Here is a 57,671-nt window from a genome sequence, read left to right as displayed (position 1 = left end):
AGGCCGAGAAGCACGTCCATGGCAACTGCACTATATCCTTGGCCACTCTTGAGGCTCATGGCGGTCCAGTACTCCTCTGCGAGGTGACCGTCGTCGCGTTTGTCGAGATATGCTTCGTATGCGGCCAGCGGGTCGTCGGTTGCCATGAGGTCGGCCACAAGTTGTGCATTGAGGCGCTCCACTTCCTCGCCACGGGTTTCCCTGGCAGCCTTGACGGCCGCGAGCGATTCGCGCTTGAACGCGTAGTACCAGATGTATCCGTTGGGCAGCTTGCCGAGGCGTCGGACGAATGCCGGCGGGAAGCGTGTCATCGCCTCGAAGCCGGGCACCTGGTCGATCATGGAAAGGATCTGGGGCAGCACGTCGTGCCCGAGGGCGTAGACAGCCTTGACGAAACCACAGTGGTTCAGCCCGTAGTAGTCCAGTACCAGGTTTTCCGGCTCGACCTTGAGGAGATAGGCCAGCAGGATGCCGATGGAGGTCGGCGCATCACAGATGCCGACGACGTTGTGAAAGCCTCCATGGCTGACCATGGCTTGCGTGATGATCCCCGACGGATTCGTGAGGTTGATGAACCAGGCGTCGGGCGCAACCTCGCGCAGTTCCTTGAGCATTTCCAGCACGACGGGGATGGTGCGGACCGCCATGGCGAAGCCACCCGCGCCGACCGTCTCCTGCCCCAGGACATCCATCGAGAGGGGGATGCGTTCGTCCAGCGTACGCATATGATCGCCACCCACGCGTATTGCGGCGATGACGAAGGAGGCTCCTGTCACGCACTCGCGGAACGTGCTGGGATGCGAGACTGTGACCGTGCTGTCTCTGTCCTGGACGAGGGCCGCTACGACCTTGTCAATGGCGGCAGACCGTTTGCCGTCGGGGTCGATCAGCGCAATTTCCGAAAGGTCGAGCCGTTCCTGAAGGTCGAGGAGAGCGCCCATAAGAATCGGGACTCTGGTTCCACCTCCACCAATGATGCTGACTTTCATTGTTGCCTCCAGTCGGCGCAAACCGGCACGCCATGGCGCATCCGGCAGAGGGGATCCTCCAGCATACCGTTGTCCAGCGATACGACTGGCGGTCCTTCCCATGAATGTTCTAGCGGGCCCTCTTCCTTTGTCAAGGAGAGGCTCCGGGTGGTCCACGCTCTTTGGGAGTGTTTGACAGGTCATGCATGATGGCTACGCTCAATGATGTCAAGAGAGAGGGTGGACGAATGAACCCGGACAATCCAGCAAGTAGCAGTCGTCACAAGGGAGCAGGTGCGACAGACAGGCCGACGCGGTGGTTCAGGCGGGCGAGGAGCGGAGCCACGTTGGCTGCGTGCCTGTATGTGGTCGTGTGGAGTGCCCTCCTGGGGGATTTCGCCGACAACTTGACCATTGGCCAGGAGGTGCTGATGGTGGGCATCGCCCTCGTCAGCGGCATTCTGATCTGGGCGGCGGTCCGTGCTCTCATCCTCGAGCAGAGGTTTCTTGCCCGGCAGGAGAGCATGGAGGCACTGGAGGAGTCACGGGCCTTCGTCCGGGCACTGATGGACAATCTCCCCGCCGCGGTTTGGCTGAAGTCGAGAGACCATCGGTATCTGGCGGGAAATCTGCCATGGGTGCAGACTAATCCGATGCTGCCTCGTTGGCAAAGCAGAAAGCTTGAGGAGCTCATCGGCCACACCGACAGAGAACTCTTCGCGCCCGAGCATGCCTTGGAGTTTGAGACGACGGATGACATCGTGTTCGAAACGGGACAAGGGTGGGCACATGACTACGATGACGTCCAAGGCGGCGAACACCGGCTGTACCACACAGTGAAGATGCCGGTGTGGGACATCCGGGGCTCTGTCGTAAACGTCGTCGGCATTGGGTTTGATGTCACCGAAATACGCAGGAACGAACAGGAGCTGAAGAGGAGTCAGGAGCAGCTGGATATCTTCCTGAACAGGTCGTCTGAGCACATCTGCATGGTCAGCCCGGACAGGCGCATCGTCGTGGCGAATGCCCGTTTGTACGAGTTCCTTGGTGTACCTGTGCCTTCGCTCGTCGGCTGGGACGTGGTCGATGTGGTCATGCCTGCCGATCGCAGTCGTTGCGCGACATTCTTTGGCCGATTGCTGCTGGGAGAATCTGAGCCCCTTGAGGTTGTCGACGTCCAGAACGCTTCGGGTTCGATCCGGCAGGTTGAAATCAGTGGTACACTGGTCAGGACGGGCGGGAGTCCCGACATGGTCGTGATCATCGGCCGGGATGTTACTGGGAGGAACAGCTCCTACGTAACGGAGTGACCACCCGTTCTTCAGGCTATGCGTGAGTGGCTGTTATCCGGACCTCCCAGGGAGCCAGGCTGTCCGTGGATGGCTGCTCCTCTGTGCTGAACAGGGGAGTCTGGTCTGACGTGAAGCCGCCCCGTGGGATTGCGACGGTCTGGTCGGACAGGTTGATCGTAACCGTCATGTGCTCCGCTGAGGATTTGCGCGTGAAGCACAGGCAGGTGTCCGACGGACCGCCGACGATAGACATATTGCCTGTGGTCAGCGCGGGATGGTGCGACCTGAACCATGAGAGCCGTCTCGTGAAACTCAGCACTGATGTCGGGTCAGCCGACTCCGCACTGTACGTCGTCGCAGAAGCGCTGACGGGCAGCCATGGGGTTCCCGTGGTGAACCCGGCGCCCGGTGTTGCATCCCACGACATCGGCGTGCGTTCGCCATCCCTGCCGACCGGCAGGGGCCAGTACTTCTTGCCGACGGGGTCCTGAAGAAGCCTCTTCGGGAGCGGCGTGTTCGCAAGCCCCAGCTCCTCTCCATTGTAGAGGAACGGGGTTCCCTTGAGCGTCAGGAGAAGTCCTAGCATGCTCTTCGTCATTGGGGGTGAGAGGTGGTAGCGTGATACCGCGCGGACGACGTCATGGTTGCTCAGGACCCAGGCGGGCCAGGTGCCCTCGGGTAGCAGGTCGAGGGTTCTTGCGATGATGTCGCGGAAGTCCTTCGCCCGGAAATGTCGAACAAAGAAGAAGAAGTTGAATACCAGGTTCAGCTCGTCTCCGTCCTCGCCATAGTAGGAGAGTACCTGCTCGAGCGTGCGCTGCGTGATCTCGCCCACCATCATGCGTCCTGACTTCTCGTCGATGACACCGCGCATTTCGCGCAGGGCGTCATGCGTCTCCGGCTGATCGACGGTGTGATCGTACACCTCGCGTGACATCGGTATGAGTAGAGTCTTCGAGGGGTTGCCAGGCATGGGTTGAGCAATGACGAACTCGTGGGAATTGTCCCGCAGCTGGGCGTCCTTGACATAGTAATTGGCGACGTCGAGACGGAAGCCGTCGACACCCCGGTCCATCCAGAACCGCATGATGTCGTGGATCTCCTCACGAAGCCGGGGGTTGCGCCAGTTCAGGTCCGCCTGTTCCTTGAGGAAGCTGTGCAGGTAGAATTCATGGGTCTGCTCGCTCCATTCCCAGGCTGAGCCTCCGAATGACGAACCCCAGTTGTTGGGAGGTTTGCCATTGGTTCCGTCGTTCCAGAGGTAGTAGTCGTGGAACGAGTTCTCACGGGAAGTGCGGGCCTGCCTGAACCAGGCGTGCTCGGTCGAGCTGTGATTGACGACAAGGTCCATGATCAGGTGGATGCCCCGCGAGCGGGCACCGGCCACGAGGCGGTCGAAGTCGTCCATCGTGCCATACGCGGGATCGATCGAGCGGTAGTCGCTGATGTCATATCCGAAATCGTGGTTGGGCGACGGGTAGACAGGTGACAACCACAGGCCCTCGATGCCAAGGGAAGAGGGCGTATCATCACGTAGAACGTCCAGCTTGCTGATCAGCCCAGGAAGGTCTCCCACGCCATCGCCGTTGCCGTCCATGAAACTGCGGACGTAGCAGTGGTAGATGATGCCTCGTTTCCACCAGGGTTGGATCTGAGCGTCGGTCACAGTCATGTCGGTTGCTGCTTGTCAGGTTGCTGGTGCGCCTGAAGCGGGACGATCGAGAGGTGGCACCGAGGACGCCGGAGGCCTCACCTCCTGCCCGACACGTGTCTGGTAGAGCGTGAAACCCGTGTCTGAAAGGAAGGGTTGCCGCAGGATGCCGTTCATGCGATCAGCCATGCCAGTGGCCATGAGACCATGCGACAACTGGAAGAAGGCTTCCAGGACCTGGAACGACATCTTGGACAGCGCTTCCAGGGGTTGATTGCGGTGCACGATCTCGCCCAGTTCCGATTGGGCCAGACCATCGATGCCGTACTTGTGGAAGTATTCGATGACATGCCCGATCTCGACGCCATAGCCGGTCAGGAAATGCAGCTCGCGCAGAATGCCGGTGCGTGCCGCGATGGTCCCCGCAAGTGGCTGGAACAGCCCCCCTAGTTCCGGATACCAGAGGTTCAGAAGGGGACGCGCGGTGAGCTCCGTGACACGGCCGCCGCCTACTTCCACGAACTCGTTGACGACACGCACGGGCCTGCGGTAGAACCCCTTGATGAAGTTCAGGTGCTCGTCCAGGAGAAGAGGACCGACAAGTCCGGTGACAAATGACGGGTGGGGATTGGACAGATCGGTGTCCACGAAGACCAGAATGTCTCCTGTTGCGACAAACAATGCTTTCCACATCGCCTCGCCTTTGCCGGCATATGCTCCGAGGTCCGGACGCACCTGCTGGTGGATATAGACGGGGATGCCGCGCGCGGTCGCGATTGCGCGCGTGTTGTCGCCACTGTCGCTGTCCATGAGGATGATCTCGTCGAGCAGCGGCCGTTCGTCCATCAGTGGGCCCTTGAAGGCGTCGATAACCTGCCCAACCGTCTTCTCCTCATTGAGCGCCGGCAGGACGAGGGAGATCGACACATGGCGGTCACGCTTGGCCTGGAGAAGCCGGTCGATGTCCGCAAACTCGTCCTGGGAAAACGTGTTCTTGAGGATCCAGGGCTCGATGACGTTCGTCGTGGCCGACAGCTGCTCAACCTCTGCGCCGCGCGCGTAGACGAACACGGTGGTCGTGCGGAGCAGTCCTGCCGTGACCTGTGCCAGCAGGTGCTGGGTCACTGAGTGTTTTCCGGGGTGCTGTGGCAGTCCAAGGACAAGCAGGCCGTACTGAAGCGAACAGTGTTCGATGGCGGATTCCACGTCGTCCTCGGCCTGTTCGATGGCGAGACGGGCCTGTGGCAGTTCAGCCTTCACCTTGCCATACGCTTCAAGGACGCTGTCGTCGACGGTCGCAGACTGGCCTGCATGGGTGACGTGGACAAAGCTTGTTCTGTCCACGACCCCGGCCTCCGTAAGCCGACGCACCACCGTCCCGGCAAGGGCGGAATTGGAGTCGCCGCGGGCGAAGATGGCCGCCGATGTTCTGGAAGGGTTCTGATGGAGTTTGTAGCCAATTACCTGCGAGCTCGAACCACAGGCGGACTCGAGCAGGCCAATGTCTTCGTGACGCAGGAGGTCGAGGTCGATCACGAGTGTCCGGGAAGGATCCCCGGACGTTGCCAGGCGGATTGCCTCGTCGATCTCCATGATCTGGAAGGGTATCGATGTTGCCCCAAGAGCCTTGCGAGCCGCCGCTACCAGTCGGTGGACACGGCCGATTTCCTCAGCCGGCGTTCTGGGAAGGACAAGAACAACATCTCCGGCGACGCCGGCCGAGCAGGCAAACGCGACCTTGGCCATGAGCCGCGTCGGTGCTGTGAGCTCAACAAAGTGCTGTGTCAATTCTCCACCCCCTAGCTGCAGGACGAATCCTGCTTCGGAAAGTATAGCAGAGGCGCGATTTCTGTCACTCCGAGACGACAGCGGGAAGGCTACCAGGGGCGCTCGCAGCCTCTTTTTGACTTGCAAGTTGCCAATGATATACTGAACAGCTAAGTCCACCTAGCCAAGTCGCTTGCGAACTTGAAACTGCGGTCTCGAGGTGTTTGCAGTATGGACAACAAACGTACGCCGGCACAACGAAAGCAGGTCATCCGCGACAACGTCGCCGGTTGGCTGTTTACGCTCCCTTCGATATTGGTGCTTCTAGTCTTCACCTTCCTTCCGGCGTTTATCGTCGTCGGTCTCAGCTTGTTCGACACCAACCTCGTCGGGCAGATGGACTTCGTGGGCCTCGGCAATTTCCGACAGCTGCTCACCTCGGGCGATTTCTGGGGTTCAGCGTGGAGGACGCTCTATTTCACGATAGGCAGTGTCCCGGTCGCGGTCGCCATCTCACTGCTCATCGCCGTGCTCCTCAATGCGAAGGTCCGAGGGCGGACGTTCTGGCGCATGGGGTTCTTCATCCCGTATATCACGCCGCTGGTCGCCACGTCCATCATCTGGCTCTATATCTTTAACCCTGACTATGGCATGCTCAATGCGGCACTGCACTTCGCGGGCCTGCCAGTCAGCAGGTGGCTGACTGATACGGCGTCGGCGATGCCCGCGATGATCCTCTACTCGACGTGGCATGACATCGGGTTCGCAGTCATCATCTTCATGGCCGCGCTGTCCAAGGTACCGACTGAACTCCTCGAGGCTGCACAGATCGACGGAGCAAGCGGATGGAGGACTTTTTGGCATGTGACGTGGCCCATGATCTCCCCTTCCACCTACTTCGTCGTGATCATCTACACCATCAGCGCCTTCAAGATGTTCACCCAGGTAGCTGTCCTGACGCAAGGGGGACCAGTGGACTCGACGACGACGACAGGCTACTACCTGTATCAGCAGGCCTTTGGGCAGATGCATTTCGGCTACGCCGGCGCAGTCTCCATAGGGCTGTTTGTCATCATCTTCCTCCTGACGATGCTCCAGCGCAAGGCGACCGGACGCAAGGTCTTCTATGGATGATGGTGTGACATGACGACGATGCGACAGTCCGTCCTCTGGAACAGGGTCAACAGAGTATTCCTCTATCTTGCCATAACAGCGCTCTTCATCCTGGTGGTGTTCCCCTTCTACTGGATGATCGTCACGTCCCTGCAGCCTCAGGACTCCGTCATGAGCGTCCCGCCGCAACTGTGGCCCACACACCCCACCTTCCAGAACTACATCGACGCGTGGAACTCGGCGCCGTGGCTACGCTACTTCGGCAACACGCTCTTCGTTGCAGTCGCTTCGACACTGATCTCCCTGACGACATCCTCGCTTGCCGCATTTGCCTTTGCCTGCATCAACTTCAAGGGGAAGGAGGCGCTGTTCAGCCTGGTCCTCAGTGTCATGATGATCCCCGCGGCGACGACACTCATCCCAAACTTCCTCATCATTCGGACGCTCGGCTGGTACGACAAGTTCTACGCGCTGATCATCCCCTTCGCGGCGAGCGTGTTTGGCATCTTCCTGCTCCGGCAGTATTTCATGTCGATGCCCAAGGAGCTGTGGGAGGCCGCACAGATCGACGGCGCATCGCGTCTGCGCTACTTCCGGAGCATTGCCCTGCCGCTCGCGAAGCCCGCGATCGTGACCATCGCCATCAATTCGTTCCTGGGTTCGTGGACATCATTCCTGTGGCCCACCGTCATGACCCAGTCGCAGAACAAGCAGCTGATCGAGGTTGCTCTGAACTCCTTCCTGGGAGAGAAGGGACAGCAGTGGTCTCAGTTGGCTGCAGCATCGGTTTTTACGACGGTCCCCATCGTCGTTCTGTTCTTCTTCGTGCAGAGGCAGTTCATCGAAGGTATTGGCGGGGGCGGTGTCAAGGGGTAGCCGTCTTGATGGAGTTGCACGTTACTATCCAATCTCTTAGGGGAGGAAGTATGCTCAACACGCGTAGGTTGCTGGCTGTTGTACTGGCGTTGCTCGTCGCATTCACCTCGGTGCTCGCTGCTGTTCCGGCGACCAAGGCTGAGTCGATGACAACGATCGAGGTCTACATCGGTAAGAACACGGGCACTGTCAACGGAACAACCACAACGCTCGAGCAGGGCGCTGTGATTAAGAACGGCCGCACGCTGGTCCCACTGCGCTTCATCACTGAGGCCATGGGAGCCACACTGGCGTGGGACGCTGCGACCAGGACCGCCAACATCACGCTGGCGGAAAACAAGATTGCGCTGACAATTGACAAGACGGTCGCCAAGGTCAACGACTACGATGTCGCGCTGGATGCTGCTGCCACAATCATCAATGGCAAGACTGTCGTTCCTGTGCGTTTCGTTGCCGAGTCCATGGGTGCGACAACTACATGGGACGCTGCACTCAAGAAGGTCACCGTCCAGTTCTCCATGGATTGGCTGAAGAACAAGGCCATCGTCCCGTTCTGGGAAGCCATGGCCGCAGCACTCGGCCAGTCCCTCACCGGGTTGACCAAGGAGTTCAACGCCACGCATCCCAGCATGGAAGTCCAGCTGGTCCAGATGGCCAACTACAACACTCTGCAGACGAAGACCATCGGTGCTATTGCGGCTAAGGATCCACCCCTCATCGCACAGGCGTATGAGAACTGGGCTGCTCAGTATGCCACCGGGTTCTATCTCAGCACGTTCGACAGCTACATCAATGGCGCCAACGGTCTGTCGAAGGCTGAAGTCGCCGACTTCTTCCCCAAGATGTGGGATTCGTCGAAACTTGCGGACGGCAAGCGCTACATGATGCCGTTCAACAAGTCCAACATCGTCATTTACTACAACAAGGATATGTTCAAGGAAGCAGGCATCACGCGTGCACCGGCAACGTGGCAGGAGTTTGCTGACGACTGCGCCAAACTGAACAAAACCAACGACAAGGGCGAGCAGATCCAGTGGGGCGCCTCGCACACGCCATCCGTCGACCTGTGGTACTCGCTTGTCTATGCCTATGGTGGCAAAGTCCTGAGCGACACGTACGACAACGTCCTGTTTGCCAACAACAATGGCGTCAAGGCAGGGACGCAGCTGTTTGCCGACCTGTACGCCAAGAAGTTCATGCACTACACGACAGCTTATGGCGACCAGTCCGATCTGGGCGTCGGCAAGGCCGGCATGTACATGGGTTCAGTGGTCGGCCGCAGCTATGTGGAAGCCGCTATCGGCGGCAAGTTCGAGCTGGGCGAAGCACCTCTGCCCGCAGGACCTGCTGGCCAGGCCGCAGCACTCTACGGCACCAACATCGTCATGTTCGGCAATGCCCCCAAGTATACACAGCGCCAGAAGGATGCTGCATGGGCGTACATCAAGTGGTTCACCTCGCCCCATACGCAGGCTGTCTGGGCAGCACAGACTGGGTACCTGCCGGCTCGCCAGAGTTCCCTCGAGGACCCGGTCCTCATCGCGGCATACGCAGCGAAGCCCGAGACGCGTTCCGGCCTCGAGCAGCTCAGCGGTTCGGTTCTTCAACCGCCGACAGCCGGATGGAACAGCGCACGCACCAAGATCTCTGCAAACCTCCAGAACATCTACCTTGGCAAGGTGAGTGTTGCCGACGGTCTCAAGAAGATGGCCCTTGACGTCCAGGCGGTCATCCGCAAGTAACATTCTCAAGAGCACTGAGCAAACATCAGGGTCGGGGCGCGGTCGATTCCGTGCCCCGTTTGTCTCACGAGTGACCGAGTCGGGACAAAGGAGTCGATGTGAAGCGGATAAACCAGTCTATTGCGGTTTTCTTGGGCGTGCTTCTGCTGCTGAGTGTTGCGACTGCGGGGCTTCCTGTTGTGCGCAGTGCCAGCGTAGCCTCGTACGAGTTCAACTCTGTCAATGGACCGTACGGTGGATCCATTCGCAGCATCGCGGTTTCCCCTTCCTTTGTGAATGACGGCCGTGTTGCTGTCGGAACCAGCAACGGTTTCTATGTGTCCCGAGACCGCGGAGCTACGTTCAGCGTCGTTCGGAATGGGCTGCAACATCATAGCCAGAGCATCACCGGAACAGCGTATTCTCCTGACTTCGCGCGCGACCGCCTCGCGCTGGTCTCCACGGAGGACGGCTTGTACCGGTCAGATGATGGCGGAGCCCGTTTCGACTACTCCAACAAGGGGCTTGGAGGGGACAGCTATGTCAACGCTGTCGCCCCGTCGCCGACCCTGACGGAGGATAGTACGGTGTTTGCGTCGACATACCTGAGTGGCGCCTGGGTGAGCACGAACGTGGGTCGTTCATGGGCGGCGTGCGCTGCGGAGCTGAAGAACCAGAACGTCGTGAGGATGGTGGTTTCGCCTTCATTCAGGGCCGATCATACGGTACTGTTTGGTGTCGAAACGGCGGCCGATGTAGCTGGGGCGTGGATCTCGACCGACGGTGGGGTTTCGGCACGAGCTCTCGGCATTCCCAGCGAAGACACAGGGAATGCCCTGGCGTTCTCGCCTGCATTTGCCGCCGACCACACGTTTGCGGTCGGGGTCGGGGCGGATGGGGTGTTTGTTACGACGGATGCCGGTGTGACATTTACCAGGAGCTATCGTGGCACTGTCACCTCTCTGCTGTTTTCACCTCTCTATGCCACGACGCGCGAACTGTTTATCGGTACACCGGGCAAGGGACTGCAAATGATGAACACCGCTACGGGTTCTCTGTCGGCCGCGACGATGACGTCACCGTCACCGCAGTCCTTCGCCATTACGGCTCTTGCGGCGAGTCCGGCATTTGTGACGGACGGCACGCTGTTTGTTGGAACCAGCCGTATCGGACTGCTCGTTTCGAGAGACGGCGGGAAAACCATGGCCGACAGCAGCACAGGCATTGCTAACTCGCGCGTGAACGCTGTGGCTGTTTCGCCGGCGTTCGTGACGGACAGGACGGTGTTCTTTGGCACCGCCTATCAGGGCGTTGCGCGCACGTTCGACGCAGGGCAGACCGTATCCTACTGCAACAATGGCCTGACTGACCTCAGCGTCCTTCAGGTGGCGGTTTCTCCTGCGTATGGGACTGACGAGACGGTCGTTGCAGGGACGGACGGCGGGGGTCTCTTCGTCTCGCGGGACAAGGGGGCAAGCTGGAACGCGGCGGGAGGATTTGCAGGACATGCCGTTCCATGGGTCGCTTTCGCTCCTGACTATCATACGTCCGGAGTGGCTTTCATCTCAGTGGAAGGCGAGGGATTGTGGTGCACCGTGGACTCCTTCGCAACCGTGATGCAGTGTTCCCCGCTCACCGCCGGACTGGATCTTGCGGATACAGTCGTCGATTGTGTCGCAGTATCTCCCTCCTTTGCCACTGATCAAACGTTGTTCGTCGGGACGCACTCGGGACGTATGTACCAGAGCACAGATGGAGGCGCATCATTCGGCTATCTCGCGGGCAGCGGACTGCCCGCCTACGCAATGAAGGATCTGCGGATTTCGCCCACCTTCGCGACGGATAGCACAGTCTACATGTGTACGGACTATGGAACCGGGAGCACCAGAGAGGCCGGTGTCTACAGGTCCACGAACAGGGGCGCCAGCTGGAAACAGGTTGCCAGCTACATCTGGTACGATGCCATCCGCATCAGCGACGCGTACGAGGCCGATGGCACCGTGCTCGCTGTCTCGTGGAGCGGTGGCTTGGACGTGACGACAAACCGCGGACTGGTCTTCGGCAGTATGAGTAGTGGAATTCCGCTGGTGAGCGGCAAGTACTGGGGCAACGCCCTGGATATCTCTCCCTCCTTCAGTACCGACGGTATCGTTTATGTCGGCCTGACCAACGGTGGAGTGTTCACGACGTACCGGCTCGCGAAGGCTGCGGAAACAACGGTGAGCCTAATCATCGGCAGCACAACCATGACGGTAAACGGTATCGCGCAGCCACCGCTGGACGCTGCTCCGATGATCATGGGCGGCAGGACGCTGGTTCCCATACGCGCCATCGTCGAGGCTATCGGCGGGACGGTAGCCTTCGACGGCAAAGACGGCAAGGGCAGAGTCGACATTATGCTGGGAATCCACACTCTCTCGCTCTGGATCGGAAAGCCGGGTGCTCTCTTGGACGGAACGACTGTGCAGATCGACACTGCGAACGCGAACGTCACACCCATCATTCAGACCAGTCGCACCTACCTGCCGTTCCGGTTTGTGGGCGAGAGCCTGGGTTGCGAAGTGGGCTGGGACCCGGCGACACGGACCGTGACCCTGACGTATCGGCCATAGGAGGACTCGGAATGAAGAAGATTGTTTCCATAGGCTTGCTGCTCATGCTCCTTGCCGTTCTCGTCGGAGCGCCTGCCGGTTCTCTTGCCCGTGCCGATGCGGTGGACCGCATTGTGACATTCCCCGACGATGCCCACATGGACGCCTGTCGGCTCATCGAATCAGCCACGGCGTCCATCCTGTTCACCATCTACGATTTCAGCGATCCGCGCATCGAGGACGAGCTTGCAGACGCTGCTGCCAGAGGTGTGGTTATCAACGTCATGGTCGATCCAGGCGAACGCCTCGCCCTCACGGACTCGAAGGGTATCATCGCCGACCTGGTACGGGCAGGCGTCACAGTGCGCAGTGCCAATCCGAGCTATCGCATTACCCATGCCAAGTACTTCATCGTGGATGGGAGTCGGGCCTATATGTCAGGAAACAACTTCACGTATGCCGACGGCAAGAAGAATCGTGCGTTTGCAGTCATCACGACGGACCCGAAGGTGGTGAACGATCTGACAACGATCTTCTGGGCGGACTGGCAGAGGAAACCGCTGACCCTTCAGCAACTGACGAGCGATCGTCTCATCGTGTCTCCGCTCAACGCGGGCGCTCGCATCAAGGCACTCATCGACGGGGCGAAGACCAGTGTTGTCGTTGCGACACAGTACCTCAAAAGCGACATGGTCAATCAGGCGCTGGCCGCGGCCGCTGCGCGCGGTGTCAAGGTTCAGGCCATCACCGACGGTACTTATACCGATTCCCGGACGGCCGCTGCCGATGCAAGGATGCTCATCGGGGGTGACACCGTTCGCGTTTCGATGACGCCGTACTACCACGTCAAGATGATTATGGTCGATGGAACGCAGATGTTTGTGGGTTCGCAGAACTGCTCGGACCCACCGCTCACCGACGATAACCCACTGCAGCAGCAGCGCGAGGTCGGTATCATCGTTACGGACCCTGCTCTTATCGCCAGGGCACAGGCAGTGTTCGTCTTCGACTGGGCGCGGTCTCTGCAGCCGTAGCTCCACTCTGGACGTTCTCGTACGCAACCCTCCAGCTATGTGACCGGGGGGTTGCGTTGAGGAAGAGGGGCACAACGTCCTGTCCGTTGGCAGCGGGTCCTGCCTCCTGACGATCAAGGGACGCCTCGACTACTTGCCGATGCAGAAGGTGCTGAAGACGGTTGCGAGGATGTCGTCGGGGGCGATGTGCTCGCCCAGAAGCCGTTGCATCGCTTCGCGGGCTTCGCCGAGAAGATACGCGAGGACGTCTGCCGGGGCTGTCGCGGCTGAGTTCATGAAATCGCCCAGCGCGCGGTCGGCGGTCATGAGCTCTAATGTTTGCCGGTGTGTTACCATCTGCCTGGCGGCGACCGTCCCGGCAGCTGTCTCGACCAGCTCCGACAGGTGGCGGGTAAGCTCGTCGAGTTCTGTCCGTTCCGTGGCAGAGATGCCGAGCACTGGTTCGCCGACCTCTTCCTCGAGACCCGCGGGCACCGGTCCGGCGTCGATCTTGTTCACGGCCACGAGATGGGGCAGTGAACGGACGCGATCGAGCAGGGCGCGTTCGTGTTGTTGCAGTCCCGTTTCGGCATCGAGGACGATCAGGACGATGTCCGCGCGTTCGATGGACTGAGCCGCCTGTTCACTTGCCAGACGATCGAGGGCGTCGGAAGGGGTTGCGCCTATGCCGGCCGTGTCGATAAGGGTAACCCGGTGTCTTCCCAGGAGGATCTCCTCCGCTACCGAGTCACGGGTCGTCCCGGGGACGTCTGAGACGATGACCCTCGGATACTTGAGCAGGGCGTTCATCAGGGAGGACTTGCCGACATTGGGCGCGCCGGCGATCACGACAGTGACACCGTGCCGCAGCCGTGCGGTTGCCTGCGCGTCCGCGAGCAGCTTCCGGATGTTTGCGTGCGCCTCTTCAGCAAGACCCGTGGCTCCATGCAGGGCGCCTGCCTCGTCCTCCTCCGTGAACTGGTCGGGGAAGTCGACTGGTCCCTCCACGGAGGCGAGGGATTGTGTGATCAGGCTCAGGACCCCGCGAAAGGGCTGAGACGCATCCGTGAACAGCGACTTCCTGGCCAGGGAGAGCTCCTCGTCAGACCCTGCGTCCACGAGGTCGCGCACCGCTTCGGCCTGCAGGAGGGACAGCTTGCCTGCCAGCAGCGCCCGGAACGTGAACTCCCCTGGACGGGCGGGTTCAGCCCCAAGTTCCAGACAGGCCGCCAATACACTGTCCAGTAGAAGAGGGCTCCCGTGCAGCTGCAGTTCGACAGTATCCTCGCCCGTATACGAGTGAGGGCCGCGCATCGGCAGGACAATCCCCTGGTCCAGGATTTCTCCGCTCGTTGGGTGCAAGATGCGTCGCAGATTGGCCATGCGGTCCACAAGTGCGGGCTGGCCCGCGGTCAGCCGTTCGGCGATTGCCCAGGAGTCCGGGCCGCTCAGCCGTACAATGCCAATGCCGCTGCTACCACGGGCGGTGGCAAGAGCGGCAATGGTGGAAACGTGCGGCATGCGCCGCTCCCGTTACCTCGTGAGCTCGACGATGACGCGGCGCTGCGGGTCGCGGCCTTCGCTGTGTGTGGTGATACCGGGGTAGTCCTTGAGGGTCACGTGGATGATGCGTCGTGCCTTGGCACTCATCGGCTGCATCACGACGGCCTGTTTCTCACGCTTGACACGCAGGGCGGCGTCGATGGCCATGCGCTTCAGCATCTCGCGCTGGCGCATGACGTATCCGTCGACATCGACGGTGACGATGCCGGGGGCACCCTCGCGGTCCTTGTGTGCGACGACGTTGATGATGTGCTGCAGGGCGGACAGACACGTCTGGTCTTTGGTGAGGAACGTTCCGTTTCCGGTGAGCCCGGTGATGTTAATGTACGGGTCGCCGTCCGTGTACGCTACCTGAATCTCAGGATTCTCGTCGAGTGCCTTGAAGAAGTCGACCAGGAACTCCGTGACCAATTGCTCAGCATGTTTGGAAAGCCTCATGATAGTGCCTCCTACTTCTTTGCCGACTTCTTGACGACTGGTTCCGGGACGGGCATGCCCTTCGTGAGGCGCCTGATGACCAGATACTGCTGCCCCGCAGAGAAGAAGGAGAAGAGTGCCCAGTACAGGCTGAGCGCGATACTGAAACCGTACGCCCAGTAGCCGAGCATCAGTGGCATGAAATATGTCAGGAATGCGGTCTGGGACCGATCCTGTCCCGGGATGAAGGATGTGATGGATTGCACATAGGTCGAAGCCGCAACGACGACGGGCATGATGAACCTGGTGGCCAGCGGAAGTGTGCTCGAAGCCACGGAGAGAGCAGGCGCCCACAGGAACGATGCGTAGTTGAAGGGAGAGTAGTTGTTGATGGCCGTGAACAGGGCAAGGAAGATGGGCCACTGCACCAGGAGCGGAAGGCATCCGCTGAACAAGCTGACGTTGTTGTTCTTGTACAACTTCATTGTCTCCTGATTCAGCTGCTTGGCGTCATCCTTGCTCGGATACTTCGCCTTGAGCTTGGCGACCTGGGGTTGCAGTCTCTGCATGTCGACCGTCGACTTGAACTGCATGCGCGTGAGCGGCTCGGTGATGAGCTTCAATCCAAGGGTGAGCAGGATGATGGCCAGAGCATAGCTGTGGACCAGCTTGTTCAGCTGTTCGATGATCCAGCGGATTCCGGCGGACAGGAAGTTGATGCTGCCGACCCTGACAATGCCGGCGTTCGCGATGACCTCGGTGACTGCAATGCCGTCGCCATCCTTGTAGGAGACGCTGACATTGACGGCGTAGGACTTGATGGCGGCCGGAGTCTTCTGCTGCAGGATCAGCCTCACCTGCGCGGTCTTGGCGGGCAGGAGGGGCGCAGCCAGCGCGACGGAGGCGTCGGTGGTTTCCCAGAGGTCGAAGGGAGCGATGCCTGCATTGCCGTCAATGGCGACGATCTGGACCTTCACGTCGCTTACGAACTTGGTCATGTTGTTCTTGATAGTGATGACGATCGGGACGTTCTCGAGCGGGCGTACCGTGGCCGAGAGGCCGATGCCTACGGGGTCGGAGGTCGTGACGGGTCCTGCCGCGCCGACGCAGCCGGAAAGCGTCAGGACGCCAAGGAGCAATGTAACGACGAGCAGCAGTCTGTACGTGCTCTTACGGGAGCTTTTCTGAATCAATGGAAACCTCCAGGGTGTGAGTTGCATGCGCGCAGTCGCGGTGCAGGTTGGGCACAGGGTCGAACCCTCCCCGATGATATGGATGACACCGCAGAATACGCTTGAGGCCGAGCCATAGCCCGGTCAGGACACCGTACCGCTCGACAGCCTCGAGCGTGTACTCCGAACACGTTGGATAGTAGATGCAGGTCGCGCCCTTGAGCGGAGAGAGGAATCGACGATAGAAGCGCAGCAGGAACGTAACGACCTTTTTCATCGCTGGCGGTACTCGGCCGTAAGTCGTGCCAGTTCACGCCGGACATCGTCGACAGAAGAGACGACGATCGGCTTGCGAGCCACCAGGACATACGCAAAGTCGGGCATGAGGCTGGGCGAGACCGAGCGAAATGCTTCTTTCATGAGACGTCTGGCATGGTTGCGCTCAACGGATTCTCCTACCTTGCGGGAAGCTGTGAAACCCACCACGTGAGTAAGGGCGGGAGATACAAAAACCACGATCAACGTACCATGATAAGCCTTCGAGTTGTCGAAGGCCTTTTTGTATACGCTGCCCGGGATTCGTTTCCACAGTTTTGCCAACTGCTACTAGACCAACAGGTCAACCATCCGCGGAGCGGACAGACGCCTATGCGACGATAAGCTTCTTGCGCCCCTTGAGTCTCCTGCGGGCGAGAACGTTGCGTCCACCCGGGCTCCTCATGCGGTTCAGGAAACCAAGGGTGCGATTGCGCTTGCGGTTCTTAGGTCTGTAGGTAGTTCTCATGATTCGATACCTCCACTGATGAAAATCCCCTATATCATACCGGAAAGACCATGGTTGTCAAAGCGACCGCGCATCGTGAGCGGCACAGGGCTTCATCTGTCTGCAAGCGGGTTCGCAATGACAAGTCCGGCAAGAATACCGGCTGCTCCAAGCATCATCAGCGGCGTGAGCGATTCATGAAGAAACAGGACACCTGACGCGGTACCGATAAGCGGGTTGAGGTACACGAACATGCCGGTTTCGGAAGCTTTCTTCGTCTCCAGAGCGTGGAACCACACAGGATATCCCAGCAGGATCGACAGGTACGCGAGATAGGCGACGCTCGCCCAGGCGATGAACGGCATGGTCATGACCTGCGACACCAGAGAAGCGGGGCGAAGCCAGGGCAGCAGGAACAGTGTCCCGAGGAAGAGGCCCCAGACAGTGACGTCGAGCCCTCGATACCGTGTCACGAGTGGTTTGCTCAGCACGGTCGAAAGGGACCAGCAGAGAGGCGCGAGAAAGGCGAGGAAGACCCCAAGCAGGCTCGTCAGCTCGATGCGGCCATTGATCCCGAGGACCAGTACGACAAGACCGGCAAGTGAAACGACAAGACCAGCGACGCGTCGCCCCGGCAGCCGTTCGTGAAGGAAGAGAGCCGATAGGACGCCGGTGAGGATGGGAGCGAAGCCGGCCGTCAGTGCCGCTACGCTGGCAGTCACACGCGTCTCGGCGGCGTTGAGGGCGAGATGGTAGCCCACGACCATGAGGAAACTGACAAGAAGCAGGCGGGACCAGTCGCGCCGTTCAAGCTTCCGCAGTCGGTACAAGCCCGGAAAGAGGAACAGGAAGGGCCACACCAGGGCAAACCGGAGGATCGCCAGGTTGGCCGGCGTCAGCGAGCGTGTCGCGATGCGCACAAACGTGAAGGCGTTCGCCCAGACGAGGAAGAGCCCGACCAGGCTGAGATTGACCAGCGCTGCCTTTCGGTCGCGCATCAGTCCGTTTCTAGCCTCCAGAGTGCTTTCACTCTACGCAGCGGGGCCATTACTGCGAGCGCGATCACAATGCTGGGGACCATGTAGCTCGCGTTGTACGCAAGAGAGTACACGAAGGGATTCATATGCCACTGCGATGCGTAGGAAGCGAAAAACACGAGGCCGGAGATGACGTGGAAGAGATATCGCACACCGCCGCCGACCAGGATGCCCAGCCACCAGTGATTGCCGCGCCGGAAGAAGGGCAAGCCCGCAAACGCCAGAGCCATGCCGGGTAGTGGATAGTCGAGGAGGATCTGCACAGGGTGCACAAAATAGGGATCGGTGATCATGGTGACCAGCCCAAGAGCCAAGCCGGCAATCAGCGCGTCCCGAACCCCTCGCCTGAGAGCGATGTAGAAGACCGGAATGATCCCGAGAGCGATCGTTCCACCGTATTTGAGCTGCAACGGTATGAGTTTCGACAAGTAGGAAAGCGCGACGGCAAGGGCCACCGCCAGCCCCATTTCGGCGATTTCCTTGACAGTGATCGCTTTGTTCGCTGTACGTTCCATGAATACCTCCCGAATCTACGATAGATTGCGGGGCGTCGTGATACTGCTCTGTCTCCCTACGCTGGCATGACCCAGATCAGGTTCAACGAGTTGAGCCACATGACTCTCTCAGCCCTTTCGGGCACCCCATAGAAGCATAATGCCTGATCATCCCGAGTCAACGGTACGATGTCGCACAGGGGTTTTCGCAGCTGATGGAGCAGCGTACGGCAGGTCAGGGGACCGGCTTTACTTGCAGGGTGATGTTGGTACAATGGCGTGTGAACCAAGGAACGGGACTGTGCCGGGCATGAGGGTCGTGTCGCAGGAAAAGGGAGATGCCCGGATGGAGGAAACATGCGGGAAACCGAGCTTCAGAACGTCAGTCATGTAATAGGAGGCTAGAGAGTATGAAGTTCCTGAGAGTCTCACTGATTGCACTGCTTGCCATCGCGTTCGTTGTAGGTTCGACCGGCTGCAAGAAGGCGGAAACACTACCGCCTGCTGCCGAAAAGCTGAAAGTCGCCTTCATCTACGTTGGACCCCACAACGACGGTGGATGGTCACAAGCGCACGAAGACGGTCGCCTGTACCTGCAGCAGAATGACCCGAACGTCGAGTCCACCTATTCGGAAAGCGTACCTGAAGGTTCTCAGGCCGAGAAGGTCTTCCGTGATTATGCAAGTGCAGGCTACAAGCTCATCTTCGGCACCAGCTTCGGCTTCATGGACGCCATGGTGAACACGGCCAAGGACAATCCCACCGTCAAGCTCATGCACGCGTCTGGGTACAAGCGTTCCGACAACCTTGGAACGTACTTTGGCCGCATGGAGGAGCCCGACTACCTTTCCGGTCTTGTCGCCGGCAAGATGACCAAGACCAACAAGATCGGGTTTGTCCTGCCGTTCTCCATCCCCGAGTGCATCCGCGAGGTTGACTCCTTCACGGTTGGCCTGCGCGAAGTCAATCCCAAGGCTACTGTCACCGTCGTCTACACCAACACGTGGTTTGACCCCGCCAAGGAAGGCGATGCGGCCAAGTCCCTGCTCAACAAGGGTTGCGACGTCATTGTGTCCGGCGTCGATTCCCCTGCACCTCTCGATGAAGCGTTCAAAGCCGGCAAATACGGTATCGGCTACGACATGGACATGGCTGCCGGCATGAAGACGCCGGAGGAAGCCAAGTCCGTGCTCACATCCCGCATCTGGCACTGGGGTCCCTATTATCTCAAGGTTGCCAAGGCTGTCGAAGACGGAACGTGGACCAACGCTGACTACTGGGGAGGCATGGCTGACGGCATCGTCGACCTTGCCCCCATCAGCTCGGCCGTTCCGCAGGACGTCGTCGACTATGTGAACACCCGCAAACAGCTCATCCTTGACGGCAAGTACACGCCGTTCGACGGACCCATGATCAACCAGAAGGGTGAAACCGTGGTTCCTGCCGGCACAACCATGTCCGACGCTGACCAGTTGAACCTGCAGTGGTTCGTGCAGGGCGTCATCGGCGAGATTCCAAAAAGCGGTTCATAGAGAACAGTAGCGGCTCCCCGGCATTGCGCCGGGGAGCTTTTCTTCTTCTGTGGAGGAAAAGATGGAGGGCCAGGAACAACTGATGCTCGTCATGAGCAATATCACGAAGCGCTTTCCGGGCGTCGTGGCCAATGACCATGTGAGCTTCGCATTGCGGAAGGGCGAGATTCATGCGCTGCTGGGCGAGAACGGAGCCGGCAAGTCGACGCTCATGAACGTTCTTGACGGTATCTACTATCCTGACGAGGGCGAGATCGTGATCGAGGGGAAACGCGTCGATCTGCGCTCGCCGCTCGATTCCATGAAGCACGGTATCGGGATGATCCATCAGCATTTCATGCTGGTCGATTCTCTCTCTGTCATCGAGAACGTCATCCTGGGGCTGGAGTCTCAGGGTTTCTACATAGACAAGAAGTCCGTGGCCGGCCGAATCGAGGCCATAGCAAAGAAATACAATTTCCGTGTCGATCCCTATGCCAAGATCTGGCAGCTGTCCGTGGGCGAGCAGCAGCGCGTCGAGATCATCAAGACACTGTTCAAGGGTGCTCGCATCCTGATCCTGGATGAGCCGACCTCCGTCCTGACGCCGCAGGAATCTGAGGAGCTGTTCGGCATCCTCCGGGAGATGAAGTCGGAGGGCAAATCCATTATCTTCATCAGTCACAAGCTGAACGAGGTTATGTCCGTTTCTGACCGCGTCACGGTACTGAGGAAGGGACGGCTGGTAGGGACCGTCGATACGGCCTCCGTCACGGAGCGCGAGCTCGCAAAGATGATGATCGGGCGCGACATCCTGTTCCGCCTGGAGCGGGGGGATATCGAACAGGGCCGGGAGGTCCTCAAGGTCGAAGACGCTCGGGCCTACAATGACCGTGGCATCATGGCTCTCAGCAAGCTGAGCATCACCGTCCACGGCGGGGAGATCATGGGTGTCGCCGGTGTCGCCGGAAATGGGCAGGTCGAACTCGCGGAATGTATCACGGGACTGCGCCACCTCGTCAGTGGACACGTCACGGTGGAGGGGATCGACGTGACCAACGCGACTCCGTGCACGCTGACATCCGCAGGAGTGAACTATATACCGGCCGATCGACTTGGCGTGGGCCTCGTGCCCAATCTCTCCACGGTCGAGAACGCGATGCTGCGGAAGTACAGGCAGAAGCCGATGTGCAGGGGGACATTCATCGACTATGGTGCCGCCTGCACATATGCTGACAGACTCATCGAGAAGTTCGACATCGCTGTACCGCTCCGGAATGCGCCAGTCAAGGTCCTTTCCGGCGGGAACATGCAGAAGCTGCTGCTTGCTCGCGAAATCGAGGAGAACCCGAGGCTCCTGATTGCAGAACACCCAACCCGCGGCCTCGACGTGGGCGCTACCGAGTTCGTGCGCAAGACGCTGCTGGAACAGCGCGACCACGGGGTGGCGGTGCTGCTCATCAGCGAGGACCTGGATGAGATTCTCATGGTCGCGGACCGGGTCGCGGTGATGTACGAGGGCCGCATCGTCGGTATTGTCGACGCGCATCACGCGGACATTGCGCAGATCGGCCTGATGATGGCGGGCGCCGTGGGCGCCAAGACATGACCAGAAAAGGGGCCTGAGATGCTGCGATTCGAGAAACGCGACAAGACACCGATACGGCTTCGCGTCCTGGTACCCATCTGTTCGGTTCTGCTTGGCCTCCTCGTGGGGTCGGTCGTCATGCTGTTTGCCCGGGTCAACCCGCTGAGAGTCTATGGAGCCATCGTCAAGGGAGCTTTCGGGTCGGCGTACACCTTCTCGGAGACCCTGGTGATCGCGGTTCCCCTCATCCTCATCTCCGTGGGGCTTTGTCTCGTCTATCGCATGAAGTTCTTCAACATTGGGGCAAAGGGCCAATACATCATTGGGGCCATCTGTGGGTCCTACCTGGCGCTGTTTGGCCCGGCGACGATGTCTCGGCCGCTGCTGCTGACATTGATGCTGGTACTCGGTACCCTTGGAGGAGCGCTATGGGCTATCATCCCTGCGCTTCTGAAGGTGTACTGGAACGTTAACGAGGTCATTGCGACACTCCTTCTCAACTACATCGCCTGGTATGTCCTATGGTTCGTTATGTATGGCACATGGCGCGATCCGGGTAGCCACGGGTTTCCACTGTCCAAGAATTTTGCCCTCAATGCCCAGCTTCCGCGGATCCTCGCGACTCCCTCGCGACTCCACATCGGGCTGTTCTTCGGAATTGCTGCCGCACTGATCGTCTGGATCATCATCCGGAAGACTCGCTTCGGGTATGAGGCCAGAGTCCTGGGCGAGAACGAGCGCGCGGCCAGATACGCCGGCATCAATGTGTTCAAGACGGTCATCATCGCAGCGATCATCTCGGGGGGGCTTGCCGGCCTGGCCGGGATCGCACACACGTCGGGTGTGCTGCGCGTCCTGCAACTTGAGATCAACTCAGACTAAGGGTATACCGCCATCATCGCGGCATGGCTGGCAGGGCTCGACCCGCTGGTCGCTGTGGGGGTGTCGGTGCTCCTGGCGGCTCTCGAAGCAGGCGGCTACCAGATCCAGATCGTCATGCGGGTTCCCTTTGGCATCGTCGGCGTCATCGAGAGTTCGATCCTCTTCTGCCTGCTGGCAGGAGAGATCGTCACGCACTACCGCGTCATCCTGACGAGGAGGTTGACCACATGAATCCTACCTTTGGCGACATCCTGATCAAGGTTCTCGCCGGAGCCATCCAGTCTGGGACGATTCTTCTGCTTCCCACGCTGGGGGAAGTCCTGACGGAGCGCAGCGGCGTGCTAAATCTCGGGCTCGAGGGACTCATGCTGATCGGCGCGTTCTTCGGGTTCCTTGGAGCTACGACGACCGGCAATCCGTATATCGGCCTGCTGCTCGGCATCGCAGCAGCAGCAGTAGCGGCAGCTATCCATGCCTTCATCTGTGTGACGCTCCGGGGCAACCAGACGGTCACGGGGCTTGCGCTTGCGATCTTCGGGGCGGGCCTCACCAGTTTCTACGGCGACCGATGGGTCTCTCAGCGTCTCACGACGGCAATCAAGCCCATGGCGATTCCCGGGCTGTCACAGATCCCAGTCGTCGGCCCGATTCTCTTCAGCCAGGACTTGGTTGTCTACGCCGGCTATATCCTGGTAGTCCTGTTCTGGTTCCTGCTGTTCAAGACGAAGGTCGGTGTCAACTTGAGAGCGGTCGGCGAAAACGCGAAGGCTGCAGACGCCATGGGCGTCAATGTGGCTGGCACGCGCTACTTCTGGACCATCTTGGGGGGAGCACTTGCGGGGGCAGGAGGAGCGTACATCACGTGCGGTATCCATCCGTACTGGCTTAATGGCATCACGTCCGGCAAGGGGTGGATTGCTGTTGCTCTCGTGGTCTTTGCCATGTGGAATCCCTTCAACGCGCTCGTCGGAGCGTTCCTGTTCGGGAGCATCGAAGCCTTGCAGCTTCAGCTCCAGGCAGGGGGCACCTATATCAACAGCGCTCTGATGTCCATGTTGCCCTATGTGACGACCTTCGCGGTCATCATCGCGGCAACCCTCATCGTCCGTGTGCGTCACGTTGGGACACCAAAGGAACTGGGGATACCCTACGCACGCGAAGAGAAGTAGCGGGTGCCTTGAACCTGACGGTCAGTCAAGACCCGTCAGGATATCGCCAGTGAGAACAGGAAGGTCAGGGGCTCGTCGTCCACGGTCAGCGTAACCGTGATCATCGACACGCCGGAAGCCCCGAATGTGACTGGAACGGTGAACTGGCTGGCGGATGTCGTCCCCTGGCCGAGGACATCGTTGTCGGCAGAAACCTCGTAGGCGTACGATCCACGGATGCCGCGTGTCACGAATGTCAGCGTGAGCGGCGTCCTGGGCGGCAGCGGCGCGGGGCGGTCCAGCTGCAGTGAACATCGGACACGCGATTCTCGCCAGGTCGCAAGAGAGGGGACGAACAGCAGCGCTGCCAGAACGGCAGCGGCAATCACGAGGATTGCCGCTGCGATGACGATGGATGTTCGAGAATGTGCCACGGAGGCACCCCGCTGCTACTTCAGGAGGACAGCGACCAGGAGCTTGATGCAGCCTTCGACGTCGCCGAGGTCGACCATCTCGCTGGCGCTGTGGACATAGCGGTCGGGGATGCTGATGGCGCCGGTAGGGACGCCACTGGCGTTGGTCTGGATGGCTGCTGCGTCGGTCGTGCCGCCCTGGAGGACCTCGAGCTGGAATGGGATGCCGTGGTTCTTTGCCGTCTCGATGAGCAGGTCACGGACGGCAGGCGTCGCGACCATCCCGGCGTCCTTGACCTTGATGGCGGGTCCTTTGCCCAGGCCGATATCCAGAACGTAGCTTTCAGGAGTATCACCCCAGGCAGTGACGTCCAGAGCGATGGCGAGGTCCGGTTGGACGCCCCATGCGCCGACCTTGGCGCCTTTGATGCCGATCTCTTCCTGCACGCTGAACATGGCATACGTCTCGTAGTTCAGCTCCTTCCCCTCGGCGGCCTTGAGGGCTTCGATGAGGACGTAGCAGCCGATCCGGTCGTCGAGTGCTGCAGAGGTCACGCGGTTACCCACCTGCACACAGTCGCCGGTGTAGACTGCGAAATCGCCGATGGCGACATGCAGGAGGGCGTCATCCTTTGACGCTGCGCCGATGTCAAGGAACAGCTTGTCCAGTGTCAGATGCTCAAGCGTCTTGTGGTCCTTGCTTTCCACGGCTGCGACGCCGACGGTCCCGTTCGCGAAGACAAAGCGGTGCCCCAGGACCTTGTACGGGTCAAGCCCGCCGACTGCGCCGAAGCGCAGGAATCCGTCCTTGTCGACGTGCGTGACGATGATGCCAATCTGGTCCATGTGGGCGGACAGCAGCAGCTTCGGCTTTCCTGGAGCGGGGATGCAGTAGATCAGGTTTCCCAGTGCGTCCACCCGGTAGTCTACATGCAGGGAATTGAGTTCGCGCGTGATGACGCCGCGAATGCCCTCTTCGTAGCTGGTGGGTCCCCAGGTTTGTGTCAGTGTGCGTATAAGTTCGTTCATCTATGCCTCCGTGGTGACAAGTTGTGCCAGGAACTTCGAAAGGAGCGCCAGCGTGTTCTCGTAGTCGCAGATCTTGATGAGCGACACGGGAGAGTGGATGTAGCGCGCAGGGACGGCGACTGCCAGTGCCCGCACCCCGGCCTTGGCAAGCTGGATGCTGCGAGCGTCCGTGCCCCCCGCCGGCATGCGCTTGAACTGCCAGGGAAGCCCGTTCGCTTTCGCAACCTCGATCAGCTGGTTGCGAAGCCGGTGGTCCGTAATCATGCCACCGTCCTTGATGGTGAGGACGGTGCCGGCGCCCAGGCTGCTGACCTCCTGGTAGTCCTTGACCTCGCCGATGTCGGCGGCGATCGTGCCCTCGACCGTGATGCTGATGTCGGGCGGGTATCGCCACGCTCCGACCATCGCTCCCTTGGTCCCAACTTCTTCCTGTGCCGAGAACATCCCGATGACGGAGAAGGGCCAGTCTGTCTTGAGCAGTTCGGCAACGATGGCGCAGCCGACCCGGTCGTCAAATGCCTTGCCGACGAGACACCCGTCGCCGAATGTTCCAAACGCCGTGTCGAACGTGATCTGATCGCCGGCGGCCACCTTGCCCGTCAGCTCCTTGTCCGACTTGGCGCCGATATCGACGACGATGTCGTCCGCCTTGATGACGGTGTTTTCGGTTTCTTCGTGAGTGGACAGATGCACGGCCTTGATGGCTGTCACGCCTGGGAAGCGGTCCTTGCCGACCAGCACCTTCTTGCCCAGCAGCAGCCGGTCGTCGATGCTGCCGGCCTTGCCGAAGTGCAAGTACCCTTCCTTGGTGATGTGGGTCACGTAGAGGCCGACCTCGTCCATATGTGCGTTCAGCATGACGTTGGGCCCCGGTTTATCCATGCCCTTGATCGCGAACAGATTCTTGATGGAGTCACGCTCGAACCGGTCGACGTGGCCCTCAAGCTCGCTTCTGAGGATGGCAGCGACCTCGTCTTCATGCCCCGAAATGCCGCGGGCCTCGGTGAGCTTCTTCAGCAGCTCAATGCTTGTCTGTTCCATACAGCTCTCCTATGAACGCCCCGTCGAAGCCTTTCGCAACCTCGACAATGAGCCTCGCCGTCCTGTCGACGTCAACCTGGTCGGCGGTCTCGACAGGTGAGTGCATGTAGCGCAGTGGAATGCTCAGGACGCCGGCGGCGATGCCGGAGCCGACCAGCTGCAGCTCGTCCGCATCAGTGCCGGAATATGACATGCAGGATTCCTCACTGGTGGGGATCTCGACCGCCTTCGCACTTCTGCGAATGAGTTCCAGGACGTGGTCATTGACGACCGGACCGACAGCAACGCCGGGGCCGCCGCCGAGCGGGATGGTCTTGTGTTCAGGAACGCCGTCGGTGTCGGCATGCGTGACGTCGACGGCGATACCGACGTCAGGGTGGGCGAAGTAGCCGCTGGTCCAGGCGCCGTTCCCGGTGATTTCCTCCTGGACAGTGAAGGCCATGACGACATCATACGGCAGCGTCATATTCTTTAGCAGTTCGAGGGCTTGCACCAGAGCCACGCCGCAGAGGCGGTCGTCCTGGGTCTTTCCCGCGAACCGCTCGTTCATGAGGTGGCTGATGCCGGCCGTGAACGTGACGGTGGAACCGATGGGGACCAGCTTGAGGACTTGTTCTCGTGGGAGTCCGACATCGATCCAGAGTTCATCGGGGGCAACCGGCTTGTCCATTTCGTTGTGCGACATGACGTGGACCGGCTTGAGTCCGATAATGCCGGGCAGAGGCTCTGTACCATGGACGACGACCTGCAGACCCGGCCATACGCGCTCGTCGATCGAGCGGCAATGGATGCCGAGAAAGCCCCTGTCATTGATCCTTGTCACCCATGCGCCGACCTCATCGAGGTGTGCGGCGAAGAGGATGGCATGTTCACTCGAGCGACCCTTGCGGACGGTGATGAGATTACCAAGAGGCGTGTCATGAATCTCGTCGGCGATGCCGCCCAAGGCGTTGCGCAGGATGTCATGGAGGCGGCGTTCGTCTCCTGAAACCGCATAGGCGCTTGTCAACTGCTCTACAAGCTTGTGCATGTTCGTCTCCTTTCCCGTGACAAGACTATTGTACGGCAAACGAACAGAACGTCAAAGCCAGCTTCGCCGAACGGCTTGACCACGCCGTCCCGGGCACTGCAATGGACTGCAATGGAGAGACGGACTGACATGACACCGCATGAGAGCCCTCGCAACCAGCGTATAGCAACGCCCTGACAACGAAGAAGCGGCGCGCAAGCGCCGCTTGTGTTTTTCTATGCCAGAGAGTACTACTTCTTGGCGATGGCGTCCTTCAGAGCCTTGCCGGGCTTGAAGAAGGGGGCCTTCTTTTTCGGAATGGTGATGGCCTTGAGGGTCTTGGGGTTGACGCCCTTGCGAGCCTTGCGCTCCTTGACGCCGAACGTGCCGAACCCAACGAGTGCGACCTTGTCGTTCTTCTTCATGGCTTCCTTGACGGCATCCATGAACGCATTGACCATGACCTCGGACTCCTTCTTGGTCATCTTAGTCATCTCGGCAATTCTGGCTACAAGTTCTCCCTTGTTCATGCAATCTCCTTTCCTGTCTTTTTGTCGCGCTTTTCCCCGCGACTGGGAAGGTACGCACGTAGTATAGCACATTTTTGCAAAATCGGGTAGCGTTATAGCCGCTCCTCATGGGAGATGACAGCGAAACGCGCCAGGGATGCGGCATCACCGTGTGGTGATATGCAGTCCTGGACAGCAGTTGGTGGATGCGACGGGAAACGTGCCCCTCATGCCGGATAAGCCGGATATCTCGCTGAATTTGTCAAGATTGACCGAGGAAAGTTGAACAAGCGACAGGTCAGACGTCCTGAAATTGGTCGTGTCGGGTCGGCCCGGGCACCCCCAAAGGTTGTTTGTGCGTGATGACGGGATGGCGGCGAGGGCATAGCCACCGCTCATGGGAACGCCGGCCATTCACGGCGGCCGGATGGCACTCCCTGGCATGCTGACAGTCCGACTGCAAAACTGGACATGGCAAGCGCTACGTTGTGTGTATACTATGCATGAGAAGTTGTCCACATCGTATCGGGAGGTATGTATGGCGATAGACGAGAAGCTTGCGGAGCTGGGTGTCCTATTGCCAGAGGCGGCAGCGCCTGCTGGCAGTTATGTTCCGGTCAAGCTCACCGGCAGCCTTGCGTTCGTGTCGGGAATGCTGCCGACTGAGGGTGGTCGTGTCAAACAGACCGGTCGCGTTGGCGAGAGTGTCACCACCCAGGAAGCGTATGGTCTTGCCCGCATCTGCGCCATCAACGGTCTCGCCGCCCTGAAGAGTGCCATTGGCACGCTGGACCGCGTCAAAGGCATCGCGATGGTGCAGGGATTCGTGCAGGCGGCTCCGGACTACGCGGAGGTGCCCAAGGTGATCAACGGTGCTTCCGATCTGCTTGTCGCGCTGTTTGGCGATGCCGGTCGCCACGCGCGCTTCGCCGTCGGGGTCGCATCACTTCCGTTGAATGCGCCCGTCGAGGTCGCGTTCGTCGCCGAGATCATGCCCTGACGCCCGGTGGTAGTATTATTGAGCCTGTTCAGGGGGTAGTCACAATGACCAGTGAGGTACGTGTTGTCATGAAGGTCAACGGCACGGAGTATCATGTCACGACACAGACCTGCAGGACGCTCGCTGAAGTTTTGCGGGAGGACCTGGGGCTTCTCGGCACCAAGATCGGCTGCAACAAGGGCGAGTGTGGTGCATGTACGGTCATCATGAACGGCCGGTCGGTCACCAGCTGCCTCGTGCTGGCGGTGCAGGCAGAAGGAGCGACCATCACGACGATCGAGGGGCTGGCGGAGGGCGGGAAGCCGTCGGCGCTCGAGCAGGCGTTCGTCGAAGAGGGAGCTGTCCAGTGCGGTTTCTGCACACCGGGGATGGTCATGTCCGCAGAGGCGCTGCTCATCGAGAACCCGCATCCATCGGAAGCAGAGATAGAGACTGCCTTGGAGGGGAATCTCTGCCGTTGCACGGGCTACAAGAAGATCGTTGCCGCGGTGCAGAAGGCAAGTCAGAGCCGCGCATGACTGCAGCAGTCGTTCTGGCGGCTGGGCATGCCGACAGGATGGGTTCAAACAAGCTGACCTTGCCGCTTGGCTCGGGGACGGTTGTCGGCCGCGTTGTTGCGACTGCGCTCGCCGCCTGTGACCGAGTGTTTGTGGTCATCGGGCTGCACGATCAGGTGACGAGAACCGCCGTGGAGCAGGGAGCAAGAGCTCTTGGCGCCGAGGGACGAGTTGAAGTGGTGGAGGGGGTACCCTACGATCCAGGTATGTTTATCTCGGTTCAGGCAGGGCTGCGGCGGGTCACGGGTGCCGACATCGTCCTCGTTTTCCCAGGGGACATCCCCCTCATCCTGCCAGAAACCGCAATTGCCGTGAGAGATGCGGTATCGGAGGGACGGGCTGACATAGCCGTGCCATCGTGCGGAGGACGGCAGGGTCATCCTGTTGCAGTCAGTGTGCGGCGTGTTCCGGAACTGCTCGCAATGTCGGAGCACTCCACGTTGCGGCAGTTCATGGCTGCGCACGCGTCCACTACGAAGCTGGTCCCCGTCGATGACCATGGCATGTTGCTGGACATGGATACTCCTGACGAGTATAACCGTGTCCTCGAGTATCTCAGGTCTGCGGAAACGTCCACCAAGGAGGTCTGATGGATTCCATCTATCAATATGTCGCGAAGCTCGAACAGGAGGGCCGCGAGTTCGCCATCTGCACGGTCATCGACGCCCAGGGCTCCTCTCCGGGGCGCACCAGCTTCAAGATGGTCGTCCTGCCCGACGGCGCCCAGCATGGGACCGTAGGTGGCGGCAAGCTGGAGTTGACCGTTCTGGGAGAGGCTCGCGACGCTATTGCCGAAGGAAAGTCACGCGTCGTCACCTTCGACCTGAGCCAGAATGGCAAGGACAGCCTCGGCATGCTGTGTGGCGGTCAGGCCACGCTGTACATCGAGTACGTGGGCAGTCGTCCGCTCCTCTATATCTATGGTGCCGGGCACGTCGGGCGCTTGCTGGCGACATTCGCCTCTCTCGTTGGTTTTGAAGTGACGGTGTTGGACGATCGGTCGGAGTTCACCACGCCTGATCGTATCCCCGACGCACACCACTTCCTGACCGGCGATTTCGTAGAACTGGTTCAGACGACCACCTATGGTCCGCAAGGGTATCATGTCATTCTCACGGACAAGCACGTGAGCGACGAGCGAGTGCTGAAGGCATTGTTGGAGCGCAAGGTGGACAACCGCTACATCGGGATGATCGGTTCCCGGTCAAAGACGCTTGAGGTCTTCCGCCGCCTTGAGGCTGCCGGCATTGGCAGGGAAGACCTTGCGCGCGTGTATGCCCCGGTTGGCATCGACCACGGAGGGCAGACTGCCGAGGAGATAGCACTTGCCATCTGCGCTGAACTCGTGGCCACGCGTCACGACCGCACCCTGGCCGATTCGATGAAGAACAGGGCGAACGTCATAGGACTCCTGGAGAGCAAACCATGATCAAGGAATGTGAGTACCACGCAGCACACGACCTGAAGGAAGCGCTGGAACTGGCGGAACAGTTTGGACCACGCAAGCGCTTCCTGTCCGGCGGCACGGACGTGATGGTGCATCTGAAGGAAGGACTTGTGAAGGAAGACGTTCTCGTCGACCTCTCCCACGTGGCAGAACTCCGCTTCGTGCGTGAGGAGTCAGGCGTCGTCCATGTCGGGGCTGGGGCCACCCATACAGACATCAGCACTTCCTCCATCGTGCGGCAGCACGGCCGCGCGCTGGCCCTGGCGGCTTCACGGGTTGGCGGTCCCCAGATTCGCAACATGGGGACGGTTGGTGGCAACGTAGCCAACGCGTCTCCTGCGGGTGACACGATCCCGGCGCTCATCGTCCTCGATGCGGTCGTTTGCATCGCGAGCCGTACGGGCACCCGGGACGTTCCCATCATCGACTTCTTCACAGGTCCGGGGCGGTCCGTGCTTGCCCCAGAAGAACTCGTGACAGAGCTCCGTTTCCCTGCGACGGGTCCAGCGGAACTGACCGGGTTTGGCAAGCTGGGCGCACGGCAGGCGATGACAATCTCCACTGCCAACGTGGCCTTATACTTCAGGATCGGCGCCAACCGGCGCATCGTGGAGGACCGCATTGCCTTCGGCTCGGTCGCTCCGACCGTGGTCCGGGCACACAAGACTGAGCAGATGTTCTGTCAGCTCCCTCCCGTCCTGTCATGGGACGCCATTCGCGGTGCCGCCCAGATGGCCTGGAAGGAAGTGGCACCCATCGATGACCTGAGAGCAACTGCTGTCTATCGCAAGGAAGCCGTCGTCGGGCTTCTTGCCGAGGCCGCCTACGAAGCGCTTGCCTCCTGCTGGCATGAACGTTAAGATCAGGCTCTTTCAGGACTACAAGCAGTACCACGACACGCCCGAATACGAGCTGGAACTCCCGGCAGGGACGACGGCCGGGGAGATCGTGCGACAGCTTGGTATCAAGGGCCCTGAACTGGCGTACCTCATCCTCATCCTGAAGGGCAAGCGCGTGTACGACGAGTACGTCCTTCAGGACGGCGACGAGCTTGTGTTCTTGGCCCCTATCGGTGGTGGCTGAGCGTGAAAGGAGCGATGTGATGGACGATATCCATTTCCAGCAGATCGACAGGGTCGACGCACAGGGCAAGGCGTGCGGCACCACGGCGTACATGTCCGACCTCTCATTCCCGGGGATGCTGTATGCGTGGTTTGTGCGCAGCAAGTACCCGCATGCCCTCATCAAAAGCATCGATGTCAGCAAGGCGATGGCGCTGGACGGCGTCGTCACGGTGCTGACCGCAGCAGATGTGACCGGGTTCAACGGGTTCGGGATCGTCAATCCCGACATGCCGGTCATCTGCAGCGACAAGGTGCGGTACATGGGAGATACTGTGGCGCTGGTGGCTGCGACGACCGAACGCATCGCCGAGCAGGCTGCGGCTCTGGTCGACGTGGACTACGAAGTGCTGCCCGTCGTCGACGACCCCATCGAGGCGCTGAAGCCCGACGCTCCCAAGATCCACGACAAGGGCAACGTCTGCCTGCACACGCTCATCACCAAGGGCGACGTAGAACAGGGACTCCGCGAAGCGGACGTGGTCATCGAGCACGAATACCGGACGCCACGTCAGGCCCATGTGCCGCTGGAGACCGAATCTGGTGTGGCCGTACCGGAAGCCGACGGCTCGCTGTCGATGTATGCGGGTTCTCAGTATTCGTTCCGGGACCAGCTGCAGCTTGCCCGTATCCTGGGGATGAACCCCCGGATGATCCGGGTCTACAGCAACCCCGTGGGTGGCGGTTTCGGAAGCAAGGACGAGCTGACCATCCAGGGTGGCATCGCCCTGCTGGCCATGAAGACGGGCAAACCCGTCAAGGTCTTCCTCTCGCGCGAGGAATCGCTGGTGTCGGGCTGGAAACGCCATCCATTCATCATACGCATGAAAACCGGTTTCAAGAGCGACGGTACGATGCTGGCCAACGACGTTACCTGCTACGAAGACAAGGGTGCCTACTCGTCGCTCGGCGGGCCCATCCTCAACCTGGCGCTGGAACATGCTTCGTCCCTGTACCGCGTCCCCAACACGCGTCACGAGGGCTGGGCCGTGTTCACCAACAACGGTGTCTGTGGCGCGTTCCGCGGGTTCGGCGTGCCACAGGTCCTGTTTGCTGTGGAATCCAACATGGACGAGGCGGCGGAGAAGCTGGGTCTGGATCCGGTCACGATACGGCGGAAGAATGTCTTGCACCAGGGGGAGGTTTCGCCTATTGGCCATACCCTGCGCACTGGTGTTTCGATGGGCCTGGTCCTGGACGGCATCGAGAAGTCGGACCTGTGGCAGCACCGCGAGGAGTACAAGAAGACGGACAAGCCATGGCTCCGGCGCGGGGTCGCTCTGGCGCTGGCTCCGCAGGGAGCAGGCCTTGGGGTTGGGATTCCTGACTATGGCGGCGCGTACGTCGATCTCGACCGGGACGGCAACTTCACGCTGCGCATCGGCCTCGTGGAATACGGCCAGGGCACACATACCGGGTTCACACAGATGGCAGCAGGCTTGCTGCACGTTCATCCATCGCGTGTGCGGATTGTCGCCGGCCAGACCGAAGGTTCGGTCGACACGGGGCCCGCCACCGCTTCCCGCTCGACATACACAGCCTCGAACGCCATTGCCGCAGCGTTCCATGACTTCAGTGCCAAGGTGGCTGGCGCGCTCGATGCGAAGTATCATACGGGAGCGGATGCGATCTGTGAAGCGAAGGACGGCGGCATGACGACCCCGGTTGGTTTCCGGACCTATGAGGAACTGGCTCAGGAGTTTTCCCAGGAATCGCCGTTGCGCGGGGAGGGCTACTTTGTATGGCCGACCGCCGACAGGGAGATCCCCGGGGCTGCCGGGCTGCCACACTGGATCTACAGCTTCGCCGCCCAGGCGGCGCTGGTCGAAGTCAACACGTTGACCGGTGAAACCCACCTGCTCAGGGTCGCGACTGCACTGGATACAGGACACACGGTCAACCCACAGCAGGTCGAGGGGCAGATCGACGGCGGTGTTGCGCAGGGCGAGGGGTTCGCTCTGTTTGAGGACACGCTGATCGCCAAGGGGCAGGTCCTCACGAAGAACTTCTCCACCTACATCATCCCGACCGTCCGGGATGTTCCCGAGCACGAATACATTGTCTTGGAGAATCCAGAGGGAACCAGTGCCCTTGGGGTCCGAGGCATTGGCGAAGTGGTGATGGTCCCCATCATTCCAGCTGTCGCCCTGGCAATCCACGACGCCACAGGTGTCTGGGTGCGTCAGCTGCCCGCGACGCCCGAGCGCGTCTACCAGTTGCTGCATCCAGAATTGTAGAACAGTGGAAGCTGCCTCGGGAACCTGCAGGCTGGAGTGCCGTCTAACAAGAGGGTTGATGTGACTAGGTCTCGCACCTCTGGCTAGCGATGAAGTGTGAAGACGGGCCGAGAGGACCATAGTCGTGGCGCAGAGCATCTATGGCGTGTCGGCCTGTCCTGGTGTTGAACAAATTAGTGTTGCAATATACCGTAGTGTGCTCAGACTGAAGTTCGGACAAGGGGAAGGAACCTCAACGAGGCAAATGAGGTTTAAGTCCATCGTGGTCATATGAGGATTCACGGTCTGCGGCTAAGCCGCGCGCATGATGAACTGAGAAGATTTGAGGAGGTACGGATGAAGAGATTGTTGTCACTCTTACTTGTCTTGGCGCTTGTCCTAGGGGTGCTTGGAGGCGTTGCTGGTGCGGACGCGGCTATGTCCGGCATTATTGCCGCTGCCAGCCCCAACACCGCTGGTTCCTACGCATCATATACTGTCCAGTTGCTTGGCGCGCACGTGATCAACCTGGGCGGATGGGTCCAGGTAGATTTCGCTTCTTCCTTCGTGATGACCCCAGGATCGGTGTCTCCCACACTGGTCAGCATCAATGGATCCGTGACCCCGTCTTTCGTCACGATCTTTGGAACTAGTGTCTACATGCAGTTGTCGTCCTCGACAACCATTCCTGCGGGGACGATCTCGGTCGTCATCCAGCTGAGTCCTGCCATCAAGAATCCGACTGTGGCTGGCAACTACTCGATCTCTGCGTCTACAAGCGCGGACGGTCCGGCGGCTACCGTAATCAGTATCGGTACGACAGGCATCACCGGCCTCTCCGCATTTGTGACGCCGGCCACAACCGGTGCGGTCGCATCATGGTCGCTGAGCTTCGCGACCAGTGCTACCGGCGCTCTTGCCGTCGGGCAGACTATTACAGCCACATTCCCGGCTGGCACGACGCTTCCAGGCTCGATGCCGGCAGGATCCATCAAGATCTCGTCCGGGGCATACTCAAGTGTGTCGTTGACGGCTGCGACGGGCTCAGGTTCTGTACTCACCATGTATGTTCCCGCAGCAATGGCCACCGGCATCAGTGCCTCCGGCTTCGTGAGCATCCAGATCCTGTCGACGTACGGCCTTCAAAACACCATGACGGCAGGCAACTATTCTGTCCTCGTTTCGACGTCGTCAGACACGGTTCCTGCTTCGTCGAACCAGGTCACAATAACAGGAACGACGATCGGTGCGGTCACCGTTGCTGTCAGTCCGCTGACTCCATCGACCGCAGCGACGTACACACTGTTCTTCTCGACGAGCGCCTCAGGCGGCCTCGTTCCTGGTGACAGCATTAGTGTCCAGTTCCCTACTGGAACCGGATATCCAGGGTTCATCAACCCGACGCTCATCCTGGTCAACGGCCAGCCTTCGTTGAACACGACGCGGACAATGAATACCCTGCGGATCTCACTGCCGCCCGCCATGTCGATTCCCGCGAGCGCGTTTGTCCAACTTCAGATCCAGACGACATTCGGCGTCACCAACCCGGCTACTCCGGGAACGTACAAGGTGAGCGTATTTACGAGCAAGGATTCCACGCCCGTGCAGTCCAATGACTACGTCATCACCGGTACGGCGATTACCGGGCTGACGCTTGCGGTCGACCCGCGTGCACAGTCGGCACTCGCCGAGTACCGTCTGTCATTCAACACCTCTTCGACAGGATCTCTGCAGGCCGGCGTCGGCACGATTACGGTGGACTTCTCGTCCGGCGTGTCGCTCCCGACATCTCCGATTGCCAGTCGCGTCACAGTCAACGGGAACAATGCTCAGAACGTCTCCCGCCCAGACAGTGACACGCTCGTTGTCACGGTCCCAGTTTCCGTGGGTGCGCAGTCCTCTGTCGTACTCGTGTTCACGCGCGACTTCGGCATCCGGAACCCGGGCACCACAGGAGCCACGGTCAACGTGACTGTGAAAACCAGCTCGGATCTGACACAGTCTCAGGTGTCGTTCATAACAACCAGCTCAGCCATCTCGCAGCCGCAAGTGGTCCTCACGACCAGTGGAGCCGGCCTGAACTCCGGGTATACCATCACCTTCACGACTGGTCCTGCTGGTGACCTCACGGGCAACCAGGGAAGGGTCTCGATCGTTTTCCCCACCGGGACCTCTTTGCCCGCCACTATCTCCCGCGACGTCGTGCGCCTCAACGGGCTGACACCGTACGCAGTACAGGTGGTCGGTCAGCGTGTCGACGTTACCGTTGCAGCCAACGTCGCCGCCAATGGTCAGGTGCAGGTTGTGTTCGACAAGGCCGCAGGAATTCGCAATCCGTCGACCCCTCAGTCTGTGGCGCTGCAGGCGTATACAACGTCGGAGAACAGCAGCGTTTCGAGCGTGACGTATCAGATCGTTGCTCTTGCTCACACGACCGCGACAGTGACGCCTCTGAATCCAGATGGACTCAATGGATACTACAAGAGCCGTCCCATCGTCAGCATCGCCATTACCAGCGGTTCCAGCGCGGGGTTCTCTGTCTACTACCGGATCAACAGCGGTGGCGAGAACCTGTACACCTCGCCCATTCAGGTTCCGGACGGGAATATCACCATTGCGTACTACGCACGAGACAACGCGTCGAACCAGGAGGACGCGCATACGCTCAGCCTCAAGGTGAAGACGGCGTTGCCTCAGATCACGATTCTCTCACCAGCGGAAGGGAGCACGGGCAGCACTCAGGACATCACGCTGACAGGTCGCACAGAAGCAGGCAGTTCTGTCACTGTGAATGGCATATCCGCGACTGTTCAGCCCTCAGGTGACTTCTCTGCCAGTGTCAGGCTCAGTGAAGGTGCAAATGCCATCCAGATTATTGCAACTGACGTCGCAGGCAACATCGGTCAGACGCGTCTGAACGTGACGCTTGATACCAAGCCGCCCGTGCTCACCGTGACGTCGCCGAAGATCTACTCGACGGTCATGACCCAGCAGGTAGCTGTCACCGGCAAGACCGAGGCCGGCGCGACCGTGACGGTCGCAGGCGCACAGGTGAACGTGGCAGCGGACGGTTCATTCAGCATCATGTACATGTTCCAGAAGGAAGGGCTGAACGTTGTCGACATAACCGCGACAGATGCGGCCGGGAACGTTGCCAAAACTGGCATCCCTGTCACGTATGTTGCGCGTACGCTGATCCGGCTTCAGGTTGGCAACAAGACGGCAATGATCAACGACACGACAAAGACGCTCCAGGCCGCCCCCATCAACGTGAAGGGGACAGTCATGGTCCCTATCCGGTTCATCGGAGAGGCGTTCGGGGCGACCGTGGAATGGGAGCCCGTGTTCAAGATTGTCCGGCTTCAGCTAGGCTCAACGACCATCTATCTCCAGATAGGGTCCAACTACGCCTCGGTGAATGGCAAGAAAATCGTGCTCCAGGGTCTGCCAACCATCATCAAGGGGACGACGATGGTTCCAATCCGGTTCATCTCGGAGGCATTCAACGCGCAGGTGACGTGGATTGCAGCGACGCAGGGCGTAGAGATCACGTACCCGAAGCCCTGAATCTAGTAACAATGCATCAGAGGGGTGTGCATCATGAAGCATGAGGGACTGATTGTTGGTCTGCTGGTCGTCGCGGTGGTCCTTTCTGCGGCGGGACTGGTCCTCGGGGTTGCACGCCCCGCACGCCAGCTCAGGGTTGTTGCTGCCACCGGCACGGCCCAGAAGTCGTTTGTGCCAGATACCGCCCACCTGGACCTTGGTGTCCAGACGGACGCTCCGGAAGTGCAGAAGGCTCAACAGGACAACCTGGCGACGATGAACGACGTCCTGGCTGCCCTGAAGGCGGCCGGCGTCAAGAGCGAAGACATCCAGACGAGCAGTTTCTACGTCAACCAGAACTTTGACTACTCAAGTGGGCAGTCGAAACCGACAGGGTGGCGGGTGAGCAACACCGTGACCGTTCGCGTCAAGCCGGATCTCGTTTCGGCCGTCATCGACGCGGGGTCGAAAGCCGGGGCGAACATCTTCAACAGTATCAGTTTCGACATGAGCAATCGTGAGGAGCTGAAGGCAGGACTGATGAAGGATGCCGTGGCGAACGCGCGGGCGAAGGCCCTGGGAACACTGGAAGGCACGACCCATACTCTGGGGGACATCGTTTCGATAGCGGCAGACTGGTCTGGGCCTTCTGTAGTCTACTCTGGTGCAGAAGGACTTGGTGGGAGCGGTGCAGGGTCCATCCCCGTGGAAGCCGGCACCAATGTCCTGTCGGTCTCGGTATCTGTCAGTTTCGAGCTCGACTGAAAGCCCCTCTGGCATACTGTTCATCCGTTTCGCCCCGTCGGGAGAGATCGACGGGGCGAAACCATATTGTCGGTGTTGCATACCTGCAGCAGGATGGTAGTATGATTTCATGTTCTTCACAATTGGGAATGGGAATCCAGTTGAATGCCACTTCTTGGCGTGATTGAACTGCATGCGCTATTCATGCTGACTTGCGGTTCACTGTCTGTTCACACAAGGCGATGACACAATCATCCATCGAGGGTAGAATACAGCCATGAGAAAGATACTGGTCGTCGAAGACGAAGAGAACATCCGTACGCTCGAGAAGCTCTATCTGCAGAAGGAAGGGTATGAACCCGTTCTGGCCGCGACCGGGCGCGAGGCATTGCGCCTGTTCGATGAGCAGAAACCTGATCTTGTGATCCTGGACCTCATGCTGCCCGAACTGAGCGGCGAGGACGTCTGCCGCGAAATCCGCAAGAAGTCGACGGTGCCGATCATTATGGTGACAGCCAAGAGTGACGAGATCCAGAAGCTGGAAGGCTTGGAGATCGGTGCCGATGACTATGTGACCAAACCCTTCAGCCCGCGCGAACTCATGGCCCGCATCAAGGCGGCGCTCAGGCGGTATGACTGGGAGCGTCTGGCCGATACGGCGCCGGTGGAGAAACTTGTCTTCAAGGATATCGTCGTCTATCCGGGCAAGCACCGCGTTGTCAAGGCAGGCAAGGACATCATGCTCACCCCCAAGGAATTCGAGGTGTTTACGCTGCTGGTCAAGGCCAACGGCGAACCCGTCTCGCGCTCCAGCCTCATCAAGGAAATCTACGGCGGCAGCGATGACGAAGTCTTCGACCGTACCATCGATGCCTACATCAAGAATATCCGCAAGAAAATCCAGGACGACCCCGGAAACCCGACATACATCGAATCCATCTACGGAGTCGGATACCGTATCCTGGTGTAACGTGACCTGTTGAAGAAGACGTCCAGCTTCTATACCAGGCTGATCCTCAGTTATGCGGCGCTTTTGGTGCTGGTCATGGTGCTGTCGATCACCGCAGCGGACGCCTTCTTCATACGGGCATTCAAGACCTTCCTTGCCGGCGGATACGGGTCGCCCTTCGGCATCAAGTCCATGGTCATCGAGCCGAACAGCTACCTCCTGACCACCACGTATCTCAAGTTCCGTGACATGATGCGGGTCTCCGTGTGGATCGGCGGATGCACCGTTATGTTGATCGCGCTCGGCGTGGCGAGCTGGTTTACGCGACGCTTCTCTCAGCCTATCTCCGGATTCGCCGGCTTTGCCGACCGCATCGGTCATGGTGACTACGATGCACAGATCTCGAACAATCAAGGACTACGTGAGTTTGCCGAGCTGTCCGACTCGCTCAATCACATGGCGCACGAACTGAGGTGCCGTGACGAGGTGGAGCAGGAACTCTTCTCCAACCTTTCTCACGAGCTTCGCACGCCCGTGACGGTCATCAAGGGCTACATGGAAGCTCTCGACGCCGGGCTGATCTCCAGCCCCCAGGAGCTGCATTCGGCGGCAGAGGCGATTTCCCAGGAGACGGCCAATCTCGAGATCATGATCAACGAATTGCGGCAGCTTGCCCAGATCGACAACAATGCCGTCAAGCCGGAGGAGTCAGACTTCGACGTCGATGAAGTGCTGGGGTATATCTGGCGAAGATTTGCCCCGATCGCTGCGGCCCGTGGAGTCCTGTTGTCACACCAGTTCGAGGCGCATGCGAAGGTTCATCTCGACCGTCAGCTTCTCGACAGGGCAGTGGCCAATCTGCTGAGCAACGCCATCACTGCCACGCCGTCGGGAAACTGCGTGACACTCTCCAGCGCAGTCGATGGGTCACACAGTGTCTGCATCGTCGTCGAGGATACCGGGTCCGGGATTTCCAAAGAAGACTTGGCGCACGTGTTCGAGCGCTTCTTCAGGGGGGACCGCTCGCGCAACAGGAGGAGTGGAGGCCTGGGCCTCGGTCTTCCCATCGCCAAGGATCTCGTAGAGATCGAAGGTGGTCACCTCGACATCAAGAGCACGGTAGGTGTCGGCACACGCGTCACCGTCTCCTATCCGCGGTCTGTCATCGTGCGTCACGAGTCCCTGCTGGCTTCCTGAACAAGTCGTCTTGCAGCTGCCGCCCGCAGGGCTACACTGAGACCAGCGGCTCATGGCGGCCGACTTGTCGACAGGGGATGGTCCATGGCTGGAGACAATATGTTGCACGCCGAAGTTCATCAGACGGAAGGACTCACATTTGTGGCACGCGGTCCTTCCAATCACTGGGTCGTTCTGGACACGTCCGAATCGGGTGGCGGTCACGGGGCGGGGTCCAATCCTATGGAACTGCTACTGATGGCACTTGGCGGATGCACAGGGATGGACATCGTGTCGATCCTTGCCAAGATGAAAGAATCATACGCGGGATTCTGCGTCGAGCTGTCCGGCGAACGTGCGGAGGAGCACCCCCACCGGTTCACCCGCATCTGCGTCGACTACTACCTGACCAGTGACAGTGTTCTTACAGAGAACGTTGCCAAGGCGGTCCGGCTGTCCGCCAAGAAGTACTGCTCCGTCGGCGGGACACTGGCTCCCAGTGTTGCCCTGGTCCACAGGTATCACATCATCCGTGGCACGGGCGAGGAGACGGGCGAGGTCGTCTAACCGCCTACGTCACTCCCGCGCGCTCTGTCATTCCCGCGAAGGCGGGAATCCATTCCTGCATCACCTGCGGATCAACACCCCTTCCTTATTCACGCTGAATTGAGATGATGGAACGCGCTGCTTTACTCAAGCCCATGATTTGATATGATAAGGACATGGGAGCCAGAAGACATAGGAACAAACACGAGGATCAGACTCCTGTCGGGATGCCGGTCGCCGGGTCGCACAAGAAGGATGTTGCTGCGCCGAGAGCCGCGACAGCAGACACCTCTCAGGATCATACCCTCGACACATTCTTCGACCCCACGCACATACGTCTGAGTAGTCTCATGCAGCGCCAATCTGAGCTGGCGACGCTCGCTTGGCACTTCGCCCTTGCGTCCTTGTTTGTGCCGGTGGCCGGTATCGTTCTCGGTCTTCTCGCGGTTCTGTTCGCGCGCGAAGCCCAGGATATGTTCGATCTCGTCGGGGGAACCGACGTCGACCGGCGCCGGGCGCACAAGGCTCTTGTGATCGGAGCCACGATGACAGGAGTCTGGCTGATCGGGACGATCGTGCTCATCGTTCTCCTCACACCGCACGGATTCTAGCACGGCGTCGCGTCCACACCGCAGTATTCCCGACAATCCCGACCGTACGACGGCAGTTTGCGACGAGGAGATCAGTCGATTCTCACAGGTGAAGTAGACTGCCTCAGAACTTGTAGCCGAACCGCCGCAGCAAGGCCTTTCTGTCTGCCGCGTCGCCGTCGCCCTCGACGCCCTTTGGCTTCTCTCCGTCGATGACGCCCAGGATGCCTCGGCCGGTTCCATCGTCTGCGACGATTACCTTGAGTGCGTTCGCCGTGGCAGCAAAGATGCTGCAGACTTCCGGCACGGTCTTGATGGCGTTCAGGACATTGACGGGGAAGGCATTGCCAAGCAACAGGACGAAGATGTGTCCCGCGCCGATGGCCAGGGCGTTGTCCCGTGCGAGGTCGATCAGGCGCTGGTCCGTCCCGGCGCACCGCACCAGGCAAACTCCCGACGCCTCGTTGAACGCCAGCCCGAACTTCACGCCGGGCACGGCGTTCACCACAGCCTCGTAAATGTCCTCGACACTCTTGATGAAGTGCGTCTGTCCAATGATGACATTCAGGTCTTCGTCCTTTGTGACCGCTACCAGCTCCAGTTGCATGACATCACCCCCACAGGCATTGTAGCGTCAGGCGCAGTCTCGGCAACAAGTTCGCACGGAAGCGTTCGGCCAACGGGAAACTGGCCTGGTCCGCGGCCTCCAGCGAGGTCCAGTTGTCTCAGACGCGCATGTCACGCTGCATCCAGCACACGACAGGCCCGTCGGACCGCCGGGGGAGGGTGTCGAGCGCTCGATTCCTTCGCGATTGTGCCACACTGTTCCTCCTGGGTTCCGTGCGTCGGTTGACAACCCATGCATGCTTGGTACCCTGCATGTAGGGACAGTACAAGTGAAGCTGCGCCCAATTGACAGGAGGTACTCATGCAATACAAGATCATGTATCAGCCGTCCTACTCCTTGCTCGAATTGCAGCTCGACCCGTCTGAGTCTGTCATCGCTGAATCGGATGCCATGGTCAGCATGACGCCGAATGTCAAGATGGAAACCGGTGCGAAGGGTGGCCTGTTTGGCGCACTGAAGCGCGCCGTCGGGGGTGAGAGCCTGTTTCAGAACACCTTTACGGCACAGGATGGACCTGGGGCCGTGACGTTCGCCCCGACCATGGTGGGCGACATCGCAGCCCGTGAGATGAGGGGCGAGAGCCTGTTCGTCCAGTCCGGCTCATTCCTTGTGTCTTCTCCGTCAATCGAGCTCGATACCAAGTGGGGCGGAGCCCGGACGTTCTTTTCCAAGGAGGGGTTATTTGTGCTGAAAGCGACCGGCGTGGGCATGCTCTTCATGTCCAGCTACGGTGCCATCCATGCGGTCACACTTGCTCCAGGAGAGCAGCTGGTCATGGACACTGGCCATATGGTTGCCTTCGACGCGACGATGGGGTACCACGTCCGGACGGTCGGAGGTCTGAAGCAGACGCTGTTCTCCGGTGAGGGTCTGGTCGTAGATCTCACCGGACCGGGCACGATCTATATGCAGACGCGCAACTTCGGAGCTTTCGTGAATTATCTGGTCCCCAAGCTGCCCTTCAAACGCGACTGATCGTTGCTCGTGAACGAGGAAAAGGCCGGCAGGATTGCCGGCCTTTTTGCATGGAAGGATGTTCATGGGCGCTGACTGCCTGGCAGAACTACTCGACGACGATGACCTCTGGCGCAGTCGATGCCATGTTGCTCTGGACGATGGCTGCGCGTTCGGCCACAATCACCCTGAGATCCCCGTCCTGTTTCAGTTCGTCGCGTTCGAGCAACAGGACGTCGTCGCAACGGTCCAGCCGTCCTTGCTCGGCAAGAAGATCTCCTGCATGCAGGAGGAGCATCCGGGCACGCGACAGCGACTTGGCGACGTAGAACCAGGCCTTCTCTGTGACGGCGGATGTCCGGATCATCGCCTGATACTTCTTCCTGAGCAGGATGCTGTTGCCACCGGGAAGCGAGTCCAGCCAGGCGAGCGGATCACGGGCTGCTTCCACACGAGCCGCTGCCCCGGTCTTGCGTGCCCGCAGCAGGGCGACAGGAAGCAGGTCACTGCGTTCCTGCAGGGTCGGAGATCCGACATCGACGATCGATGTCCTGAAGAAGGCGAACGCCCGCATGAAGGCTTCCAGGTCACGCTCGACCGTGAGGTCTGAGCACAGGTCGTGCAAGGCCTGTTCGGTATCCCCCTTCGCTATCGCTTCGGCAGCGAGGAGTGCGGTATCGTCGGAGACTCTGGCTGCGATGCGGTCGAGGTGCGTCCACGGGTCCAGGCCGGCCGTGTCGTTGGCTGCTTCCAGTGCTTCGTCGAGATACTCCTGGATGCCGCGGTGTGCCAGCGCACGTTTCAGGTCGTCTGCCCGGAGCGAGGACGAAACCAGCAGCAGGAGGAGGTCCAGAACGAGAGGACGCATGAAGGTCAGCAGCTGCTGCAGGTTGGCCAGCGTGTCGTCGCCGGTCAGGGCCTCGACTTGGACGCCGTCCAGTTCCGCGAGGTGGGTTCTGTTGTCGCTGATCCATTGCTCCAGGCGAGGCACGGCAAGCCGAACGGCCACCGCCGCCCGCGATACGCGTGGAAGACGGAAGAGGGACGTGGCGGATAATCTGGCTCTGGCAGTTGTCTGCTGCAGCGGCAAATCGTCCAGCGCGTCTCGCGGCAGCCCGGTGCGGTCGAGCAGGTTGCGGGCGAAGGTCGAGTCGATGTAGACGGAACCGTCGAAGACTCTCGCGACATCCGGTGGAATTGGTGGCATCCGTCCTCCGAGCAGCAGTGCCCCAGCGTCCTCCGACAAATCGTGGAGAAGTTCGACCACGATACCGGCGGCCATCGGGCCCAGTGGACGTGGTATCAGACGAGCCAGCGCGCGTCGTGAGAATGTTCGTGCGGAGGCGTGCGCGGGGGCAGGAAGGGCAGACAGAAACGTCAGTTCCTGGCCGTCCCAGATCCAGTCGAGGGTGCAGGGCATGGCCATCCGGTCACCGAGGAGCGCTGCCAGACGTGCAGACTGGATAACAGGGCGTTCGTCAGCGGGCGACGGGGTTGGCCGCCGGATGACCTCGCCGGTCGTCCTGACGGTCCACTCCCAGGCAGCAGCTTCCCCGTCACCCGTACCCAGCGTACATTGCACGATGGCATTCGGCTCGCCGAGGCTGGCATTGGGCGACCAGGAGCGGCCCGAGAGTCCGGGGTGGAGCTCGGCGCGTTGTGCGAGGACTGCCATGGAGGCCGTCGACAGGTACGTGGCCTCCGTCATGCCAGCGTCGCGGGCTCTCCGGATGGTCTGAATGTCCAGAAGTCGCAGCCATGACTCCCGGATACCGTCTTGCAGCCCTGTGAGTCCGTAGAAGACCTGAGGTGTGGCGAAGGCCTCTGGGTCGAACCAGACCCACGAACGTGGCACGACCGGTGAGCATCGTTCCACAATATCGGGGCCGGCCGATTCGACCAGCCGGGCGAAGGCGGGCGTGTCTGCGGTGAAGTCGTACTTCTCCAGCGCGCGCCGGGCATCAGCCAGCGTTCGTGCTCCCGCAAGTGCATGACGGTACGCGGTTCCAGGCAGGACAAATGTCTCAATGACGTTGAAGTTGGCTGTCATCATGGCGACGGTGGCCCTGCCAGTCATGCCGACGCCTCGAAGAGGCAGGACGCGTCGTTCCTGCAATCGAATCCATTTCATGGGGATGCCGTAGCCTCGGTGCACGTGTACTGTGCCATCAGGTCACCTCAATTGGCCACTCATGGGCTCAAGTGAAGTTGTTGAGCCGTCAGGTCGCCACTTATTGTAGTCTCCAGCGGCTCCCTGGTCAACCGGAAGCTCACCGCGCAGGAAAATCAGGGGCGTCGAGCAGGGCAGGGAGTTCGGTGAGCGAGTCGATGACGTTCACTGCCGTGGTCGGCGCAAATGGCGCCGTATGATGCCGGCGATACCAGCAGAAATCCATGCCGGCCTCTAGGGCACCTGCGGCGTCGCTGGCGAGCGAGTCGCCGACAAACAGGCACTCGCTCGGTCCCAGGCCGAGCTGGTGAAGCGTCTCGTCGAATATGGCTGGGTCCGGCTTTTCGACGCCGCTGTCGCCGGAGATGACCACGACATCGAGGAGCTCGGCAAGCCCCGAGGTGGCAAGCCGTTTCCGCTGGATGTCAGCAAGTTCGTAGTTGCTGACGACGCCGGTCCTGTACCGCGTGTGGAGAAGTGCCAGGACTCGCAGTGCTTCAGGCTCCGGGACGCTGTGGAGGACAAACCAGTCCTGACATGTGAGCGCAGCAACAGCGGGGTCCATGCCGTCCAGATACCCCATGGCGGCAAGCTCCTCAAACGTCACGCGGAAAACGTCTGCACGACCGACGGTTCCCGCCATGTAGAGGTTCCACGTGGCATTGTGGACACTGCGGAACGCTGCGGCAAACAGAGCAAACGGGGTAGCAGGGGAATCGGTGCGATAATCGAAGACGTGCCTGCATGCTGCTTCCTCGCTGGCGTCAAAGTCCAGCAGCGTGTCGTCGACGTCGAAGAGGACAGCATCATATCTGTGCATGGGCGACCTGGATTGATCCGACGTGAGCATCTGACCACAGACATGGACGGTTCCAGACTGGCGGAGAGGGTGGGATTTGAACCCACGTGGCAGGGGTTACCCACCAACCCGCTCTCCAGGCGGGTGCTTTCAGCCGCTCAGCCACCTCTCCGCATGGTAGGAACACGAACAGAACAAGTATACGGAAAACGTCCTCAGATGCAACGAACAGGGAGCAAGCGGCCGTCTATTGCTGCGATCCTGGCGTAGTCCGCTTCTGACTGGCCAGGCTGTCCAGGACGTAGATGGTGTTCTTGCCGCTCTTCTTGGCTTGGTACATGGCAAGATCGGCGAGCAGGAGCAGGTTCTTTGGGTCGGACACGCGGTCCTCGAAGCTTGCCACGCCGCCGCTCAGTGTGACGACGGTACGGAAGTGGCGGTGGTCACGAGCGCTGTTGCGTTCGACGGATGCGCGGATACGCTCGGCGGCCTTGCGGGCATCGGTGCGAGAGGCCTCGGGCATCAGGATGACGAACTCCTCGCCGCCGTACCTGTAGGCTGAATCGACACTGCGAATGCTATGGCGCAGGATGTCCGCGATGCTCTGAAGGGCAAGGTTGCCGTCCAGATGGGAGTAGGTGTCGTTGTACTTCTTGAAGTCGTCGATATCAAAGAACAGGAGGGAGAACACTTCACCAAACCGTGCTGTGCGCTCCGACTGCTCGACGGAGTGCGTCACGAACGCGCGATAGTTGCCCAGGCCCGTCAACTCGTCGGTCACCGAGAGCTCGTCGATGCGATGGACGTACAGGATGTTCTCAGCGACCAGGCTGCAGTCCGAGACGAAAGCCTCCACCATGTGCCGCTCTTCGTCCGTGAGAAGCACGGGGCGTTTGAACGACATGTACAAAACACCATACAGGATGCCTTCGAGTGTCATCCGGAGCGTCAGCTCGGTCATGGCCCCTGGAGCGAGTGGAACCATCGTGTTCGAGACTTCAGAGTGGACGACGGAAATGCTGGGACTGCTGAACGCTTCGGCCAGGATACCCGGCTCGACTCCGGACTCCGGAGTGAACCCGATGATGTCAGCCTGGCTGACGACCAGCTGTCTGGACTCCGCGTCGAAGGGGATGTATGCCGATCCGTCCGCCTCCATGACATCCTGCAGTTTGCGAGCCGTGGCAGACAGGAACTGCCGCAGGTCTGTGCGCTTGAAGGAGGTGTCGAACAGTTCCTTTGCCGCGAGTTGATACTTCGTGAGCAGGGCGGAGCACTGCTTCACGAAGATCTTCTGTACGATGGACTCCGCATAGGCCATGAAGAGGTCGAATGCACCGGTCTCGCTGACAGTCAGCAGTCTGTGGTCCCCGATGCCCACGATGACGAAGCCCACGAGGCGTTGCTCGAAGTCCAGCTGACGCACCAGCAGTTCGCGACCCTGGAGCAGGCCGGTGACCGAGCGCGACAACGAGTGCGTTACAGCCAGTCGGGCCCGCAGCTCGCTTTCGAAGAGACGGACAGGTTCTGCCTCTTCCGTGCTGGCTGCCCGTATGGCAGTCCAGGCGCGTGCCGTGTTGCCCGAGTTCTCCAGCAGGACGACGCTCCCTGGCCCGGGCAGGATTCGCTGCAAGAGGCGACTGAGATGCGCTGTTGCCTGTTCGGCCGTCGAGACGTCGATGTTTTCCAGCTCTGCCCTGTTGATGGCTTCGCGGATATTGCGCTGCTCTTTGACTTCTTCCCAGATCAGCCTGACCTGCAGGAATCCCTGTACCTCTCCGGCGACTGCCAGGACGTCCGCCGCAACGTCGCTGGTGAAGTAGTCGCGCTGGCCACTTTCCAGGTTGAGCACAGCGATGACTCGCCCTTCCGCATTTTTCATCGGGATGGCCAGCTCACTGCGCGTCACCTCATCGGCCATGGCGTAGTTGGCATGATCGGCGATGTTGGGGACATTGACGATCGTTCGTTCGCGCAGCGCCTGTCCAAGGGCACCTGCTCCTGCGTTCATGCGGGCAATGATCTCCTGAGGCGAGACAGGGGACTTGGGCGGCGGCACCGTAAAGAAGTGGTTGACGTGGTCATTTTCCACCATCAGCAGATTGATGCGCGACAGCTGGAACGCGTTGTTCATGATGGAGAGGAACCTGTTGATCTCCTCCTCGAACGGAAGGGGGGAGACGATAGCGGAGGACAGCTGGTTGGTGACGGTCAGTGTGAAGTTCTTGCGCTTGAGAGCCTCCATCATCGTGGCATTATCCAGCACTGAGGCTGCAATATTTGCAAATGACGTGAACAGCGCCAGGTCGTCTTCGTTGAACGGATTCTCGACGCCAATGCGGCTGACAGATACCAGGCCGTACTTCTGGCTGCCTTTGCGCAGTGGAGCGACCATCATCGATTCGGGCTCTTCGGGGGTGCCGTAGATCTGCATGGCGCGCGGGTCCAGCAGAGCGTTCTTGATAAGCTCGGGGGTGTCGCCGTCAAAGATCTTGCCCAGAATCCCCTCTCCCCGTCGGATCCGCAGGTGCGAGAGAGCCTCGCGGTACTCGCTCTTGGCGGCGACGACGGACAGGTGTTCCATATCCGCATCAATGGTTGCTATCATGGCGTCGTCGGCTGAGAAGAACAGCGCTGCGCGGTCCGTGATGGCCTCCAGGACCTGTTGATAGGCTTGAGATGCAGCCATGTCCTGGATGATGGCGGTAAGGAAGGACAACTTGTGGAAGGCGGCCTGCATGCGGTCCTTGTCGCGACTGACATCGGCGACGCGGGTATCCATGGCGCGAAGACTGTGCCTGACATGTGCATCGGCAGTATACGACAGGATCCCCACGCCTGCGACCGCAAGCATCCCTGCGCCAATCTCCCCCCAGTTGGCTGACCGGAGCGCCTGCAGGAAGCCGCTGCCTTGCTGCTGAGCAATCGACAATGCCTGGCTTGCCACAAGGCTTGCCAGGGCTGCCATCAGGTACAGAGGAAAGCGCCCGTTCTGCAGGAGGATGGACGCGATGACGACGAAGGTGCCACTGACGACGAAGCTGACGTCAAACGGCAGGATGCGCGTTCCGCCATAGAACATGGGTTTGCCCATCAGCAGGGGACTGCCCAGCGCACCCACGAAGAGGTTCATGGCGATGCCGTCGAACAGGATCTGGTGGCGGAGGAGGGCGCGCACCGCCCCGCTACGGGGCGCGAAACGTTCTATGAGGTCAAGCGCAACGTTGAAGGCGATGCTGGTGACAAGGAGCCCGGGCAGAAGCACGAGCCCGATGGGACCAGGGGTCTGGGTGAGCACAGCAAGAAGCCACCAGACGCTGCCTCCAGCAATGACGGCGTACCGGAGCAGAATGAGTGCTCTGGCTATGTTGCGTTCGCGGGATCTCACGGTCTGCAAACCCTCTCCATAGAGAAACTATAGCGTGCCCATGGAAAATGCAAACCGCACCCGGGCCATGCACTGACCGGTCGGAGCGAGAGTCGGGAAGACTTGTGAACGAGAAGGCAGTCTAGAAGCTGAGCAGAACCTCGACAACGCGCGAGGAGGCGAGGATGATGAGGAACGAGGCGCCGGCCAGCGCGAAGGCCAGGACTGGCGTCCAGCGGGCTGTGCGCCCGCGCTGCGGTTCGGTTGCTGTCAGGACCTGGTGCAGCAGGTCTTCCGGTACCCTCACGCCGTCGACAGTCGCGTGATAGTGTGTCCGAAGCAGCTGCTCAAGCTCGTCGTCATTGTGTTCGATGGTCACGATGTGCCTCCAGGAAGGCCTTCAGCTCTTCCTTCGCGCGGAAGAGGCGCGATTTGACGGTCCCCACGGGCTTCCCGATGAACTCCGCGATCTTCTCGTAGGACATTTCCTTGTAGTAGTAGAAATACAACACGTCTCTCAGGTTGCCCGGAAGGTGCCGCATGCCTGCTGCGACGTCCTGGACGTTCTCGGCCTGCACCGGGTCGTACCCCACCCCATCCATACCCGGCTGCGGCAGGGCGTCTCCCGGGGTCAGGAGGGGAAGTTCCCGTCCCTTGCGCCGGCGAAAGCTGCTTGCTTCATTCATGGCAATCCTCATGACCCACGTCGTTGGGGCGGAGTTGCCGCGAAAGGACGGGAGGAAATGACGCACCTTGAAGAACGTGGACTGAAAGACGTCGTCCGCGTCGAACCGGTTACCCATTCGTGCGACCAGGTATGCGTAGATTTCGTGTGCACAACTGTTCATGAGGGTCTCGAAATCCAGGAGCATCGATGCTAGAAGAAATCGGTGAGGCTTGGCAGGATGAGATACCGGTACAGCAGGACGACGGCCAGTGCCCCGATCCAGCTGACAGCCAGTGTTGCGGCGAAGGCGACGCCCCACCATGACACGGCCTGTCTGAAGGACAGTCCCAGCACCGCCGAAACGACCAGGCACGCGAACACGAAGGCTGCGACGAACCAGAGGACCGCCCAGGGCAGTACCTGGAATAGTGTTCCCCGGATGAACGAAAATCGCAGCAGCGCTGTCATACGAGGCAGGATCAGGGGTCCAAACAGCAGACAAAACGAGACGGAAGATACCAGAAATGCCTTGAACCAGGAAAGCCTGACTGGAAGGCGGTACGCGTTGTAGCGAACCATGAACAGCATCACGAACGGTGCAACGACGACACCGCCCAGCAGTGCGGTCAGTCGAGCCGTAATGAGGCCCGGAATGATACCGAACATCACTCGTCCTTACCCTCCCATCCGCGTGAGCTGGGCATGTAGTGCCCTGCATCTGTCCACAAGAAGGCGGGTCCGTGCGATGGTCGTCAGGAAACGCTCCTGTCCCGCAGCACCTCTCTTCAAAAGGATCCATGCGGCTTCTATGCGCTTCTCGCCGGCCAGTGCGAGGACGTCGGCAAGAAGCCGATCACTGACACGCTGGTCCCGGGCAACGCGTCTGTTTGCCCTGACCACTTGGTCGAGCGCGATCCGGTAGGTGCGGACGAGGACAGGGGCCTGTCGAGCAGGCTTCTTGAGTGAACGTGAAAAGAGCACTTCAGTGGTGACGTAGGTCGCCAGCTCGCGCGCAGCATCCGAAGTCGCCTTGTTGTTGGTCCTGTAGAGGGCCAGGTCGGCCGTGAACGTCGATGTCGCACCGGCGACCGGCGCCAGCAGTGAGCAACACAGTATGCCCACGATCAGGCAGGAAATCAGTCTCGGTGTTCTCATCGCATCACCCGCTATTAGACGGCCGATGTTCCGGCATTGTTCACGGGACGGGCGCGACTCTGCTCCGGCTGGAGGCTAGCTGGTATGACTCAGTTCCAGGAAGGCCTGCAATGCTTCCTCGAATCGTGAGTCTTCCAGCAGACTATTGGCATATCGCATCGTCATGTGAGCGGGTGCGGCCGGTTGCGACGGTTGTCCGGAAGAAGTGAGCTCGGAGCCTGAGTTGGGCACAGATACTGGCTCCCGAATGCTCGTGGGGATATGATGAGGGACAGCGGACACTCGGCTGAGTTCTTCCGTGGCTGATTCCGGGGTGGAAGCCCGGACGACGCTGGGATCGATGTTGACCGGCGCACGGGACATCGGAGCCGGTGCGGGTGTCGGCCGCAAGTCGCGCGCGATGAGCTGTGCCTGTTCCAGCATACTCGCCATGTGGGCCATGATCGGCTGTGATGGTACTGCCGGCTCTTCGGTCGTCAGCGAAGCGACCGCCGGGGAGGCCTCGGGAGGTGTTTCCGGTTCAGGAACACGAGGCTGCTGGGAAGGGCCCGGAAGGGTGAAGGTTTTCTCAAGCGCAGCAGCAGTCTTTTGCTCGCACGGCGTCAGGGCCGTGGTGTCGAGGGAATCCGCTTCGGTGGTTCCAATGAGGTTCTCCAGTTCCCACACTGGTAGCACCATGGCGAAGATGGAATCGGGAAGGTCTTCGAGAGACTTGATGAAGTTGATATGGCGCAGCGTTTCCTCGTCGAGGTTGGAGTAGCCCAGACCGGTGGCCCGGTCATTGAGCGGGTCAACCTCGAGCAGGCGGCGGACGAAGAGCTCCCCTTTCTGATGGTTGCCGAGCTGGTCGTCATAGGTCTTCCACAGCAGGTAGAGTCTCTCAGGAAATGCTTCATAGCTTGCCAGGCCGCTCTCGAGCAGAACGAGGGCCTCACGGATCTTGCCGCTGCGCCGCTGCAGAGAAGCAGACAGTGCCTTCAGCACAGGGTCGGTCGGGTTCTGCTCGACCAGTTGCTGGACATCGGACTCGGTCATGTCCGGGACGCGCAGTCTGAGGTTGCTGTATGCAGCGAGAAGCGGGTTCTGGAGCTGGGCGGCACAGATGGCCCTGTGGTTGCGGAGTCTGAGGTCAGTGAGGAACGTGTTGTCGGAGGAGAGCGAGAGGCACTTCAGGAACGCGAGTCTGGCTTCGTCGGTGCGCCGGAGAGCCAGCAGGATGCTCGCGTGGACCAGATGGCAGAGGGGGCTGGCAGGATCGATGTTGAGCGCGTACCGACTTTCGATGAGGGCTTCGCCGGGCTTGTTGCGGAGGAAGTACCCCAGCGCGATGGCCAGCTGGACGCGCAGGCTCTTGGAGGAAACCGACAGCGACGCTTCAAGGGCGGACTTGAGCGCATCCTGCGGCCGGTTGGAGAGGATGTAGAGATAGGTCTTGCCAACGCTGACCAGCCCATCGCGGGGGTTGCGCTCGAACATCGCTTCGTACAGATTCAGCCGGTCGCTCAGGTTTTCCTGTGTCATTGCATCACCTCACTCATTATTGCCCTCCAAGTCGTTTTGTCAAAGTATTGTGGCGTAGAAACGTGCTCTAGACCGCAGGACGTTGACGCTTTCGCCTAGTGGATGAGCGACACCAGGTTCCAGCCCCAGTTGACCAGGGCGCCAAGGACGAGCGCCAGCACGACCTCGCCCACACTGACAAGTGTCGCGCGCCTGGTGCCGAACTCGCGTCTCAGTGCTGCGATGGTACTGACGCAGGGGACATAGAGCATGACGATCAAGGCGAAAATGTACATCTGCTGAGGTGTCATGACGGTTCCTAGATGGGGGGTGTGCATCAGCGTGGCCAGCATGATGAGGGCAAGTTCCTTGCGGAGGATCCCAAAGACGAGGACGACCAGCGCCGCGGGAGGAAGCCCCAGAATGCCTTCGGTGAAGGGCGCAGCCCATGTCGCGAAAGCGGTCACCCATCCCAGCTTGCCGAAAACGTACAGCACGACGGAGCCGCCCGCGATGATGGGGAATGCGAAGACCACAAAGTCCTTGAGCCTGAACCATGTCTGCTTGAGGGTAATGCGCAGGGGCGGCCACTTGAGACTGGGCATCTCCATGATGAGTCCAGGATTGGTGCCCGGGATAAACCGGTTGAGCAGGCGTCCGACGACGAAGATAATGACGAGGCTGATGAGATACAGGGACAGCGCGGGCCAGAAACCCATGAAGGCGCCCACGAGTCCCAGGATGACGACGGTGCGCGCCGAGCATGGGACAAGTGACGCAAGCACGCCGCCGATGAAGCGGTCCCGGTCGCGTTCCATGATGCGCGTCCCCAGGACGGCGGGCACATTGCACCCAAATCCGAGGATGATGGGCATAAACGCTTTGCCGTGCAGGCCCATGCGGTGCATGATGGCGTCGGTCAGGAATGCCATGCGGGCCATGTATCCCGAGTTCTCCAGGAACGAGAGGACAATGTAGAACGGGACAATATAGGGGAGAGCGATAGAGACGCCTGCCAGGACACCCTGCAGGACGCCGCCCCAGAGAAAGTCTCGCAGCCATGGGACAATGGGGAGAGCCAGAAAGGCGTTCTGCAGAGAGCCGAAGAGAGCGTCCAGGACAGAGGAGAGCCGGCCCCCCAGGACGAAGATGAGACCAAACACGGCAAACATGACGATGACCAATGTCACCCATCCGAAAACGCGATGGAGCAGGACCTTGTCCAGGCGGTCGCCCGGTGCGTCGTCGCGTCGTTCGGGCCGCCGTACCGATGCGGCGGCGATGCGGGCGCAGGCACTGTACCGTTCAGAGGACATGATGCTTGCGCCGGATTCTCCATGGATCTGTTCCAGGTCGTGCGCAAGTCCAGCTGCCACCTCCGTCACGGAATTGCTCCCTCCCCAGCGGCCCATGATCTCAGCGTCCCCCTCCAGCAGCTTGATGGCGAGGAACCGCGGAGCGTAGTGGACCAGGCTGTCGGGCAGAGTAACCCCCCCAAGTTCCGTCTCGAGCGCCCGGATGGCGCCCTCGACCTCCTTGCCGTAGGCCACCGGTGCAACGGGAGGTCTGTCCGCCGTCGCCAGGCAGGCGTCGACCAGAGCGTCCAGCCCCTTGCCTGAAGCTCCCGACGTCCGGACGACAGGCACGCCCAGGAGCGAGGCAAGTTTCGACTCGTCGATGACCAGGCCTTCCTTGGTCGCAAGGTCGATGAGGTTGAGCGCCGTGACGAGTGGCGCGCCCAGTTCCCTGAGCTGAAGGGTGAAATACAGGTTGCGTTCCAGTACGGTCGAGTCGACCACGTTGACGACCACGTCCGGCTGGGCCTCAGCGATGAACTCGCGGCTGACTACCTCTTCCTGCGAGTACGTTGACAGCGAATAGATGCCGGGCAGGTCGACGACCCGGATGTGCTTCCCCTTGTAGTCGAAGGAACCCTCCGCCAGTTCGACGGTCTTGCCGGGCCAGTTGCCGATGATCTGGTTCATGCCGGTCAGGGCGTTGAAGATGACAGACTTGCCGACGTTGGCGTTGCCGGCCAGCGCAATGGTCAGGTCGAAACGTTGCCCGCGTACGATGCGTGGCGTGACCTCACAGTATGCCATCACTGGTCCTCCGGCGTGACGAGGATCTTCAGGGCAATGCCGCGCCCGAGGGCAACGCACGCCCCGTGGGCTTCGACTTCGACTGGTCCTCCGGATTGACGGTTGCAGACCGTCACGGTCGAACCCTGCCCCAGTCCCATGTCTTCCAGCCGCCTCCGGACCACCTGGCCTCCGCGTATCCAGCGCACGCGGTAGGGTTTGCCCGTGTCTGCCTGGTCCAGCGTGACAGCCCCGAGGTCGACCATGCCGATGACCATTGCCATACGCTTCTCGAGGTCCGCAGCATCCGTGTCGGTCAGGACGTGTTCCAGCTTGCATGCCTCTCGGTGGGCGGCGTCCTTCCGCAGTCCCAGCATGCACAGCATCCGCTCAGCCAGCTGATGCCGGCGCACGATGCGCCTGCCGGTCGCCCGCCCCTTCTTCGTCAGGTTCAACGACGACCCCTCGGTCGTGACGTCGCCGGACATCACCAGGTCGAGCAGCAAGTCGGTGAGCCGCCTGCCGGCGAGGTCCTGTTCTGCGGCCAAGTCCGCCGCCGTCGAGGAGTGATGCGCTTGCTCAAGACGGCAAAGTGCTTCCAGACATTCTTCGCGGTCTTCCGACGTGACTGATTCGTTTTCGTTGTTCATGTGACAGGATCCTCTCTGACCGCTGCATGCGGTCTGCCGGGCCATGGCCGGTCGGTGACGCTGACCTTCCCTTGTGGGTGGTCTGCCGGTGATGCTACCCGGCGTTCAATTCCTTGATCGTAGCGGCCAGAGCCATGATAAGCTCCGGCGTTCCCATCGACTCTTCTCCCATGACCTCGGCTGCCGCGTCTCCGGCAAGTCCATGGATGTATGCCCCCTGAGCTGTTGCCAGGTCAGGCGCCACCCCGCGCGCAACCAGTGACAGGATGATGCCCGCGAGAGCATCGCCCATGCCAGGCTTGGCCATGCCGGGATTGCCAGTCGTATTGATGTACAGCGAGCCGTCAGGCAGTATGGTGAGCGAGCGGTGTCCCTTGAGATGCACGACAGCGCTTGCCTGAGCAGCAAGGATCTGTGCCGGACTCAGCGTTCCACTCTTCTCGACGTCCTCGGGTGTCAGGCCCACGAGACGGGCGAATTCACCAGCGTGCGGGGTCAGGATCGTCGGAGCGTCTCGTTTCCACAGGACATCGAGATGACCCGAGCAGGCGAATAATGCGTCGCCATCCAGGATCAGCGTTCCCTTGAAGGCACCGGCGAGAAGCAGGACGGCCTCCAGCGTTCGGGGGTCGCGCCCCAGGCCCGGGCCTATCAGTGCCGCAGTGGTATCTTCCAGCAGTTCCAGGATATGAGGGAGCGCCTCGAGGGTCAGGACGTCACCAGCAAACGCGTGGACGATCGGTCCGTCGACCTTGACACGGACGACGTCCGCGATGCTCTGAGGCACGATGAGGTGGACGACGCCTGTCCCTGCAGTGAGCGCAGCCTCAGCGGCAAAGACGGGGGCGCCCGTGTAGTCGGGAGAGCCGGCGATGATGGCCACCTTGCCATACGTGGCCTTGTGCATGGTGCGCATTCGTTCCGGGAACACGGGGGGCTCGGTCAGCTGAGCATGGATCGCACTCTGTTCCAGCAGGATGTCTGGGTAGATGAGTTGTTCGACGTGGACTTCGCCTGCCGCTTCTGCGCCCGCGCCCATGTACAGGCCCAGCTTTGGCAGACCGAAGGTGACGGTATCGCTGGCAAAGACGGGAGTTCCAAGCGCAGCACCAGTGTCGCAGTCGATGCCGGATGGGATGTCCACTGCGATGACAGCATGCGCGAGGCTTGCGTTGACGATTGTGATAATGTCCTCGGCCATTCCGGAGACCGTGCGGTCGAGGCCGATGCCAAACAGGGCGTCGATGACGATGGCGTCCTCATCGATCGATTCCTCGATCTTGTCCAGGACCTCTTCGTCCGTGACGTTGACTAGCGTGTTTTCAGGGGCGACTCGCTCCAGGAATGCGCGCTCCGTCTCCGCATCGTCGCTGGGACGTCCTTTGACGGGGACCGCGAATACCGTGACGGGGAAGCCAGCGAACAGGAGGTCACGCGCAGCGACGAAACCGTCGCCTCCGTTGCCGCCCGTGCCACACAGAACGACGAAGTGCGGCCGCAGTCCCTCTTCCGCGTCCTCATCCGCGATGTTCAGCGCGGCGTCCGCGACAGCCTGGCCGGCGCGCTCCATGAGCACAATCGACGGCATGCCGTATTCGTTGAATGTGTGTTTCTCGATACTGCGGATCTGACTACGAGTCGCCGCTCTCATACATACTCCCGTATTCTCCCTGGGTCACCATGGCCACGGCGACCGCGTACTCGCGTTCGTGGCTGATGCTGAGGGAACAATTGAACCAGGGTGTCCCCCGGATGACGGCAATCGGCGCGCCTTCCGGGCCTGGAGCGATCTCGATCTCGCGCAATGTCGGAAGGTCCGTGGGAGGCAGCAGCTTGATGACAGCCTCCTTTGCGGCCCAGCGGCCTGCCAGACACTGCCAGCGGTCGGGGCGGTCACATGTCGAGAGTTCGGAGGCGGAGTAGACACGGTTCAGGAAGCGTTCTCCATACCGTTCCCCCAGAGCCCGGATACGCGCCACGGCCACTATGTCCACGCCGAGTTGTTTCACTATTTCAGTATAGCAGGAAAGACGCGGAGGGCGCGGTCTCACCGTGAATCGGCTCAGAAGACCCACTCAGGTTGTCTGATCGGTGTCAAGTGTCCACATAGCATTATGCCTCTATGTGGCTAGAATATGGAGAGAATTCAAGCATGCCACAGGAGGCCGGTATGGCAAAGAAGGTTGCTGTTCTGTTGGACGAGATGGTGCACGAGCATGAGTTTATCTATCCCTATTTTC

52 protein-coding genes, 1 tRNA gene and 1 riboswitch (2 of these 54 cut by a window edge) are annotated in these 57,671 nt (G+C 60.3%); of the genes, 25 read left to right on the top strand and 28 right to left on the bottom strand.

The genetic code is table 11. The annotated features are described in order from the left end of the window. Positions 1–1,172, bottom strand: partial view of a hypothetical protein gene (locus C0398_03245; protein ID MBA4365009.1) — the 5' portion only. The gene continues 337 nt to the left of window position 1, outside the view; the window shows 1,172 of its 1,509 coding nt (coding positions 1–1,172); the start codon lies at positions 1,170–1,172; the stop codon falls past the left edge of the window. Between the two features lie 2 nt (positions 1,173–1,174). Here C0398_03245 and C0398_03240 point away from each other — a divergent pair, with 2 nt between their 5' ends. Next, on the top strand, positions 1,175–2,278 hold the full coding sequence (locus C0398_03240; protein MBA4365008.1) for a hypothetical protein: 1,104 nt from the start codon (positions 1,175–1,177) through the stop codon (positions 2,276–2,278). Between the two features lie 16 nt (positions 2,279–2,294). Here the strand turns inward: C0398_03240 and C0398_03235 are convergent, their stop codons facing one another. Both C0398_03235 and C0398_03230 read right to left on the bottom strand, forming a co-directional pair. Continuing rightward, positions 2,295–3,932 (bottom strand): hypothetical protein, encoded by a 1,638-nt coding sequence (locus C0398_03235; GenBank protein MBA4365007.1) that lies wholly within the window; start codon positions 3,930–3,932, stop codon positions 2,295–2,297. Between the two features lie 15 nt (positions 3,933–3,947). Then, positions 3,948–5,699: a glucosyl-3-phosphoglycerate synthase gene (locus C0398_03230; protein MBA4365006.1), complete on the bottom strand. Its 1,752-nt coding sequence runs from the start codon at positions 5,697–5,699 to the stop codon at positions 3,948–3,950. 210 nt (positions 5,700–5,909) lie between these two features. Between C0398_03230 and C0398_03225 the strand changes: the two genes are divergently transcribed. The 5 genes from C0398_03225 to C0398_03205 all read left to right on the top strand — a co-directional run bounded on the left by C0398_03225 (position 5,910) and on the right by C0398_03205 (position 13,013). After that, positions 5,910–6,812: an ABC transporter permease gene (locus C0398_03225; protein MBA4365005.1), complete on the top strand. Its 903-nt coding sequence runs from the start codon at positions 5,910–5,912 to the stop codon at positions 6,810–6,812. 9 nt (positions 6,813–6,821) lie between these two features. Beyond that, on the top strand, positions 6,822–7,667 hold the full coding sequence (locus tag C0398_03220; GenBank protein MBA4365004.1) for a hypothetical protein: 846 nt from the start codon (positions 6,822–6,824) through the stop codon (positions 7,665–7,667). Between the two features lie 8 nt (positions 7,668–7,675). Continuing rightward, the gene (locus tag C0398_03215; GenBank protein ID MBA4365003.1) at positions 7,676–9,409 is read left to right on the top strand and encodes an ABC transporter substrate-binding protein; all 1,734 of its coding nucleotides are present in this window, start codon (positions 7,676–7,678) and stop codon (positions 9,407–9,409) included. A gap of 2,045 nt (positions 9,410–11,454) precedes the next feature. Further along, a complete protein-coding gene (locus C0398_03210; protein MBA4365002.1) occupies positions 11,455–12,000 on the top strand; it encodes a copper amine oxidase in 546 nt (181 codons plus the stop codon). Positions 12,001–12,011: 11 nt separating this feature from the next. Then, the gene (locus C0398_03205; protein MBA4365001.1) at positions 12,012–13,013 is read left to right on the top strand and encodes a hypothetical protein; all 1,002 of its coding nucleotides are present in this window, start codon (positions 12,012–12,014) and stop codon (positions 13,011–13,013) included. A 129-nt stretch (positions 13,014–13,142) separates the two neighbouring features. Here C0398_03205 and trmE read toward each other — a convergent pair whose 3' ends face one another. The 8 genes from trmE to thiT form a co-directional block, all read right to left on the bottom strand. Beyond that, positions 13,143–14,513, bottom strand: coding sequence for a tRNA uridine-5-carboxymethylaminomethyl(34) synthesis GTPase MnmE (gene trmE, locus C0398_03200; GenBank protein MBA4365000.1), 1,371 nt, complete (start codon positions 14,511–14,513; stop codon positions 13,143–13,145). A gap of 12 nt (positions 14,514–14,525) precedes the next feature. Beyond that, positions 14,526–14,993: a hypothetical protein gene (locus C0398_03195; protein ID MBA4364999.1), complete on the bottom strand. Its 468-nt coding sequence runs from the start codon at positions 14,991–14,993 to the stop codon at positions 14,526–14,528. Positions 14,994–15,004: 11 nt separating this feature from the next. Continuing rightward, positions 15,005–16,192 carry a hypothetical protein gene (locus C0398_03190; protein MBA4364998.1) on the bottom strand — a complete coding sequence of 396 codons (1,188 nt, stop codon included), beginning with the start codon at positions 16,190–16,192 and terminating at the stop codon, positions 15,005–15,007. Continuing rightward, positions 16,143–16,421 carry a membrane protein insertion efficiency factor YidD gene (locus tag C0398_03185; protein MBA4364997.1) on the bottom strand — a complete coding sequence of 93 codons (279 nt, stop codon included), beginning with the start codon at positions 16,419–16,421 and terminating at the stop codon, positions 16,143–16,145. The genes C0398_03190 and C0398_03185 overlap by 50 nt, the downstream gene beginning before the upstream one ends. Then, the gene (rnpA, locus tag C0398_03180) at positions 16,418–16,744 is read right to left on the bottom strand and encodes a ribonuclease P protein component (protein ID MBA4364996.1); all 327 of its coding nucleotides are present in this window, start codon (positions 16,742–16,744) and stop codon (positions 16,418–16,420) included. The genes C0398_03185 and rnpA overlap by 4 nt, the downstream gene beginning before the upstream one ends. A 46-nt stretch (positions 16,745–16,790) precedes the next feature. Next, the gene (locus tag C0398_03175; GenBank protein ID MBA4364995.1) at positions 16,791–16,928 is read right to left on the bottom strand and encodes a 50S ribosomal protein L34; all 138 of its coding nucleotides are present in this window, start codon (positions 16,926–16,928) and stop codon (positions 16,791–16,793) included. 92 nt (positions 16,929–17,020) lie between these two features. Then, positions 17,021–17,905: a hypothetical protein gene (locus tag C0398_03170; GenBank protein MBA4364994.1), complete on the bottom strand. Its 885-nt coding sequence runs from the start codon at positions 17,903–17,905 to the stop codon at positions 17,021–17,023. Beyond that, positions 17,905–18,459: an energy-coupled thiamine transporter ThiT gene (gene thiT / locus C0398_03165; protein MBA4364993.1), complete on the bottom strand. Its 555-nt coding sequence runs from the start codon at positions 18,457–18,459 to the stop codon at positions 17,905–17,907. Before thiT ends, C0398_03170 begins: the two co-directional genes overlap by 1 nt. Before the next feature lie 36 nt (positions 18,460–18,495). Next, a riboswitch (TPP riboswitch) is annotated at positions 18,496–18,598 on the bottom strand. A 250-nt stretch (positions 18,599–18,848) separates the two neighbouring features. Here thiT and C0398_03160 point away from each other — a divergent pair. From C0398_03160 to C0398_03145, 4 genes are all read left to right on the top strand, one after another. Further along, complete coding sequence (locus C0398_03160) at positions 18,849–19,970, top strand: BMP family ABC transporter substrate-binding protein (GenBank protein ID MBA4364992.1); 1,122 nt, start codon at positions 18,849–18,851, stop codon at positions 19,968–19,970. Positions 19,971–20,031: 61 nt separating this feature from the next. Then, positions 20,032–21,558 (top strand): heme ABC transporter ATP-binding protein, encoded by a 1,527-nt coding sequence (locus C0398_03155; GenBank protein MBA4364991.1) that lies wholly within the window; start codon positions 20,032–20,034, stop codon positions 21,556–21,558. 18 nt (positions 21,559–21,576) lie between these two features. Then, positions 21,577–22,419: an ABC transporter permease gene (locus tag C0398_03150; GenBank protein ID MBA4364990.1), complete on the top strand. Its 843-nt coding sequence runs from the start codon at positions 21,577–21,579 to the stop codon at positions 22,417–22,419. Positions 22,420–22,646: 227 nt separating this feature from the next. Further along, positions 22,647–23,588 carry an ABC transporter permease gene (locus C0398_03145; GenBank protein ID MBA4364989.1) on the top strand — a complete coding sequence of 314 codons (942 nt, stop codon included), beginning with the start codon at positions 22,647–22,649 and terminating at the stop codon, positions 23,586–23,588. A gap of 35 nt (positions 23,589–23,623) precedes the next feature. On the opposite strand, the gene C0398_03140 is transcribed toward C0398_03145, so the two are convergent. From C0398_03140 to C0398_03120, 5 genes are all read right to left on the bottom strand, one after another. Next, a complete protein-coding gene (locus C0398_03140) occupies positions 23,624–24,001 on the bottom strand; it encodes a hypothetical protein (GenBank protein ID MBA4364988.1) in 378 nt (125 codons plus the stop codon). Positions 24,002–24,016: 15 nt separating this feature from the next. Then, positions 24,017–25,009 (bottom strand): aminopeptidase, encoded by a 993-nt coding sequence (locus C0398_03135; GenBank protein ID MBA4364987.1) that lies wholly within the window; start codon positions 25,007–25,009, stop codon positions 24,017–24,019. Continuing rightward, positions 25,010–26,050, bottom strand: a complete 1,041-nt coding sequence (locus C0398_03130; protein ID MBA4364986.1) for a peptidase M42 — start codon at positions 26,048–26,050, stop codon at positions 25,010–25,012. Continuing rightward, entirely contained in the window at positions 26,031–27,080 is a 1,050-nt protein-coding gene (locus C0398_03125) for a hypothetical protein (protein MBA4364985.1), read from the bottom strand. Before C0398_03125 ends, C0398_03130 begins: the two co-directional genes overlap by 20 nt. Positions 27,081–27,310: 230 nt before the next feature. Continuing rightward, on the bottom strand, positions 27,311–27,589 hold the full coding sequence (locus tag C0398_03120; protein MBA4364984.1) for an integration host factor subunit alpha: 279 nt from the start codon (positions 27,587–27,589) through the stop codon (positions 27,311–27,313). Positions 27,590–28,106: 517 nt separating this feature from the next. On the opposite strand from C0398_03120, the gene C0398_03115 reads away from it, so the two are divergent. The 13 genes from C0398_03115 (at position 28,107) to C0398_03055 (ending at position 41,481) form a co-directional block, all read left to right on the top strand. After that, the gene (locus C0398_03115; protein ID MBA4364983.1) at positions 28,107–28,568 is read left to right on the top strand and encodes a hypothetical protein; all 462 of its coding nucleotides are present in this window, start codon (positions 28,107–28,109) and stop codon (positions 28,566–28,568) included. A 44-nt stretch (positions 28,569–28,612) separates the two neighbouring features. After that, complete coding sequence (locus C0398_03110; protein ID MBA4364982.1) at positions 28,613–29,086, top strand: (2Fe-2S)-binding protein; 474 nt, start codon at positions 28,613–28,615, stop codon at positions 29,084–29,086. Next, complete coding sequence (locus C0398_03105) at positions 29,083–29,715, top strand: hypothetical protein (GenBank protein MBA4364981.1); 633 nt, start codon at positions 29,083–29,085, stop codon at positions 29,713–29,715. The genes C0398_03110 and C0398_03105 overlap by 4 nt, the downstream gene beginning before the upstream one ends. Next, a complete protein-coding gene (locus tag C0398_03100; GenBank protein ID MBA4364980.1) occupies positions 29,715–30,554 on the top strand; it encodes a xanthine dehydrogenase in 840 nt (279 codons plus the stop codon). Before C0398_03105 ends, C0398_03100 begins: the two co-directional genes overlap by 1 nt. Next, positions 30,551–31,432: a hypothetical protein gene (locus tag C0398_03095; protein MBA4364979.1), complete on the top strand. Its 882-nt coding sequence runs from the start codon at positions 30,551–30,553 to the stop codon at positions 31,430–31,432. Before C0398_03100 ends, C0398_03095 begins: the two co-directional genes overlap by 4 nt. Further along, complete coding sequence (locus tag C0398_03090) at positions 31,422–31,655, top strand: molybdopterin synthase sulfur carrier subunit (protein MBA4364978.1); 234 nt, start codon at positions 31,422–31,424, stop codon at positions 31,653–31,655. The genes C0398_03095 and C0398_03090 overlap by 11 nt, the downstream gene beginning before the upstream one ends. Before the next feature lie 19 nt (positions 31,656–31,674). After that, on the top strand, positions 31,675–33,930 hold the full coding sequence (locus tag C0398_03085; protein MBA4364977.1) for an oxidoreductase: 2,256 nt from the start codon (positions 31,675–31,677) through the stop codon (positions 33,928–33,930). 270 nt (positions 33,931–34,200) lie between these two features. Beyond that, positions 34,201–37,476: a hypothetical protein gene (locus tag C0398_03080; GenBank protein ID MBA4364976.1), complete on the top strand. Its 3,276-nt coding sequence runs from the start codon at positions 34,201–34,203 to the stop codon at positions 37,474–37,476. Positions 37,477–37,509: 33 nt separating this feature from the next. Then, the gene (locus tag C0398_03075) at positions 37,510–38,220 is read left to right on the top strand and encodes a hypothetical protein (GenBank protein ID MBA4364975.1); all 711 of its coding nucleotides are present in this window, start codon (positions 37,510–37,512) and stop codon (positions 38,218–38,220) included. A gap of 256 nt (positions 38,221–38,476) precedes the next feature. Continuing rightward, positions 38,477–39,169 (top strand): DNA-binding response regulator, encoded by a 693-nt coding sequence (locus C0398_03070; GenBank protein MBA4364974.1) that lies wholly within the window; start codon positions 38,477–38,479, stop codon positions 39,167–39,169. Between the two features lie 9 nt (positions 39,170–39,178). After that, the gene (locus tag C0398_03065) at positions 39,179–40,345 is read left to right on the top strand and encodes a hypothetical protein (GenBank protein ID MBA4364973.1); all 1,167 of its coding nucleotides are present in this window, start codon (positions 39,179–39,181) and stop codon (positions 40,343–40,345) included. Positions 40,346–40,429: 84 nt separating this feature from the next. Next, positions 40,430–40,891: an osmotically inducible protein OsmC gene (locus C0398_03060; protein ID MBA4364972.1), complete on the top strand. Its 462-nt coding sequence runs from the start codon at positions 40,430–40,432 to the stop codon at positions 40,889–40,891. Positions 40,892–41,046: 155 nt separating this feature from the next. Beyond that, entirely contained in the window at positions 41,047–41,481 is a 435-nt protein-coding gene (locus C0398_03055) for a hypothetical protein (GenBank protein ID MBA4364971.1), read from the top strand. Positions 41,482–41,584: 103 nt separating this feature from the next. On the opposite strand, the gene C0398_03050 is transcribed toward C0398_03055, so the two are convergent. Continuing rightward, on the bottom strand, positions 41,585–42,067 hold the full coding sequence (locus C0398_03050) for a hypothetical protein (protein ID MBA4364970.1): 483 nt from the start codon (positions 42,065–42,067) through the stop codon (positions 41,585–41,587). Between the two features lie 321 nt (positions 42,068–42,388). On the opposite strand from C0398_03050, the gene C0398_03045 reads away from it, so the two are divergent. Then, positions 42,389–43,063 carry a TIGR00266 family protein gene (locus C0398_03045; GenBank protein ID MBA4364969.1) on the top strand — a complete coding sequence of 225 codons (675 nt, stop codon included), beginning with the start codon at positions 42,389–42,391 and terminating at the stop codon, positions 43,061–43,063. 88 nt (positions 43,064–43,151) lie between these two features. On the opposite strand, the gene C0398_03040 is transcribed toward C0398_03045, so the two are convergent. The 11 genes from C0398_03040 to acpS all read right to left on the bottom strand — a co-directional run bounded on the left by C0398_03040 (position 43,152) and on the right by acpS (position 57,506). Continuing rightward, positions 43,152–45,197, bottom strand: a complete 2,046-nt coding sequence (locus C0398_03040; GenBank protein MBA4364968.1) for a hypothetical protein — start codon at positions 45,195–45,197, stop codon at positions 43,152–43,154. 115 nt (positions 45,198–45,312) lie between these two features. Further along, complete coding sequence (locus C0398_03035; GenBank protein MBA4364967.1) at positions 45,313–46,062, bottom strand: hypothetical protein; 750 nt, start codon at positions 46,060–46,062, stop codon at positions 45,313–45,315. 28 nt (positions 46,063–46,090) lie between these two features. Beyond that, positions 46,091–46,183, bottom strand: a tRNA-Ser gene (locus C0398_03030). Positions 46,184–46,258: 75 nt separating this feature from the next. Then, positions 46,259–49,408 (bottom strand): hypothetical protein, encoded by a 3,150-nt coding sequence (locus C0398_03025; GenBank protein MBA4364966.1) that lies wholly within the window; start codon positions 49,406–49,408, stop codon positions 46,259–46,261. Positions 49,409–49,520: 112 nt separating this feature from the next. Further along, positions 49,521–49,757, bottom strand: a complete 237-nt coding sequence (locus C0398_03020; protein ID MBA4364965.1) for a hypothetical protein — start codon at positions 49,755–49,757, stop codon at positions 49,521–49,523. Further along, positions 49,738–50,844 (bottom strand): hypothetical protein, encoded by a 1,107-nt coding sequence (locus C0398_03015; protein ID MBA4364964.1) that lies wholly within the window; start codon positions 50,842–50,844, stop codon positions 49,738–49,740. The genes C0398_03020 and C0398_03015 overlap by 20 nt, the downstream gene beginning before the upstream one ends. A gap of 431 nt (positions 50,845–51,275) precedes the next feature. Further along, the gene (locus C0398_03010; protein ID MBA4364963.1) at positions 51,276–52,721 is read right to left on the bottom strand and encodes a hypothetical protein; all 1,446 of its coding nucleotides are present in this window, start codon (positions 52,719–52,721) and stop codon (positions 51,276–51,278) included. Between the two features lie 95 nt (positions 52,722–52,816). Continuing rightward, the gene (gene feoB, locus C0398_03005; GenBank protein MBA4364962.1) at positions 52,817–54,802 is read right to left on the bottom strand and encodes a ferrous iron transport protein B; all 1,986 of its coding nucleotides are present in this window, start codon (positions 54,800–54,802) and stop codon (positions 52,817–52,819) included. Further along, positions 54,802–55,476 (bottom strand): hypothetical protein, encoded by a 675-nt coding sequence (locus C0398_03000; GenBank protein MBA4364961.1) that lies wholly within the window; start codon positions 55,474–55,476, stop codon positions 54,802–54,804. Before C0398_03000 ends, feoB begins: the two co-directional genes overlap by 1 nt. 49 nt (positions 55,477–55,525) lie before the next feature. Further along, positions 55,526–57,082 (bottom strand): bifunctional ADP-dependent NAD(P)H-hydrate dehydratase/NAD(P)H-hydrate epimerase, encoded by a 1,557-nt coding sequence (locus C0398_02995; GenBank protein ID MBA4364960.1) that lies wholly within the window; start codon positions 57,080–57,082, stop codon positions 55,526–55,528. After that, the gene (acpS, locus tag C0398_02990; protein ID MBA4364959.1) at positions 57,063–57,506 is read right to left on the bottom strand and encodes a holo-[acyl-carrier-protein] synthase; all 444 of its coding nucleotides are present in this window, start codon (positions 57,504–57,506) and stop codon (positions 57,063–57,065) included. Before acpS ends, C0398_02995 begins: the two co-directional genes overlap by 20 nt. Before the next feature lie 95 nt (positions 57,507–57,601). Here acpS and C0398_02985 point away from each other — a divergent pair, with 95 nt between their 5' ends. Beyond that, positions 57,602–57,671, top strand: the 5' portion of a protein-coding gene (locus C0398_02985) for a protease (GenBank protein ID MBA4364958.1). 446 nt of this gene lie beyond the right edge of the window; 70 of the gene's 516 nt are visible here — the first part of the coding sequence; the start codon lies at positions 57,602–57,604; the stop codon falls past the right edge of the window.

Source organism: Coprothermobacter sp. (genome assembly GCA_013824685.1).
Taxonomy (GTDB): domain Bacteria; phylum Caldisericota; class Caldisericia; order Cryosericales; family Cryosericaceae; genus Cryosericum.
The sequence above is the reverse complement of the archived record's forward strand: the minus strand, read 5'-3'. Positions and strand labels throughout refer to the sequence as shown.

What these genes read in the sequence shown, in the direction of transcription:
- C0398_03085 (MBA4364977.1), top strand. Translation starts at nt 31,675, where the DNA reads ATGGACGATATCCATTTCCAGCAGATCGACAGGGTCGACGCACAGGGC.
- C0398_03150 (MBA4364990.1), top strand. Translation starts at nt 21,577, where the DNA reads ATGCTGCGATTCGAGAAACGCGACAAGACACCGATACGGCTTCGCGTC.
- trmE (MBA4365000.1), bottom strand. Translation starts at nt 14,513, where the DNA reads ATGCCGCACGTTTCCACCATTGCCGCTCTTGCCACCGCCCGTGGTAGC.
- C0398_03090 (MBA4364978.1), top strand. Translation starts at nt 31,422, where the DNA reads ATGAACGTTAAGATCAGGCTCTTTCAGGACTACAAGCAGTACCACGAC.
- C0398_03010 (MBA4364963.1), bottom strand. Translation starts at nt 52,721, where the DNA reads ATGACACAGGAAAACCTGAGCGACCGGCTGAATCTGTACGAAGCGATG.
- C0398_03215 (MBA4365003.1), top strand. Translation starts at nt 7,676, where the DNA reads ATGGAGTTGCACGTTACTATCCAATCTCTTAGGGGAGGAAGTATGCTC.
- C0398_03070 (MBA4364974.1), top strand. Translation starts at nt 38,477, where the DNA reads ATGAGAAAGATACTGGTCGTCGAAGACGAAGAGAACATCCGTACGCTC.
- C0398_03130 (MBA4364986.1), bottom strand. Translation starts at nt 26,050, where the DNA reads ATGGAACAGACAAGCATTGAGCTGCTGAAGAAGCTCACCGAGGCCCGC.
- C0398_03190 (MBA4364998.1), bottom strand. Translation starts at nt 16,192, where the DNA reads ATGCAACTCACACCCTGGAGGTTTCCATTGATTCAGAAAAGCTCCCGT.
- C0398_03210 (MBA4365002.1), top strand. Translation starts at nt 11,455, where the DNA reads ATGAGTAGTGGAATTCCGCTGGTGAGCGGCAAGTACTGGGGCAACGCC.
- thiT (MBA4364993.1), bottom strand. Translation starts at nt 18,459, where the DNA reads ATGGAACGTACAGCGAACAAAGCGATCACTGTCAAGGAAATCGCCGAA.
- C0398_03205 (MBA4365001.1), top strand. Translation starts at nt 12,012, where the DNA reads ATGAAGAAGATTGTTTCCATAGGCTTGCTGCTCATGCTCCTTGCCGTT.
- C0398_03175 (MBA4364995.1), bottom strand. Translation starts at nt 16,928, where the DNA reads ATGAGAACTACCTACAGACCTAAGAACCGCAAGCGCAATCGCACCCTT.
- C0398_03225 (MBA4365005.1), top strand. Translation starts at nt 5,910, where the DNA reads ATGGACAACAAACGTACGCCGGCACAACGAAAGCAGGTCATCCGCGAC.
- C0398_03145 (MBA4364989.1), top strand. Translation starts at nt 22,647, where the DNA reads ATGAATCCTACCTTTGGCGACATCCTGATCAAGGTTCTCGCCGGAGCC.
- C0398_03060 (MBA4364972.1), top strand. Translation starts at nt 40,430, where the DNA reads ATGGCTGGAGACAATATGTTGCACGCCGAAGTTCATCAGACGGAAGGA.
- C0398_03035 (MBA4364967.1), bottom strand. Translation starts at nt 46,062, where the DNA reads ATGCTCACGTCGGATCAATCCAGGTCGCCCATGCACAGATATGATGCT.
- feoB (MBA4364962.1), bottom strand. Translation starts at nt 54,802, where the DNA reads ATGGCATACTGTGAGGTCACGCCACGCATCGTACGCGGGCAACGTTTC.
- C0398_03235 (MBA4365007.1), bottom strand. Translation starts at nt 3,932, where the DNA reads ATGACTGTGACCGACGCTCAGATCCAACCCTGGTGGAAACGAGGCATC.
- C0398_03100 (MBA4364980.1), top strand. Translation starts at nt 29,715, where the DNA reads ATGGATTCCATCTATCAATATGTCGCGAAGCTCGAACAGGAGGGCCGC.
- C0398_03110 (MBA4364982.1), top strand. Translation starts at nt 28,613, where the DNA reads ATGACCAGTGAGGTACGTGTTGTCATGAAGGTCAACGGCACGGAGTAT.
- C0398_03095 (MBA4364979.1), top strand. Translation starts at nt 30,551, where the DNA reads ATGATCAAGGAATGTGAGTACCACGCAGCACACGACCTGAAGGAAGCG.
- C0398_03115 (MBA4364983.1), top strand. Translation starts at nt 28,107, where the DNA reads ATGGCGATAGACGAGAAGCTTGCGGAGCTGGGTGTCCTATTGCCAGAG.
- C0398_03240 (MBA4365008.1), top strand. Translation starts at nt 1,175, where the DNA reads ATGATGGCTACGCTCAATGATGTCAAGAGAGAGGGTGGACGAATGAAC.
- C0398_03045 (MBA4364969.1), top strand. Translation starts at nt 42,389, where the DNA reads ATGCAATACAAGATCATGTATCAGCCGTCCTACTCCTTGCTCGAATTG.
- C0398_03015 (MBA4364964.1), bottom strand. Translation starts at nt 50,844, where the DNA reads ATGGATCCTTTTGAAGAGAGGTGCTGCGGGACAGGAGCGTTTCCTGAC.
- C0398_03160 (MBA4364992.1), top strand. Translation starts at nt 18,849, where the DNA reads ATGAAGTTCCTGAGAGTCTCACTGATTGCACTGCTTGCCATCGCGTTC.
- C0398_03050 (MBA4364970.1), bottom strand. Translation starts at nt 42,067, where the DNA reads ATGCAACTGGAGCTGGTAGCGGTCACAAAGGACGAAGACCTGAATGTC.
- C0398_03170 (MBA4364994.1), bottom strand. Translation starts at nt 17,905, where the DNA reads ATGCGCGACCGAAAGGCAGCGCTGGTCAATCTCAGCCTGGTCGGGCTC.
- C0398_03125 (MBA4364985.1), bottom strand. Translation starts at nt 27,080, where the DNA reads ATGCACAAGCTTGTAGAGCAGTTGACAAGCGCCTATGCGGTTTCAGGA.
- C0398_03135 (MBA4364987.1), bottom strand. Translation starts at nt 25,009, where the DNA reads ATGAACGAACTTATACGCACACTGACACAAACCTGGGGACCCACCAGC.
- C0398_03105 (MBA4364981.1), top strand. Translation starts at nt 29,083, where the DNA reads ATGACTGCAGCAGTCGTTCTGGCGGCTGGGCATGCCGACAGGATGGGT.
- C0398_03120 (MBA4364984.1), bottom strand. Translation starts at nt 27,589, where the DNA reads ATGAACAAGGGAGAACTTGTAGCCAGAATTGCCGAGATGACTAAGATG.
- C0398_02995 (MBA4364960.1), bottom strand. Translation starts at nt 57,082, where the DNA reads ATGAGAGCGGCGACTCGTAGTCAGATCCGCAGTATCGAGAAACACACA.
- C0398_03220 (MBA4365004.1), top strand. Translation starts at nt 6,822, where the DNA reads ATGACGACGATGCGACAGTCCGTCCTCTGGAACAGGGTCAACAGAGTA.
- C0398_03155 (MBA4364991.1), top strand. Translation starts at nt 20,032, where the DNA reads ATGGAGGGCCAGGAACAACTGATGCTCGTCATGAGCAATATCACGAAG.
- C0398_03055 (MBA4364971.1), top strand. Translation starts at nt 41,047, where the DNA reads ATGGGAGCCAGAAGACATAGGAACAAACACGAGGATCAGACTCCTGTC.
- C0398_03185 (MBA4364997.1), bottom strand. Translation starts at nt 16,421, where the DNA reads ATGAAAAAGGTCGTTACGTTCCTGCTGCGCTTCTATCGTCGATTCCTC.
- C0398_03195 (MBA4364999.1), bottom strand. Translation starts at nt 14,993, where the DNA reads ATGAGGCTTTCCAAACATGCTGAGCAATTGGTCACGGAGTTCCTGGTC.
- C0398_03075 (MBA4364975.1), top strand. Translation starts at nt 37,510, where the DNA reads ATGAAGCATGAGGGACTGATTGTTGGTCTGCTGGTCGTCGCGGTGGTC.
- C0398_03080 (MBA4364976.1), top strand. Translation starts at nt 34,201, where the DNA reads ATGAGGATTCACGGTCTGCGGCTAAGCCGCGCGCATGATGAACTGAGA.
- C0398_03000 (MBA4364961.1), bottom strand. Translation starts at nt 55,476, where the DNA reads ATGGCCCGGCAGACCGCATGCAGCGGTCAGAGAGGATCCTGTCACATG.